This window comes from Streptomyces sp. NRRL S-244, from assembly GCF_000717915.1.
GTDB lineage: Bacteria > Actinomycetota > Actinomycetes > Streptomycetales > Streptomycetaceae > Streptomyces.
Genome location: NZ_JOCX01000006.1, coordinates 171,506 through 229,176, shown reverse-complemented (window position 1 = coordinate 229,176; position 57,671 = coordinate 171,506). Strand labels below are relative to the sequence as shown.

Below are 57,671 nucleotides of genomic sequence, written 5' to 3'. Positions count from 1 at the left end.
CGCTTGATGCCGATGAGTTGGGCGCCCGGCTGGCCGCCGCCGGCATCGCGGCCTCCGTCGTACGGGGCTGCGCCGCCCTGCACGGACCGGCTCCCGAACCGGGCGTCGTCGAAGGTCCGGGCGGCGCCGCCGCGCTCAGCGTGTTCGCGCCGCTGGGCCGCCTGACCACCGCGCAGTGGCGCCGGCTGGCCGGGCTCACGGGCCGTGTCCGTCTGACCCCCTGGCGCGGGATCGTCGTCCCCGGCCTGCCCGCCCACGCCGCCGACGGCGCGCTCGCCGGGCTCGCCGAGGCCGGGCTCGTGACCGGCCCCGACGATCCCTGGCGGTCCGTCACCGCCTGTACGGGGCAGCCGGGTTGCGCGAAATCCCTGGCGGACGTACGCGCCGACGCGCGAGCCGTCGTAGCGCAGCAGGCGCAGGCGCAGGCGCAGGCGCAGACGCACGCGCACGCCACCCGCCCGCTGCCCGTGCACTGGTCCGGCTGCGAACGCCGGTGCGGGCACCCCCGCGGCACCGCCTGGGCGGACGTGGTCGCCACCGCCGACGGGTACGACCTCCGCGCGGCCGGTCACGCCCCGCGCCGCGGTGTTCCGGCCTCCGAACTTCCCGCGGCCCTCGCGGCCGTACGCCGCACCACCTCCCACGACGCAGCGAAGAAATGAGCGAGTACACAGTGTTCGAGTACGAGAAGGACGGCGCGGCGATCTACCGCCAGTCCTTTGCCACGATCCGCGCCGAGGCGGACCTCTCCGGGCTGCCCGCCTCCGTCGCCCAGGTCGCGGTGCGCATGATCCACGCCTGCGGAATGACCGACCTGCCCCAGGACCTCGGCTACACCCCGGACGTCGTGCTCCGCGCGCGGGCCGCGCTGAAGGCGGGCGCGCCGATCCTCTGCGACGTGCAGATGGTCGCCAGCGGCGTCACCCGCAAGCGGCTGCCCGCCGGCAACGAGGTGATCTGCACCCTCTCCGACCCCGCCGTGCCGGCCCTCGCCGCCGAGATGGGCACCACCCGCAGCGCCGCCGCCCTCGAAGTCTGGCGCGACCGCGGCCTGTTGGAGGGCTCCGTGATCGCCGTCGGCAACGCGCCGACCGCGCTGTTCCGGCTGCTGGAGATGATCGAGGAGGGCGCCCCGCGCCCCGCCGCCGTCATCGGCGTCCCGGTCGGCTTCATCGGCGCCGCCGAGTCCAAGGACGCGCTCGCCGCCCACGCCTCCGGGCTCGACCACCTGATCGTGCGCGGCCGGCGCGGCGGCAGCGCCATCGCGGCCGCCGCCGTCAACGCGATCGCGAGCGAGGAAGAATGAGCACCGAAGCGACCTCCGGAAAGCTGTACGGCGTCGGGCTCGGCCCCGGCGACCCCTCCCTGATGACGCTGCGGGCCGTCGAGGTGATCGCCGAGGCGCAGGTCGTCGCGTACCACAGCGCCCGCCACGGCCGCTCGATCGCCCGCTCGATCGCCGCGAAGCACCTGCGCGCCGACCACATCGAGGAGCCGCTGGTCTATCCGGTCACCACCGAGACCACCGACCACCCCGGCGGCTACCAGGGGGCGATGGAGGAGTTCTACGAGGCGTCCGCCGCACGGCTGGCCGCGCACCTCGACGCCGGCCGGACCGTCGCCGTGCTCGCCGAGGGGGACCCGCTCTTCTACGGCTCGTACATGCACATGCACAAGCGGCTCGCCGGCCGGTACGAGGCCGAGGTGATCCCCGGTGTGACCTCGGTGAGCGCCGCCGCGGCCCGCCTCGGCACCCCGCTCGTCGAGGGCGAGGAGGTGCTGACGATCCTGCCCGGCACCCTGCCGGAGGAGGAGCTCACCGCCCGCCTCGCCGCCACCGACTCGGCGGTCGTGATGAAGCTCGGCCGTACCTTCCCCGCCGTACGCCGGGCCATGGAGGGCAGCGGCCGCCTCGCGGAGGCCCGGTACGTGGAGCGCGCCACCATGGCGGGGGAGCGGACCGGCATCCTCGCCGACACCGACCCCGACAGCGTCCCGTACTTCGCCGTCGCCGTGGTGCCCAGCCGCATCGGCAACCCGGGCAGCGTGCCGTCCGGCCCCGGCGAGGTCGTGGTCGTCGGCACCGGACCGGCCGGGCCGCTCTGGCTCACCCCCGAGACGCGGCGGGCGCTGGCCGACGCCGAGGTGCTCGTCGGGTACACCACGTACCTGGACCGGGTCCCCGTGAAGCCGGGCCAGGTACGGCACGGCTCCGACAACAAGGTCGAGTCGGAGCGCGCCGAGTTCGCGCTCGACCTCGCCCGCCGCGGCAAGCGCGTGGCCGTGGTCTCCGGCGGCGACCCGGGCGTGTTCGCCATGGCCACCGCCGTGCTGGAGGTCGCCGGGCAGCCGGAGTACGAGGACGTGCCCGTACGGGTCCTGCCGGGGGTCACCGCCGCCAACGCGGCGGCCGCCGCGGCCGGGGCACCGCTCGGCCACGACTACGCCACCATCTCCCTGTCGGACCGGCTCAAGCCGTGGGAGGTCATCGCGGAGCGGCTGCGCGCCGCCGCCGCGGCCGACCTGGTGCTCGCCCTGTACAACCCGGGCTCGCGCAGCCGGACCTGGCAGGTGGCCCAGGCCAAGGAGCTGCTGCTGGAGCTGCGTCCGGAGCAGACGCCGGTGGTCGTCGCGCGGGACGTGGGCGGCCCGGAGCAGTCGGTCCGCGTCCTGGCGCTCGGCGAACTGGAGCCGTCCGAGGTGGACATGCGCACGATCCTGCTGATCGGCTCCTCGCAGACCCGGGTCACGGAGCGCCCGGACGGCTCCCGCGTGACCTGGACCCCGCGCCGCTACCCGGAGGCCTGACCGCAGGGCCGGGTGGCGTTCCTCAGCACTGCCAGAGGAACGCCGCCCGGCCGCAGGGCGTGCAGACGTGTGCATAGGCCCTGCCGGAGCCGAAGTTGGGGGCGGTGAGGGGGTCGGGACCCTCCTCCAGCTGGGCGGCGAACTCCATCGGCCCGCCGCACTCCGGGCAGTCGGGCGTCTCGTCGTTCTGAAGCCAGCCGGGGGTGCCGCCGAGCCGGCCGAGCACCTCGTTCGCCGGGCGCCCGCTCCGCTCGGACCAGGCCTTGCGCGCGAGCCGGTACTCCGGCTCGGCCACCGTGACGAGCTCGACGGTACGGACCGCCCCCAGCTGCCGAACGTCCTCCTCGTCCTCGTCGGTTTCGTCGTCGTCCTCGTCCTCGTCCTCGTCCTCGGCGGTGGGGAGTGCGGGCAGCGGCATGGGCACGAGACCGGCCGACGGGAAGAGGTACGCCCTGTTGCCGCCGGACGTCGCGCTCCACTCCCCGCAACTGCCGGGGTCGTTGGCGCACATGAAGACGGCGAGGATCCCGCGCCCGCCGTCGAGGACGATCTGCGCGATGAAGCAGAGCGGCCCGGAGCAGGTCGTACAGGTGGGCCAGCGCGTGCCGGAGGGCGCCAGCGGAAGGCCGCCGATGCGGGTGACCGGGGCGTCGGGTGCGGCGGAGCCGTCGTGAACCAGCAGGGTGGTGGTGCTCATGCCGACGAGCGTAGAAGACCCCTCCGACAACGCCTGGGCGCGGGTGGCCGGGCCGTCTCCGTCAGGCTCCCGCGAGCCACTCCAGGGCCGCCTCCGGGCGCTCCGCCTCCGCGACGCCCTCCGGGACGGGGGGCCTGCGGACCAGCAGGACCGGGATGCCGGTCTCGCGGGCCGCGGTGAGCTTGGGGGCGGTCGCGGAGCCGCCGCTGTCCTTGGTGACCAGCACCTCGATCCGGTGCCGGGCCAGCAGCTCCCGCTCGCCGTCCAGGGTGAACGGCCCCCGGGCGAGCAGGACTTCGAGCCGCGGCGGCACCGGTGCGTCCGGCGGGTCCACCGAGCGCACCAGGAACCAGGTGTCGGCCAGGTGCGCGAACGTGTGCAGGCCCATGCGGCCGGTGGTCAGGAAGGCCCGGCCGCCGAGTTCCGGCAGCCGCAGCGCCGCCTCGGCGAGCGAGTCGGCGAAGTGCCAGTCGTCGCCCGGGCCGGGGGCCCAGCCGGGGCGGCGCAGCGCCAGCAGCGGGACCCCCGTGCGCGCCTGCGCCCCGGAGGCGTGGAAGCTCATCCGCTCCGCGAACGGGTGCGTGGCGTCGACCAGGTGCGTCACGCCGTGGCCGGCGATCCACTCCGCGAGCCCGGCGACCCCGCCGAAGCCGCCGATCCGCACCTCGCCGGGCGGCAGCACGGGCGCGGACACCCGGCCCGCCAGCGAGGTGGTCACGCGGTACGCCGGGTCGGCGGCCAGCGCCTCCGCCAGCCGCCTGGCCTCCGTCGTACCGCCCAGGACCAGGACGTGGCGGGGCGGATCAGCAGACATGCCGGTCGCGCTCGGGGGAGTACAGGTGGCTGTCGCGGAACTGCTCGGCGCCGAGCGTACGGCCCACCAGGATGACGGCGGTACGGACCAGGCCCGCCTCCTTCACCCGGGCGGCGATGTCGGCCAGCGTGCCGCGCAGGATCAGCTCGTCGGGGCGGCTGGCCATCGCCACCACCGCCACCGGGCACTCGGCCCCGTAGTGCGGCAGCAGTTCGGCGACGACCCGGTCCACGTACCGCGTGGCCAGGTGCAGCACCAGCAGCGCGCCGCTGCGGCCGAGCGTGGCCAGGTCCTCGCCGGGCGGCATCGGCGTGGCCTGCTGGGCGATCCGGGTCAGGATGACGGTCTGGCCGACGGTGGGGACCGTCAGCTCCCGCTTCAGGGCGGCCGCCGCCGCGGCGAACGCCGGGACACCGGGCACCACCTCGTACGGGATGCCGGCCGCGTCGAGCCGCCGCATCTGCTCGGCGACCGCGCTGAAGATCGACGGGTCGCCGGAGTGGAGCCGCGCGACGTCCTCGCCGGCGGCGTGGGCCCGTACGCACTCGGCGACGATCTCGTCGAGGTTCAGCTGCGAGGTGTCGACCAGGCGGGCGTCCGGCGGGCACTCGGCCAGCAGTTCGCGCGGGACCAGGCTGCCCGCGTACAGGCAGACGGGGGCGGCGGCCAGCGTCCGGGCACCGCGCACCGTGATCAGGTCGGCGGCGCCGGGGCCCGCGCCGATGAAGTACACGGTCATGTCGTCTCCTGGTCCTCTTCGTTCTGCTCGTGCGCTGCTGCCGTGGGACGGTCCGTCCGCGGCCAGGGCTTCGTCACGGACCACTGGGTGACCGGCATCGCCTGCCGCCAGCCCGTGAAACCGCCGACCGCCACCGCGTGCGCGACGGCCAGTTTGACCAGGTCGCCGCCGTGGCGCCGGTAACGCTCGGCGAGGACCGCCTCCGACTCCAGCGTCACGGTGTTGACGACCAGCCGGCCGCCGGGGGCGAGCGCCGCCCAGGCCGCGTCCAGCAGGCCCGGCGCGGTCAGCCCGCCGCCGATGAACACCGCATCGGGGGCCGGGAGGCCGGCCAGGGCGTCGGGCGCTGCGCCGGTGACCACGCGCAGTCCCGGGACGCCGAGCGCCGCCGCGTTGCGGGTGATGCGGGCCGCCCGCTCCGGGACGCGCTCCACGGCCACCGCCCGGCAGGAGGGGTGCGTCCGCATCCACTCGATGCCGATGGAGCCGGAGCCGCCGCCGATGTCCCAGAGCAGCTCGCCGGGGGCCGGGGCGAGGGCGCAGAGGGTCGCGGCCCGCACGTGGCGCTTGGTGAGCTGGCCGTCGTGCTCGTACGCGGTGTCGGGCAGGCCGGGGGTCGCGCCGAGCCGCGGGACGGCGCTGCGCCGGTCCCGGCGGCAGTCCACGGCCACCACGTTGAGGGGATCGCCGGGCGCGTGGTCCCAGCTCTCGGCCCGTCCTTCGTACGTGTCCTCGCGCTCGGAGCCGAGCTGTTCCAGCACCCGCATCCGGCTCGGGCCGAAGCCCCGCTCTCGAAGCAGAGCGGCGATCTCGTTCGGGGTCACTGCTCCGGCACTGAGCACCAGCACCCGCCGCCCCTCGTACAGCGCGGCCGCGAGCCGGGCCACCGGGCGGCCGACCACCGTGACCACCTCGGTGTCCTCCACCGGCCAGCCCAGGCGGGCGCACGCGTACGAGACCGAGGAGGGGTGCGGGTGGACCCGCAGTGCGTCCGGCCCGAGCTCCTCGGCCAGAGCCCGGCCGATCCCGTAGAACATGGGGTCGCCGCTGGCCAGCACCGCGATCCGGCGGCCCGCGTGCTCGGCCATCAGCTTCGGCACGGCGGGCCGCAGCGGGCTCGGCCAGGCCACCCGCTCGCCGGCGCAGTCGCCGGCCGGCAGCAGGTCCAGCTGCCGCGGTCCGCCGATCAGCACCTCGGCACCGGTCAGCGCGGACCGTGCGGCGGCGGTGAGCCCGGCCCAGCCGTCGGCGCCGAGGCCGACGACCGAGACGGGTGGGGGGAGCGGCGGTGCGGGGCTCACTGCGCGGTACCTCGGGAACGGGAAGGGGAGCGGGCGGACGGACCCGCAGCCTACTGGCCGGGGGACCGGCCCCCGGCTCCACCCCCGTGAAGGAGGAGGTCTACCCTCGGTAACCCCATGGTGACCGCACCGTGCAACCCACCGTCGCGAGGGAGCTCACATGCCTGGCTGGAACGCCGAGAACATCCCCGACCAGAGCGGCCGCACCGCCGTCGTCACGGGAGCCAACAGCGGTATCGGCTACGTCGCCGCCCGCGAGCTCGCCCGGCGCGGGGCCGACGTGGTGCTGGCCTGCCGCAGCTCGGCGCGCGGCCGGGCCGCGGTGATCCGGCTGCGCTCCGAAGTCCCGGGCGCGGAGGTGGAGTTCATACCGCTGGACCTGGCCGACCTGGCCTCCGTACGGGGAGTTCGCCCACGTGCACGGGCAGCGCCGCCGCTCCCTCGACCTGCTCGTGAACAACGCCGGGGTGATGGCGCTGCCGTACGGGCGGACCGCCGACGGTTTCGAGACCCAGTTCGGGGTCAACCACCTCGGCCACTTCGCGCTGACCGGACTGCTCCTGCCGCAGCTGCTGGCCGCGGCTCCCGGGGCCCGGATCGTCACCGTCTCCAGCGGGTTCCACGCACTGGGCGACGTGGACCACGACGACCTGAACGGCGAGCACGGCTACCGGCGCTGGATCGCGTACGGCCGCTCCAAGACGGCCAACCTCCTCTTCACGCACGAGCTGGCCCGGCGGCTCGAAGCCGCCGGTTCCGGGATCGTCGCGGCCGCCGCGCACCCCGGCTACGCCTCGACCAACCTGCACGTCGGAGCCTCGCGGCAGGAGGGCCACCGGCCCATGTCACGGCTGATGGGCCTCGGCGCCGCCGTCCTCGCCCAGTCCGCCGCCTCCGGCGCGCTGCCCACTCTGTACGCGGCCACCGCGCCGGGGGTGCGGCCCGACGCGTTCTTCGGGCCGCGGCTCGGCTGGCGCGGGGCGCCCGTCCGCTCCTGGCGGGCGAAGTGGACCCTGGACGACGCGTCCGGCGAACGGCTCTGGACGGCCTCGGAGAAGCTGGCCTCCGTCCCGTACGGGTTCCCCGGGCGCTGAACGGGCCGATCGGGCCGCGTGACCGAACCGGCCGCGTGACCGAACGGGCTGCGTGACCGAACGGGCTGCGTGACCGATCGGGCCGCGTGACCGAACGGGCCGCGCGACCGGGCACCCACCAGGGGATTCCGGCGCGGGCGCCCCTCCGTGAGCCCCCCGTCCGCCCCCGGGGTGCCTCGGGGCGCCCCGGGCGGGACCTGATCCGGCGCGCGGCCGGCGCGGGAGACTCGGCGCCATGGACGACGACACGGACAACCACCCAGAAGCCCACGAAGCCCACGATCACGCGGTGGTCCTCGGCGCAGGCCTGGCGGGGCTGCTGGCGGCGCGGGCACTCGCCCAGCGGTTCGCGCGCGTGACCGTGGTGGAACGGGACGAACTGCCGGACACCGGACCGGCCTTCCGGCCCGGTGTGCCGCAGTCCCGGCACGTGCACGTGCTGTGGTCGCGCGGCCTGGACCTGATGGAGGGGCTGCTGCCCGGGGTCACCCGCGAGCTGCTGGCGGCCGGGGCGGCCCTGATGGAGACTCCGCGGGACTTCCTGTGGCTGAGCCCGGCCGACTGGTTCCACCCGGTTCCCGGTTCCCGGGTCCTGATCGGCAGCCGGGAGCTGATCGACTGGACGGTCCGCCGCGAGGTGCTGCGGGACGAGCGCATCCGGGTCCGCTCCGGCTCGATGGCGACCGGGCTCGTCGCCGGGCCCGACGGCCGCTCGGTCACCGGCGTAAGGATGCGCGAGGGGGACCCGCTGCCGGCCCGCTTCGTGGTCGACGCGACCGGACGGACCTCCCGGGCCCCGGCCTGGCTCGCCGCCCTCGGCCACCCGGCCCCGGCGACCACCCGCTACGACTCCCACCTCGGCTACTCCAGCCGCTACTACGAGATCCCGCCCGATCCGGCGCGCCGCTGGCAGGGGATCTACGTCCAGGGCCGCCCCGAGAATCCGCGCGGCGGCGTGCTGGTCCCCCTTGACGACGGCCGCTGGCTGGTGACGCTGACCGGCAACGGCGAACACGCCCCGCCGACCGGGGAGGAGGAGTTCCTCGACTTCACCCGGACCCTGCGCAGCCCGGTGCTGTACGACGCCATCCGCGACGCCAAACCCCTCTCCACGCCGACGAGTTACCGCAACACCGCCAACGAATGGCGCCACTTCGAGCGCCTCGACCGCTGGCCGGCCGGATTCGTCGTCCTCGGCGACGCCGTCTGCCGGGTCAACCCCGTGTACGGGCAGGGGATGACGGTGGCCGCCCTCGCGGCGGACGCACTGGCCGGCGCCATCCGGGGCCTGGCCCCCCGGGAGATCGCCGCCGCCGCCCGCCGGATCCAGCGGCGCACGGCCGCCGCCTCCGACGTGGCCTGGCAGATCGCCACCAGCGAGGACATGCGCTACCCGGAGACCGAGGGGCCGCCGCCCGACCGGGCCACCAAGGTCCTCCAGTCCTACATGTCCCGGGTGATCGTGGGCGCCAACGCCGACCCGGAGATCTCCCGGCCCTTCTTCGGCGTGCTGTCGCTGGCGGTCTCGCCGAACGTCCTGCTGAGCCCGGGCACGGTGATCCGGGTCCTGTCCAAGTGGCGGCTGCCGACGGCTCCGGAAACCGCCGACTACCCGCCGCACCACAAGGCCCCCGCGGATTCCGGGTCGTAGGACCCGACGGGGGACTACCGCGGCCGGCGCGCCGCCACGGCGCGCTCGTACACGGCGCGTACCCCGTCGTCGAACAGGCTGCTGTACGAGGTCTTCTCGTCGCCGCCCCCGTCGCGGCCGCCGACCACCCCGATCAGGGTGTGCGCGTCGGTCAGCACCGGACCACCGCTCGTGCCGTCGGGTACGTCCGCGCAATCCAGCCGCAGCTGCGTGGGCCCGTCGGCACGGGCGGTGTTGAAGCACTCCACGGGGTACTCGGTGTCGTTCGGATAGCCCACGACCCGGGCCGGAGCGGGCAGCTCGGGCCCGAACCGGACCGTCTGCGCCCCGGTGGCGTCCTCCAGCCGCTCGCCGGGGTGGCCCGGCCGGCGCATGCGGAGGAAGGCCACGTCGTAGTCGGGGTCCTGGTCCTCGATCCAGCGGGGGTCCACGTCGATCCGGGTGGGCACCCAGACCCCGTACGGGGCCTTGCCGTCCCGGTAGCCGGGGGCGAAGGCGAGGTTCGTGCGGAAGCCGAAGACGCCGCGGTACACGCAGTGGGCGGCGGTGGCGATGAGGTCGCCGCCGGGGGAGTGGACCACGCTCGCCGAGCAGTGGTGGTCCTGGTCCGCGTCCTCACCGGGGGAGAACAGCGCCCCGATCGCGGGCTCCGCGGCGGCGGGCCGCGCGACCAGCGGGTCGGAGGGCCGCCAGCCGCCCGAACGCCAGGGCACGCCGGCCGGGGGGCCGACCGTGCCCCGCGCGGCCGGGCCGGGTACGGCGGGATCCGGGGAGGCCGAGGAGGCCGGGGGCGCCGGGGCCCCCGCCGGGGCCTCCCGCGCCGGGCCCTCCAGTACGGCCGCCGCCGCGCGGTCGGCCTGCTCGGCGTCCTGTACGTAGCTCCCCTCCGCGGGATCCCCGTCCGCCAGGTACGCCGCCATGCCGTGCAGCTTCCACAGGAGTCCGGCGCACCCCATCAGCACGGCGCAGCCGACGCCGACGAGCAGGGAGACCCGTACGGCCCGCCCGCGAACCCTCGTGAACATGTGGTACTCCCGCCCGGAAAACGCCGACCGGCGTCCCGGCAGGCTCCCTGTTCGACGGACGGCGTGCCGACGCCAGTTCCTCGTCGGAACGTGTCCGTCCTCACAGCCGGGGAGCCCGTCATCCCCCGTCCTTCCGCCCTTCACCCAACTCGCCTACTCTCCCGCCGAGTTGACAGATGGCGCACCGACTGGGCGGACAGGAGCCGAAAGCATGGGATTGCGGAACCGGATGGCGGGCGCGGTGACGGCGGGCCTGGCGGCCTTGACCCTCGTACTGGGCGCGGCTCCGGCGGGGGCACGGGCCGCCGCCGACCTCCCGTACGCGGGATCGACCGGCGTCGGCGTGCACAACGCGTACGAGAAGGCCAAGTACCCGTACTTCGCGGACGCGCTCGACTCCGGCGCCGCGATGCTGGAACTCGACGTGTGGACCAATTTCTTCGGCAGCTCCTGGCGGGTCTCCCACGACAACCCCTTCGGCAACGACAGCAACTGCGAGAACGCCACCAGCCCCGCCCAGCTGCGCACCAAGTCCCGCAACCAGAACCTCGCGGGCTGCCTCTCCGACATCCGCAGCTGGCACGACGCCCACCCCGGCCACCGCCCGGTCGTCCTCAAGCTGGAGCTCAAGGACGGCTTCGCCGCCAACCTCGGGCGCGGCCCGGCCGAGCTCGACGCGCTGCTGAACTCGAAGCTCGGCGACGCCGTCTACCGCCCCGGCCAGCTCGCCGCCGGCCACCCCGACCTGGACACCGCCGCCCGGGCCGGCGCGTGGCCGAGCCGTGCCGCGATGGCCGGGAAGTTCCTGGTGGAGCTGATCCCCGGCACGCTGGAGGAGGGCAACGCGAACGACACCCTGTGGACCGACCGCGAGTACGCCCAGTACCTGCGCTCCCTCGCCGCCGCGGGCCGGCTCGGCCAGGCCGCCGCCTTCCCCGCCGTGCACCGGGCCGAGGCAGGCGACCCGCGCGCCCGGTACGCCGACGCCTCGCTGCGCCCCTGGTTCGTGGTCTTCGACGGGGACGCGGGCGCGTACGCGGGCGGCTCGATCGACACCGCCTGGTACGACCGCAACCACTACCTGCTGATCGCCACCGACGCGCACAACGTGGCGCCCGCGATCGACGGGGTGCACCCGACCGAGGCCCAGGCCCGGGACCGCGTCGCCCTGATGGCGTCGCACCACGCGTCCATCGCCTCGGCCGACTGGTACCCGCTGCCGTCGGTGCTGGCCACGGTGGTCCCGCGCGGCTAGTACCCTTATTGCGAACTATTCGCAATAAGGGTCGGGTGCGGGTCTGATGGCTGTTTCTCCGGTGGTGCTCGGCATCGAGTCCTCCTGCGACGAGACGGGCGCGGGCATCGTGCAGGGCGGCCGGCTCCTCGCGCACGTCGTCGCGTCGAGCATGGACGAGCACGCCCGCTTCGGCGGGGTCGTCCCCGAGATCGCGGCCCGCGCCCACCTGCACGCCTTCGGCCCGGTGGTGCGCCAGGCCCTCGACCGGGCCGGACTGCGGGCCGACCAGCTCGACGCGGTGGCCGTCACCACCGGCCCCGGCCTCTCCGGCGCACTCCAGGTCGGACTGGCCGGGGCCAAGACCCTCGCGTACGCAGTGGGCGTACCGCTGTACGGGGTCCACCACCTGGCCGGGCACGTCGCCGCCGACACCCTGGAGCACGGGCCGCTGCCCGAACCCTGCGTGGTGCTGATCGTCTCGGGCGGGCACACCTCGCTGCTGCTCGTACGGGACCTCGTGCGCGAGCCGATCCTGCACCTCGGGGACACCCTGGACGACGCGGCGGGGGAGTGCTTCGACAAGGTGGCCCGGGTGTTCGGCCTGCCGTACCCGGGCGGGCCGGCCATCGACCGGGCGGCGCGGGGCGGCGACCCGGAGGCGGTCCCGTTCCCGCGTCCGCTGACCGGCGGGCCGCGCGCGCAGGACCCGTACGCGTACTCCTTCTCCTTCTCGGGGCTGAAGACGGCCGCCGCCCGCTGGGCCGAGGGCCACCGCCTGCGCGGGGAGCGGCTGCCGGTCGCCGACGGCGCGGCCTCGCTCCAGGAGGCGGTGGCCGACGTACTGACCCGCAAGGCGGTGGCCGCCTGCGCGGCGTACGGCGTGAGGACGCTGGTGGTGGTCGGCGGGGTGGCGGCGAACTCCCGCGTCCGGGCCCTGGCGGAGCGGCGCTGCGCCTCGGCGGGCATCGAACTGCGCGTACCGCCGATGACGTTGTGCACGGACAACGGCGCGATGATCGCGGCGATCGGCGACCTCCTGGTCCGCGCGGACGCGCCACCCGCCCCGCTCACGCTCACGATCGACCCGTCGGCCCCGTTGGAGTACGCGGCCCTCCACCCGACGGCCTGACGGCGCGGCCTGGCCCGGGGCGGGCCGTTGCCGCTCCGGGGCGCCGTCGTTGGGCAGTCCCGAAGGCGTACACACGGGACTCGCGAAGGGACGTACGAGATGGACAGGGCCGTCGGCGACGTGAAGACGGTGCACCTCACCCCCGAGGTGTACGGGTACCTGGTCGCGCAGGCCGAGCCGCCGAGCCGCATCCAGGAGGAGCTCGTCGAACGGACCCGCGCGCTCGGCCGCCCGGCGCAGATGCAGGTCCCGCACGAGCAGGGCGTCTTCCTCACCCTGCTGGGCAAGATGGTCGGCGCGCGCCGGATCGTCGAGGTCGGCACCTTCACCGGCTACTCCACGCTGGCCCTGGCCGCGGGCCTGGTCGCCGGCGGGCAGGTCCTGACCTGTGACGTCTCCGAGGAGTGGACGTCGATCGCGCAGGAGGCCTGGAAGGCGGCCGGGGTCGACGACCGGATCGAGCTCGTGATCGCCCCGGCACTGGAGATGCTCCGCGCGCTCCCGCCGGACCCGGTGATCGACCTGGTGTTCCTGGACGCCGACAAGCCCGGCTACCGCGCGTACTGGGACGAGCTCGTGCCGCGCCTGCGGCCCGGCGGGCTGATCCTCGCCGACAACGTCCTGTACGGGGGAGAGGCGGTGGACGCCGGCGCCCGGGGGAACGCCCTGGCCATCAGGGAGTTCAACGCGCACGTGCGCGCCGACGGGCGCGTGGAGTCGGTGATGCTCCCGATCGCGGACGGGCTCACGCTCGCGCGCAAACGCTGAGGCGTCCTGAGGCATCCTGGGGGACTCAACCGCATCCCGAGGAGCCCCAGTTGCCCGTTCAGAGCGCGCACGACCCGCACCACCCGCACCACCCGCACAGCCGCCACGTCGGCTTCGACCGCCTGCACAACTTCCGCGACCTGGGCGGCTACCGCTCCGCCGACGGCCGTACCGTCGCCTGGGGCGCGCTCTACCGGTCCGACTCCCTGGGCAAACTCGCCGGAGCCGACTGGGACCGCTTCCTCGGCCTCGGCATACGCACCGTCATCGACCTGCGCTACCCCTGGGAGATCGAGGCCAAGGGGCGGATCCCCGAGCCCGAGCGGTTCACGTACGCCAACCTCAGCATCGAGCACCGCCCGTACGACCAGGCCGCGATCGACCCGGGCGTCGACCCCTGGCGGTACCTGGCCGACCGGTTCGCCGAGGTGACCGAGGACGGCGTGGAGGAGATCCGCGGGGCCATCGAGCTCATCGCCGCCGGTCCCGGTCCGGCGGTCTTCCACTGCACCTCGGGCAAGGACCGCACCGGCCTGATCGCCGCTTTCGTCCTGACCCTCCTCGACGTGTCCGAGGAGGAGATCCTGGCCGATTTCGCGCTCACCGAGCTGGCCACCGCCCGCCTGACGGCCGACTGGCACGCCGCCAACCCGGGCCGCACCATGCGCTGGCCCTCGTACGGCCGCGCCCCGGCCGAGATCCTGTCCCTCGTCCTCGCCGACCTGACCTCGCGCTACGGCTCCACGGCCGACTACCTCGCGACGCGCGTCGGGATCACCCCGGCGACGGCGGACCGGCTCCGGGAGCGCCTCCTGCGCTGACGGGCGGCCTGGACCGGAAAACCGCCAACTCTGGCCACATCCTTGCCTGTTGATGCGGGTGTCCTAACAATGCACATGACAACCGGAGGATCTTCGGTTGCATCGTCATCAGAGGGGAACCCCCACATGCGCAAGCCTCTCGTCGGCGCCGTGCTCTCGCTGCTCCTGATAGGAGCGGCGGCAGCGCCGGCCGTCGCCTCAGCACCCCGGGACAAGGCGGCGGCGGCCGTCACCGTGAACTACGCGGGGACGGTCGCGCTCAGCAACTGCTCCGGGTCCGTCGTCCGCGCCCCCGGCTCCCAGCCGAACGACCCCGCGCTCGTGCTCTCCAACGGGCACTGCATCGAGACCGGTTTCCCGGGGCCGGGCGAGGTCGTCAAGGACCAGTCGTCCAGCCGCTCGTTCTCGCTCCTCAACGCGTCGGGCTCGCGCGTGGCGACGCTGCGGGCCAGCAAGATCGCGTACGCGACGATGACCGACACGGACGTCTCGATCTACCAGCTGACCAAGACGTACGCGCAGATCCAGAGCCAGTACGGCATCTCCGCGCTCACCCTGAACGACGCCCGCCCGGTGCAGGGCACGGCGATCAAGGTCGTGTCGGGGTACTGGAAGCGGATCTACAGCTGCAACGTGGACGGGTTCGCGTACCGGCTCAAGGAGGGCGAGTGGACCTGGAAGGACTCGGTCCGCTACACCTCGTCCTGCAACACGATCGGCGGCACCTCGGGCTCCCCGGTGATCGACACGACGACGGGCAAGGTCGTCGCGGTCAACAACACGGGCAATGAGGACGGGCAGCGCTGCACGGAGAACAACCCGTGCGAGGTGGACGAGGCGGGCAACGTCACGGTCCGCCAGGGCATCAACTACGCCCAGGAGACGTACATCATCGTCCCGTGCATCGGGGCGGGCAACAAGATCGACCTGAACCGCGCAGGCTGCACCCTGCCGAAGCCGTAACGCAGGAGGCCGCCCGCCCCGGCCGCCCGCTCGGCCGGGGCGGGGGGCCAGGCGAGCGGCCGGGTGGGCGGCCGGCCATACGCGGAACCGACGCGGACTGGGGGAAACTGGCCCCACCCAGTCGACGCGAAGGCCGAACGCATGAAGAACCACCCCACCATCGCGAGCCGCCCGCTCCAGGCGGTCACCAAGGACGGCGTGACCTTCCCGGTCACCCTCCGGCTGGGCGCCCCGTACCCCGATCCGAACCCGGACGGCGACTGGATCTGCCCGTGCCGGCTGGAAGGCCTGTCCGACGTCACGTACGAGATCCACGGGGTCGACGGACTCCAGGCCCTGACCCTCGCCGCGGAGGTCCTGCGCGGCCGGCTGACCGAGGCCGCACAGGAGCGCGGCCTCACCTTCACCTGGGGCGGGGAGAGCGGTCTGAGCGCGGCCGAGGTCCTGATCTAGGGGGATGCGGCGGGTCGGTGAGACCGGACATGCCGGATGTGCCAGCGTGGACGGGATGCATGCCGCCCACGACGCCCTCACCCCCTTCCTGCACGGTGAAGTCCCCTACCCGGAGAAGGCGCTCCGCACCATCGGGGTCTACGTACTGATCCTGGTGCTGCTGCGGATCGTCGGCAAGCGCCAGCTCGCGCAGCTCAGCACCTTCGACCTGGTGGTGATGCTGCTGCTGGCCAACGTCGTGCAGAACGCCGTGATCGGCCCGGACAACTCGGTCGTCGGAGCGGCCTTCGGGGCCGCCGTACTGCTCGGGGTGAACTCCGTGGTGGTCCGGACGGCCGCCCGCTACGAATGGCTGGGCCGCCTCCTGGAGGGCAGCCCCACCACCCTGGCCCGCGACGGCCACTGGCTCACCCGGGTGATCCGCCGCAACGGCCTGCGCCGCGCCGACCTGGACGCGGCGGTCCGCCACCAGGGCGGCGACGACGTCACGGAAACCACGGAGGTCACCCTGGAACCGGGCGGCGCCCTGGTGGTCCAACTGGCGGAAGCGAACCAATCCGCCGACAAGGCCGACATCGCCGCCCTGGAAGCCGCCCTGGCCGCCCTGACCCGGAAAGTCGACGCCCTGTCCCCCCGCGATGACTCCGGGCGCGGCGGGGAACGCCGGTGAGACGGCCTTCGGGGCCTGCGTTCGGCGACAGCCTGGACCGGGCATCTTCTTGGCACGACCGCGCAGAAGCGGCCGAGACGCGTCATCTTGTGTCGTCCGCTCGGGTCGAAGAGTCAACTCCCGTACGGGAGGCGGGAGTCCGGCTTTCGATTCGGCGCCCGCGACCCCTACGATTTACCTGGCTCCGCGGCGCCGGCATGTGGGGGTGCAGGGCGACGTCCGCGGGCCGGGAGGGGGAGAGGCTGTGAGGAGATCTGGAGGTGTCCGGTCCTGGCGGCTGCCGGAATCGATCCCCGGAATCGTGGTCGGCGGGCTCGGCGCGCTGGTGGCCGGCGTGACCATCGGGCTGTTCACGGATCCGGCGGCGCTGGTCGGCAGCGGCGGCTATCTCTACGGCACGGGGCTCCTGCTCGCCGTCGGACTGTACGGATCCACGTACTCGATCGATCTCGGGGCCCTGCGCTCGGACCTGTCCGGCGTGGTGGCGGCCGTGACGCTCGGCGTCGTCCTGAAGGCGTCCCTCATCGCGGGCGTGATGGTGCTGACGTTCGACCGGCCCGAGTACCTGGTGCTGGGCATCGCGGTGGCCCAGATCGATCCGCTGTCCGTCGCGGCGCTCGGCAAGGACGAGCGCATGTCGCCGCGCGCCCGGTCGCTGCTCACGGCGTGGGCCTCGTTCGACGACCCGATGACGGTGCTGCTGACGCTGTACGTCGCGGCCTACGCCTACACGGCCGCGGGGCACGAGGGCGTACCGGCCGTCGCGGGCGGCGGGGCCGGCGGCTACGTGAGCGGCCTGGGTCTCAACGCCGCGCTGCTCGCCGGGGTGCTGCTGCTGTGGTGGGGCGGACGCAGGGCGCTGCGGGCGTTCGCGGGTTCGAGGGCGGCGGCCGCGGCGCTCGCGGGCACGCCGCCGGGCCGGCGCGCCGAGGCGGTCCTCACGGGAGCACTGGTGGTGGCGATGCTCGCGCTCGCCGCGTCCGGCATGCTGATGCCCGCGGTGGCGCTGGCCGGTCTGGCCGTCCGTACGGGGGCGTTCGACAAGGTCGTCGAACGGGCCGTCGCCGGGGCCTATCTGGCCGCGTTCCTGGCACTCGGTCTGTTCCTGGCCCAGGGCGTGGCGCTGCTGCCCGGACTGGTCCTCGGCGTGGCCGCGTTCGGCGCGCAGGCGGTGGTCGCCCTGGGCGTCATGCCGCTGTTCGTACGGGGGCTGGAGCGGCGGGACCGGATCGCGCTCGGACTGGGTCAGCAGAACGGCATCACGGCCGTTCTCATCGCCCTCGCCCTGGAACGCGACTTCCCCGGCACGGTCTCGATCGTCGGCCCCGCCGTGCTGGTCGTCAACCTGCTCCACGGCACGTCGCAGGTGCTGCTCGCCCATCCGCCGCGGCCGTGGCGGCGCCGCGGCGGGCCGGAACTCCGCGCGGCCGAGGAGCGTCCCTCCGGGAGGGTGGCGCAGGAGCCGCTGGCCAAGGGGCGCTCGCCCGCCTGACGACCGCCAGGGCGGTGGCGACGACCGTACGGGGCCCAGGGGAACGAGTCGAGGAACCGGCACGGGGCAGTGGCGGCACGGGGCAGTGGCGGGACGGGGCAGTGGCGGGACGGGGGAGGGTGCGCATGAGGCGGAGAACGCGTCCAGGCCGGGCAGGGCTCGGGACCGCGGCCGCGGTCCTCGTGCTGCTGGCGGGCGCCCCGGTGTCCGCCGCGCCCGCCGGATCCAAGGAGCGCGACGTCCAGCTCGTGTACTGCCTCGACGCCTCGCGCCGGGCGGAGCTCGTCACGGCCGCCGTACGCCTGGGCCTCCTCCAGCCCGGGGCATCGGCCCCGGACTCCCTCATGGCCACGGACTCCGTCATGCCCACGGCCTCCGTCGGGCGCATGACGCCGGAGGCGTGGTCCGTGCGCCGTCAGGACGACTTCGCCCGGGCCTGTTCGGCGCTGATGGGGGCCGCGTCCGACTCCCCGGGGGCCGGAGCCGAGGAGAAGAAGGGGGAGGGCGGCTGGTGGGAGACCTTCCTGACCTCGCTCCCCCTCCTTGCGGTGGGCGCCCTGCTCCCCCTCGGCGGGCAGGCCTGGGAGCGCGTCTCCTCCGAACGCCGTCTGCTGAAACAGCAGTTGGAGAGCGGAAGGGCGTCCTTCCGGGCGGCTGCCCGGGAATACCTCAGGAACTACGAGGACGATCCGGCGGCGGACCACGCGGCGGTGCTGACCGCGCACGAGGCGCTGGGCGCGGCCCTCGCCCGGGTCGCCGCCCCCGGCGCGCGGCGGACGCGGGCCCGGCAGCTGGCAGATGAACTGCCGCTGGCCCGGCCGCTGCCCGAGTTCAGCGGCGACCGGCGGCTCGGAACCGATGCGCGCGCCCGGCGGGCACAGGAGGTACGGCAGTCCGTGGACCGTAAGCTGAGCGCCGTGTCGGATCTCAACAGACGCACGTTCTACTGGAGATGGCGTACCGCACGCGAGCGCCTGGCTCGCACGACCCCGGGAGCGACCGCATGACGGTGCCTCCGCAGCACAACCCGTACAGCGTGCGCGTACCGAAGAAGAGGCAGGCCCTGCGCAACGTCGAGTCCCCGCCCCGGGTCGACTACCCGCTGGTGCCCTGGAGCGAGACGAGCCACTGCGAGCAGTGGGTGGACGTCGATCACGCCAAGGCGCAGGTGGACTCCTTCCGGAAGTGGCTGGAGAGGCTCCCGGACGTGGTCGACAGCGGGGTGAACTACGGCTCTCTGGTGGTGGTGACCGGCCCGATCGGCATGGGCAAGACCACCCTCATCCACCGGTGCGTCCACGAGGCGCAGAAGCACATCGAACGACTGGACCCGGACCCGCCCCTGAACCAGGTCGTCGCGATGACGGCCGGCTACGACAACATCGGCGACGTCATCAGCCTCGACGACAACGGCCGGTTCGCCACCATTCCGGCCATCAACGCCGGCATCGTGAAGCAGGTCGTCGGCGAGCTGCGCACGAAGCTCGCCCATGTCGACACGGGCATCTCCAAATGGCCACCGGGCGAGGCGTTCGAAGCGATCAGCGAGCTCCTGGAGCAGCAGGACGCGCTGCTCTTCGTCATCGTGCCGCACATCGCCTGGAAGGACCCGGGCGTGCGGAGCGAGTTCCTCTTGACGTGTCTGAAGCACGCACGGAGCCGGATCGTCCTCTTCGTCGAGATCAGCCACGCGACCGACCGGGCCAAGGAGGTGGTCAAGGAGGTGGTGAAGCATCCCGCGGTCACGCACCTCGAACTCGGCCGCCTGAAGGGGGAGGACCGGGTGACGTTCAGCCAGGCCGCCCGCTCGGGCCACCCCGACCCGGACGCGGCGCTCCTGACCGAGTGGGAGCCCGCCGATGTGCGGGAGCTGCGGATGGTCTACCACGCCGCGGCCGAACATCAGATACGCGCGGGCGAGCCGGTCCGGATCACGGCGCACGAGCTGAGCCACCACGCGGAACGGCTCAGACGCGAGGCCAGGGAGAACCTGCTCGGTGCGCTGGCCCACGACTCCCCACCCGACGAGTCCCCGCCCGACGACCCCGCGCCCCACGACCCCGCGCCCGACGACTCCCCGCCCGACAGCTCCGCCCCGCCGGCGAGCCCCTGACTCCGCCCCCACGCCCCACCCGCCCGCCGCTCGGATCGCCGTCATCGGAAACACGAGGAGTGCCCGCCGTGGCCCCAGACAGTGGAGACATCTGGCACAGCAACCCCTTCCCCCTGAGCCCGGTCGTGCGCCTCGGCCCATCGGCCGACCTCGGAAACGTGCCGGTCGAGGCGGCGGACTCGGGCAACGCGACGATCGGGACGCCGACCACCACCGAGCTCACGGGGCTGGTCGACGACTACCTCGGCAGCCGGCCGACCGGTGGCCGGCGCGGCAGGGTGATCGCCCTGGTGGGTGAGTTCGGTCTGGGCAAGAGCCACGCACTGCGCAAGGTGTACGCCGATCTGAGCGGTCTGCCGGACCCCCTGGCCATGTGGATCATGGACGAGCCGGTGCAGGACATGGGGCGGATGTACCGGGACCGGTTACGCGGTCCCGGTGACACGCCCCAGGGGAAGCGCGCCTTCGAGGAACTGGTCCGGAACTACTACGCGTACGCGACCGCCAACCGCGTCGACACCCAGGGCAGCGATTCACGACTGGGCGCGCTCGGCGAGATCGCGGCGGGGCTGCGGGGCGGCAGTCTCGACCCGGACAAGGTGGTGTCGGCGCTCCGCTACGACCCCGAGGTGATCCACGCGGACCTGCGCGGCACGCTGGGCGAGGTCACCGAGCACCGCCGCTTCGCCACCGCGCTGGCGCTGCTCCAGGATCCGTCGTTCAACAGGATGGTGTGGGAGTGGCTGAACGGCGGCGAGCCCGCCGAGCCGCTGCGTGAGCGCGGCATCACCGAGGCCATCGGGCCCGCGGCGGGGCAGGGCGGCCACGAGGACGCCGCCGGCATCGACCGGGTGTTCGACGCGCTGGCGGTGCAGGCCGTCCTGCACGGCCGGGTCGGCAAGCCGTACGCGCTCCTGATCGATTCCCTGGAGAAGGTGCTCGAATGGCGCGACGAGCACCGGCGTACGTTCATGGACGCCTTCGAACGGCTCGTCAACATCTACGCGAGCCGCGGCGGCCTGCTGGTCTTCTGCGTCTCTCCGAGCGGGCTGGGGGAGCTCCGGCAGAGCGTGCACGAGCGGCTGGTGCAGCTGTGGCCGAGCGGATTCGACGAGAGGCTCACCGGCGAGCTGGTCGCCGCGTACGTCCACGCCGGGCAGGGCGGGAGCGGCGCGCCCCCCGGCGCCTCCCCGGGCACGCCCCCCGGCCCGTCGCCCGACGGGTCCGCCGGCCCGTTCGACGCGGAGGCCCTGCGGCTGCTGTACGAGCTGACGGAGGGGGTGCCCCGCGAGGTCCTCAAGACCTGCCGCCAGGCCTGGCAGCTCGTCGAGGACAAGGACCGGCTCGAAGGCGGCGGGGGCGCGGTTCGGGATGTGCCGGCCGCCAGGGTGCTCCAGGCGGTGCGCGATCTGCACGAGGGGGTCGCCCGGCGTCAGGTCGAGGCGGACGTGCGCAAGGCCCTGGACATCGGTCAGTGGCGGATCGCCTCCCGCGATCCGGTCCCGGCCCGGCTGTCGGCCCCGCCGGGAGGCCGGGAGGAGGTGCTGCACTGGCTCTCTGCCGTGCCGAACTCCTACCTCGCGGTGATCCTCACCCGCTCCGTCCTCGTCGCCGATGACGCCGAGCGGATCGCCGCCCAGGTGCACAGCCTGCGCAGTGCGGTGCGTCCGGGGCGGTGCGAGGTGCTGCTCGTGGTCAACGGCCATGTCTCGCAGGCCATGCAGGACCGTCTCGGGCGCTCGATCGGATCCCGGCCGCTGGTGTACCGGCAGGGCGGCTTCGCGGAGACCGTGGACGAGGCGCTGCGGAAGCTGGACGGGCGGCTCGCGGACGGGCGCCGTGAGGACGGTCTGGTCCAGCTCGGCGAGCGGATGCGCCGCGACCTGGAGCAGCAGACCACCGAACTCGCCGAACTGCGCCGGGCGATGGCCTCGTGGACGCCGGAGCCCCGGCCGCGTGCCCTGCCGGCCGCCGGCGAGCGGAGCACATCGTCGCCGGGAGCGCCGGCGTCGGTGCTCGTCGAGAGCGGTCCCGAGCCGGAGCCGGCCGCCCTGGATCTGCCGGGACCGGTACGGCGCCGGTTCCAGGAGGCGCTCGCGGTGCTCGACACGGTCACCCGGCGCGTCGCCGGCACGGCCGTGAAACGGCGTACCGCGGCGGCGACGTCGGCGGAGCTCGGCGTGCTCGGCTGCGCCACCCTGGTCCGCGCGCTGACCGAGAACTTCCGCGGCTCGGTGGCGGCTTGGCACCGCGCCGCCGTGCCCGGTGCACCGACCGAGCGCCAGTGGGGCGAACTGCGCCGGATCTGCCGGGAGTACGAGACCGCGGTCGAGGTCCTTCCGGTGCATCTGCTGGGCAACCCGGGCCCCCCTCACCCGCTGACGGCGGCCCGTACGGTCGAGGTGCTCGCGGAGGAGGTGTGGGGCACGCTCAGCGCGGCGGTGGTGTCGTGAGCCCCCGTACCGCGCCCGCGAGCCGCTGCAACTGCGCGTCGGCGTTGGCGACCTGGGTCTGGTCGAGGGTGACACCGACGAGGAACTCACGGGACGAGGTCCAGACGAGGTAGATCGCACCCTCCTGCACGTCCAGGACCAGTCGCTCCACGGCCGGACTGCCCGCCTGCGCCGGGGCGACGAGGTCCAGCGCGTCGGCGAGACGTATCAGATGGCCGCGCAGGCTCCTGGAGAGCTCGCGGTAGGCGCTGCGCCGGGAGCGGACGCTGACGCTCAGGAACTTCGGTCCGAGGTCGTCCGATTCGAAGACGTCGCCCGCGCACACCAGGGTCCAGTCGCGGTAGTAGGCGGCGTACTGCAGGTCGGTGGTGTTCACATGGCCGAGCCACAGGGCGCGCAGCCGGTCCTCGTAGGCCGGCTCCGGCGTGGCGGCCGTGCCGAAGTCGACGCGCAGCGGAGTTCGTCCGCCGTCGACGGAGGAGAGACCGGGCTTGGCCGTCGGGTCTCCGCCGGGCAGCTCGTCGGACAGCCGGTGCACCTCGGTACGGATCCGGGTGACCAGACCGTTCATGGTGGTGTCCATGGCGTCGACGCCGTCGCCCGTGTCGGCGACCGCGGCCAGGTACTCGCCGGGCTTGACGCGCCCGCCCCACAGGGAGCCCTCCCCGTTCGCGACGACGGTGCGCATCAGCTCTCCCGTGCCGAGCGGCTGCAAGAGCACGCCGACGTCCTGGGCGCAGAGCAGCAGTCGGCTGCCGGGCAGCGACTCCTCGTCGCGTTCGTCGCCGGGGTCGCCGGTCACGGCGCCGAGGGGGCGCCGGCCGGCGCGGCAGACGACGAAGTCGAGGATGCCGTTGCCGAAGTGGGACAGAGACCTGATCCCGGGCGTCGAGGCGACCGACGCCTCGCACAACGAGGTTATCCGGCCGAGCCGTTCGGGAGCCCAGTGGTGCTCCGTCAGCGTCTGGGTGCCATGCGGTGCGGGGGCTGCCACGTGCACGTCGCCTTTCGGTGGATGAGGTCCCTGCGGGTCCCTCCAGGTTCCTACAGGTCCCTTCGAAGTCCTACAGTCCCGGCAGCTCCAGATCGATGTCGAAGCCCGACTGCGGGACCGGGCGCGAGGTGCCCGACGCGGTCAGGCGGGCATGGTGCGCCTTCACGCGCCGACCGTCCGGGCGGTGGGCGACACCCAGGTCACGGAGCCGGGTCAGGGCGCTTCCTGCCAGTTCGGCGGCTTCCTCCGCATGCCCCGCCTCGGCGAGGGTGGCGGCGAGGGAGTTCTCGGCGGCGGCGACCCACGGGTGCGCCTGACCGAGCTTGAGGGCGAGCCGGGCGAGGGAGTGGCGGCCGATCACCTCCGCGGACACCAGGTCGCCCGTCGCCCGCAGGTAGACGCCGTGGCGGACGTCGCTGAGCGCCGTGTAGGGGTGCGTCACGCCGAACCGTTCCGCCAGCGAGGTACCGCACTGCCGCGCCTGGAGCTCCGCCTCGTCCGCCTTGCCGAGGGCGTGCAGGTCGGCCGCGTAGCTGAACTGGCAGCGCAGGGTGTCGATCCGGTCGGCGCCGAAGCGGCTGACGTACAGCTTCAAGGCGCGCAGATCGCGCTCGTGGGCCATCTCGTACCCGTAACGGGGGTCCTTGGCGGCGGGGAAGCCGTCGGCGAGGCGGCGCTCGCTGACGGCGAGGCCGACCTCCGTCCTCAGCCGCGCCCCGTCCCAGACGTCGCCGTGCCGGCGCAGCCGCTGCCGCAGCAGGTCCCGGGCTTCGCCGTCACGCCCCATCGCCCGGTACAGGTAGGCGAGCAGGTCCGCCTCGCCCCAGGCGGCCGGGTCGGCCTTGCCCTTGACGGCCTGCTGGTAGCGGAAGCGCTCCTGGACCCGGCCGAGGGCGGCGGCGACGCGCCCCGTGAGCGCCTCGTTGAGCGCCAGGTTGTGCTCGACCTGGATGGTGGCCGGGTGCTGCCGTCCGAGCAGCAGGGTCAGGCCCTCCACGGAGGGCCTGAGCTCCAGCAACGCGTCCTGGAACCGGCCGAGGGCCCGCAGGGTCGCGGCGTGCGAGTCCGCCGAGAGCAGGGTGCGGGGGTGGACGAGGCCGAGGAGCCTGCGGTGGCCGCGCAGGGCCTCCCGGGAGAGCGCGCGGGACGTGTCGTACGCACCGGCGAGGCGGTGGGCACGGGCGGTGAGGTTGAGCAGGCGCAGGTACTCGGGCGTGGGCTCGTCGCCGTCGGCCCACCACGCTTCGCGGGCCCTGTCGGCGATGTCGAGGAGGCGTGAGAGGTCGGTGCTCTCGGCGCGTGCACCGAGCGCCTGGAGGTGCCGGAGCAGTGAGCGGCGCACGCGGGGCCGGTCGTCCTCCCACAGCCTGAGCGAGTACACCTCGCGCGCCCAGTCGGGGGGCAGGTCCTCGTCCTGTCGTACGTACTCGGCCAGGACGCCGCGCAGGACGGACTCGATGCGCTCCCGGGCCCGTGCGTCCATGCCGTCGCGGATCAGGTCGCGCAGCGCGTGGTGCTGGGTGAGGGGCTGGTCCTTGCGGTCGAACTCGACGTCGAGCAGGCCGACTTGGGCGAGTGCCCAGAGGGCGACGCTCACCATGTGCTCGTCGGGCAGCTGGACCTGGTCGGGGTGACGGACGCTGCCGTCGCCTTCGGGGGGCAGCGGTCCGGAGGAGTCGTCGCGGGCCAGTTCGGACAGGATGCGGCGCGAGCGGAGCAGCTCCAGGCCCATGCCGCGCCCGGTGAGCAGGGAGGCGGCTTGAAGCAGCCAGTCCAGTGCGTCGGCGGCGGGGCGCTCGGTGCGCCAGGCGGCGGCGCCCGGGGTGAACCGGGCGAACCGCCGGGCGACGTGCACCATGACGGCGAGGGAGGACACGGCTCCGGTCGCGCTCTCGCCGAGCAGCTCGGTCTTGCTGGCCAGGTACTCGGCGAGGAGGTCCGCGACGGCCGCGCGGGCCGCCGCGTCCGGGGTCATGTGGTCCTCACGGCGGTGGGAGGCGGCCCGCTCGGCGAGGCAGCGGGCGGCCAGCTGGAGGGGAAGCGGGATGAAGTCGACGATGCCGGCGACCTGTTGGGCCTGGTCGGCGGTGAGCTCCGGCAGCCGTTCGCTCAGCAGGTCGAAGCTCTCGGCCTGGGTCATGGCCCGCATGGGGCAGGACGTCAGGTACGGCGGGCGCGTGTCCCCGGGCTCGTCCTGCGCGGGGGAGACGCGGCTGGTGATCAGCACATGGCCCCGCTCGTGCGGGATCGGGAGCAGCCCGTTCAGTTCGGCGGGGTCCGTTGCCCCGTCGTAGACGATCAGCCAGCTGTTTTCGGTGTCGGGGCGCGAGAGGCGGTTCAGGAGCGGGGAGATGTCCCCTTCGGCGGCTACGGCTCCGAGCCGGCCCTCGGCCGTCCCGAGGCGTCCTGCGAGCCGGATCAGGCCCCTGCGCAGGCGCTGCGGGTCCCAGGAGCGCACCCACCACACCACGTCGTACCCGGGGCCGTGGCGATGGCACAGCTCGCGGGCGGTCTCGCTCTTGCCCCAGCCGCTGGGGCCGTGCAGCACCAGGGCCGCGCCGCCCTGGCCGGCCTCCCGCAGTTTCTCGTCGAGGGAGGTGAGCAGGTCGTCGCGGCCGGTGAAGCCGCCCCTGCGCGTGGCGACGTTGGTGATCTCCGGCAGCCGCGGGAAGCGGGCGCCGGTGGCGGACTCGCGGGGCCGCCCGGGGCCCAGGCCGAGGCCGGAGTACAGGATCCGCAGCGCCTCGTCCTCGGTGACGTCGCGCAGGTCGATGCGCTCGTGGTGCGCGGCCTCGGCGTTCGCGAAGGGCTCGTCGACCAGGACGATGCGCACGTCGGTGTGGGAGAGCGCGCCGATCTGGGCGAGGAGGGCGTCGTCGGCGTCGCCCGGTGACAGGAAGAGCAGGGCCGTGCCGGTCTCGGGACGCTCTCCCGTGTAGGTGTCGACCCTGCGCAGTTCGGTGCGGACGCCTCGTTCGCCGAGCCGGTCCCGCAGCCAGGCCGCCCAGGCGACGTGCCGCCCGGAGTGGACGACGGTGGCGTCGGTGAGCCGGGCCTCGCGGCGGGCGCGCAGCCAGTCGGCGAGTTGCGCGTAGGAGGGGCGCAGGCCCACGACGCTGCCCGCGTCCTCGGCCTCGACGGCGAGGCTGCGGCTGTCCATGTAGAGGGGGTTGTACGGGATCTCCAGGAAGGGGTATTCCCCCACGCCGCGGGCCAGGGCGAGCGCCGAGAACTTGCGGCGCACGCGCTCGCGCCCCTCGCGCAGCCGGTCGTGCACCCCGATGTCGCTCTTGAGCCCGAGGGTGAGCAGCCGTACGGGCCGGTCGGCGCGGCGGCCGGAGAGCTCCTCGGCGAGGGCGGCGGCGCCGTCGATGGACCAGGCCGTGAGGGCGAAGCAGATCACGAGCGCGTCGGCGAACTCCACCAGCCTGCCGGGTGCCTCGTCGCCGGGTGCCGCCGGTACGGGCGCCTCGATCAGGACGTGGTCGTAGCGTGCCGCGACGGGGTCGTCGAAGAGCGCGGTGAGTTCGCGCGGGGCGGCGCGCCCCACGGCGGCGACCTGCCCGGCGTCCGGCTCGGGCACCACGGCCCCGTCCCCCGATGCACCGGGGCGGCCGTCGACGAGCAGCACACTGCGGTTGCCCTCGGCGAGGATGTCCGCCGCGTTGCGCAGGGTGGTGCTCAGCCCGAGGTTCTCGGACGTGGTGTAGAAGACGGCGAACGAACCCGCGTGGCGCTGGGGGTTGGCGTCTGGCATGACCTCTCCGCTCGGCGCGGTGACAGCGAATGACGGTGGACATAACGGGCATGCAGGGATGCAAGTATAGGGGCCGTCCCCCCTTGTTCCCCGTCTTGTTCCCCGTCGGACGCCCGTGGCGTCCGCAGGGCCCGGAAGCCCCGGTGCGCGGTCGGCCGCACCGGGTGGCGAGCGGTCACATGCTCTCCGAGAACCCGGTGACGAAGGGATCGCCCGCCGTGTCGTGCACCCGGCGCAGAAGAGCACCCAGTACCGAGTCGGGGAGGGCGGCTACTTCCTCCGGCGAGAGCCCGGAGATGTCCAGGACGACGGACTCCGCGTCGGGTCCCGCAGGGGCCGGGTCGGCGCCCTCGGCATCGGCATCGGTCATGATGTCCACTCCCGGAGGTCGCTGCGGACCGGCGAACCGTTGTCCTTCCCAGGGTAGCGCCGCCACTCGCCCCGGAGGCAACCGCCGAACACGCCGGAACTGCTCCAACTGCGCCCCCCGTGCCACCCGTTGGCTCGTTCGTGATGTTGACGGTCGGCGCACCGCAACCGAATACTGGACGAACGGAGTGCGCACGTACCGCTGCGCGACCGATCGGCGCACGCTTTCGGGGGGGAGCGGATGAGTCGACCGTTACTGCGCCCGGGCCGGCTCCCCTGGCCGGGCGCCGCCGACGTGCTGACACGTGAGGCGGCCGGCTGGGTTCCGTACCCGTTCCACTCGTTCGTCCTCAAGGTGCACAGCCGCTGCGACCTGGCCTGTGACTACTGCTACATGTACCGCTCGCTCGACCAGAGTTGGCGTACACAGCCGCGCGCGATGGCGCCGGACACCGTCACGCGTACGGCCGAGCGGATCGCCGAGCACCTGGCCGCGCACGGACTGACGGAGGCGGGCGTCGTCCTGCACGGCGGTGAACCCCTTCTCGCCGGTGACGAGGCGCTCGCCCGCACCGCCGGGGTGCTGCGCGCCACGGTCGGCGCGGGTGTGCGGCTCCACCTGGCCCTGCAGACCAACGGCGTGCGGCTGACCGAGGAACGACTCGACCTCTGCGGGGAGTTGGGCATCCGGATCGGGGTGAGTACCGACGGCGGGCGCGCCGCCCACGACCGGCACCGCCGGAGCGCCGACGGCCGCGGCAGCCACGCCCGGGTCCAGGCCGCTCTGCGCCTGCTCGACACCGACCGCCACCGCCCGCTGTTCGCCGCGCTGCTGTGCACGATCGACCTGCGCAACGACCCCGTGCGGACCTACGAGGAACTGCTCGTCCACCGCCCGCCCGCCGTCGACTTCCTGCTGCCGCTGGGCAATTGGCACACTCCGCCGCCCGGCGTGGATCCCGCCGGCCGCCGGACCCCGTACGCGAACTGGCTGTGGTCCGTCTTCGAGCGCTGGTACGACGCCCCGGTGCGCGAGACCCACGTCCGCCTCCTCGACGATCTCATGGCGCTCCTGCTCGGAGCCGCCCCGCAGACGGAGGCCCTCGGGCTCGCCCCGGTGCGCTACGCGGTGGTGGAGACCGACGGCTCCCTCGCCCAGGACGACACCCTGCGCACCGTGTACCAGGGAGCGGCGCGCACCGGGCTCGACGTGTGGCGCCACTCCTTGGACGAGCTGCTGCGCCATCCCGGGATCGCGGCCCGCCAGTGGGGCGCCGACGGGCTGTGCGCCGCATGCCGCGCCTGCCCGCTGCACACCGTGTGCGGCGGCGGCCATTACGCGAACCGCTATCGCCACGACACCGGTTTCGCCAACCCGAGCGTGTACTGCGCCGACCTGACGGCGCTCATCGGGCGGGTACGGGAGCGGCTGGCCGGGGACGTGACGGGCCTGACCTCCGCCCGTACGGTGCCGGCGGAGGCGGTATGACACCGTCGCCGCACCGTCTGCCCGGCGAACTGTTCGACGGGATCGCCGCGGGCGGCGGCGGGGCAGAGGCGATGCGCCTGCTCGCCCGCGCCGAGCACAGCCGTCGTCTCGCCTGCCTGTATGCGATCAGGACCGCCGCCCGGGAGGCCGGGGGCGCGGTGGCCCAGGGGGCCGAGAGCGCCTGGGAGCTGCTGGAGACGGTCCACCGGGCGGACCCCGACGCCGCGACGGCCGTCCTGACGCACCCGGCGGCGGGTCCCGCGCTCGTCGACCTGCTCGCCCGCCTGACGCGGCGGCCCGAGGGAGCCGATGCCCCGGTGCACCGGCTCACGGCGCTCGCCGCCGCGGCGGCGGTGCGGGCCCGGGTGCCCGCCCGCGCGCGATGGCCGCTGACGGGGCCGGGTTCCTGGGCGCCGCTGCCCACGCTCGGCCGGGCCCACTTCCCCGGCGCCCGCCCAGGAGACCAGGTCGAGCTGCGCGTGGGGACCGATGGACGGGCCTCGATCGCCATTCCGGACGCCCCGGTCCCGCAGTCCCCGGTGCCGGTGGCCGGCGATCCGTACGCCAGCGGCGACCGCTGGCGGGGGGCGCGGCTGCTGGCCACCTTCGACACCGGCGCCACCCTCGTGCTCGACACCCTCGACCCGCCGTCCTTCCCGGCGGCCGCGGGGCGGGCGGTCCACCCCGACGCCGACGAGGCGCAGCGCTGGGCGGCGGGGGCGAAGGCGGCCTGCGGGCTGCTGCGCGCCGGCCATCCGGAGACGTACGCGGAACTGGCCGCGGGGCCCTGGCTCCTGGTGCCCTTGCGCGCCCCGGCCCGGGGCATCGTCAGTGGCAGCAGTGCGGAGACCTTCGGCTCCATGGCACTGTCGCTGCCGTCGAGCGGCACCGTCCTCGCGGTGACGATGGCGCACGAGATGCAGCACAACAAGTTCGCGGCGCTGCTGCACCTCTTCGACCTGTTCGAGGAGGGACGGCAGGGCCCCGAGGAGCGGTACTACGCGCCGTGGCGTCCCGACCCCCGCCCGCTGGTCGGCCTCTTCCACGGGGCGTACGCGCATCTGGCGGTCGCCCAGTTCTGGGGCAGGCGGGGGGACGCGGAGCCGGACCCGGACCTGCGGGCCGTCGCGCACACCCGCTTCGCCCGCTGGCGCTCCGGAGCCCGGGAGGCGACGGCCGCGATCCTGGACTCCGGCCGGCTCACCCCGCTCGGCCTGCGGTTCGCCGGCCGCATGCTGGAGACCCTCGACGCCCTGTGCCGCGTACCCGTGCCACCGTCAGCAATCCGCCGCGCCGAGACGGCCGCCCGGAAACACCGCGCGGCCTGGCACGACACGCCGGGCAACACACCCCCGCTGCGGGTCTGACCGGCTGCCCCGTTCCCGAAGCCGCCTACAGCCAGTCGCGCTTCCTGAAGATGAGGCAGAGGCAGAGGCAGAGGCTGACGCAGACGACCGCCATCAGCAGGATCGCGCCGGCAATGCCGGGGCGGTTACGGCCTGCGCACCCGGCGCGAGGCCCCTGGCCCCGCCTGCGACCGGGCCCGTGAGGCCGCCTCCAGGTCCGCGCATGCACGCACTACGGCCGCCCTGCGGGCCGGTGTTGAACCCTCTACGGCGATCTGTGTGCGCCGTGTGTGCTCCTCCTCGGTCCTGACGGCGGTGTGGTGGCCGATCCAGGCGCGGAGCAGGCCGACGGCGGCTGCGAAGGCCATGAGAAGGGCAGCGAGAACTGGATTGACGGCTATGAACTGAGTCATGGAATCTCCTCGCCGAGGCTGGGCGGTGAAGGGGTGTGCCACAACTCTGAGATCCGCTCGGACTTTCCCTCTAGGCTTGAGAAACCCTGCGAAACGGTAGGGCAGTCGGCGACACGGGGGAGCGATGGTCGGGGGCCGTCCACCGAAAGGTGATCAGCAGCGCTATCCGGAACTTGAAGAACTGGCTGCATGGTTCCGGGAGGCTGTGACGGACGTCGGCTATGAGAGCCTCAACGCCGTGGTGCGGGCGGAGATCGCCCACAAGAACGTCGTCTACGGCGTCTGCAACGCCACGAGGATGGTGAAGCCTGAGGTCATCCGGTCCTTCGCCGTGGCCCTGGGGCGTGACTCCTCCGACGTCATGCCGATCTGGACTCGAGCCAAGGAGGCCATGGACCGCGCCGCACACGCGGCCAAGCAGGCACAGGCGCCCAGCCTGTCTTCGTGGACCGAACTGCCGCTCCCGACACTCATGGTGCGCAACTTATTGGAAGCCCAGGCCAAGGCGGTGGAACGGCTGCCCTACGACATGCTGGGCGTTGCCGAACCTCCGTTGTCCGCCGTGTACGTGAGGCAGAGCATCCGAATACCCCACGTAGTGGGGGACAGTTCGACCCGTAAGGAAATGTCGTCGAGCGAGGGGCCTGATGCCCTCCCGCCCATGAGCACTTCCCGGCACGACGGCACTCAGGGCACCGATACCCAACTGCCGGTGCCGAAGGCGATGGTCCGACACCGGCATCTCCTGATCACCGGCGAGCCCGGAGCTGGCAAGTCCACCCTGTCCAGCCACCTCGCCTGGTCTCTCTCCCGCGTCTGGCTACGGCAGGACACCAGTCTCGAGGCGCCGGTCGACGAGCCTCTGCTCCCCGTCAAGGTCGCGGCACACACCCTCCTGGGTGAGACGGGCTCGTGGAGCGCGGTCTTGAGCCGGGCCGTTTCGCGCAGCCTGGGACACAGCCTGATCGCCGATCCAGATCCCAGTCTCTTCCGCGGCCGCGTGCAGGGTGCACGATGGATGGTTCTGGTGGACGGCCTGGACGAGGTAGCCGACCGGGAGTCGCGCGCCGAGGTCATCAGGATGATCGCGCTGCACACCCGCACGGACGGTGACTACCGTTTTGTGATCACCAGTCGCCCGCTGCCCGATGGCGAGCTCGCTCCGTTGCGTGGGCCATCGATGGGCGAATACACCATGGAGCCCTTCGGCGCGAAAGAGCTGAAGGACTTTGCCGACAAGTGGTTCGCGGCACAGTACGAGGACAAGGCGTCGGCGCGGGCAGCCGCTGAACGATTCCTCGGTGAGGTGAAGGACAGCCGGCTCCAGGAACTGGCCCACAACCCGCTGTTGGCCACCATCGCCGCGGTCAATGCCACGGTGGACCCCACGATTCCACTCCCGACCAGTCGTCTCAGCCTCTACCAGCGCTTCTTCGGACACCTGCTCACTCGGCGTGCCGGAGTCCGGGCAGAACTGCGTCGTCGCTACGCGCCCGAACCGGAACGACTGGCCCTGCACCTCTGGCTGGATGAGCAGAAACGGCGGCTGCTCGGGGCGCTCGGGCAGCATCGGCTCGAGGGTGAGGAGTCGCTGCTCGAGGCGGCGCTGGCCTGGGTTCGCGAACACGGCCGCGCCCACCTCGTTCTGGAAGGGTGGCAGACGGACGTCAGTGACTTCCTGCAAGGGACCGGAGTCCTCGTCCAGGAGCAGCGCGACTACCGCTTCCTTCACCACTCATTCGCCGAGTTCTTCGCCGCCCGGTCGTATGCGGAGGACATCGGCCCCGACTTCCCCGACCTCGAGTCCTGGATCCTGCGTGCCTTCCACGAGGACAAGCGGACCCTGGCCATGTTCGTCCTCTGCCTGTGGGCGGAGCGGGAGGAGTGCGAGGCCGATCGGATTGCCGAGCGGTTGCGCACCGGGGCGGTGGGAGGCCATGAACGGCCGCTGTTGGCCGGCCTGCTCCTCGCCGAGGGAGTCGCCTTCGGGGAGGACAACCGTCGGTTGCTGGTCGAGCGGTTGGAGAACATCGGCTGCTGCGCCCGTGACGAGTCGGATCAGGAAGAGGCTTTCGCGGCACTGGGTGCGCTCGGGGCGGAGCCCGGAGTACTGGACAGGCTGGAGCGCATGGCGCGCAATGAGCTTCTCGGAGGCGGGAAACGGCTCCTCGCCGTGGAGGCGTTCGGCCGGTGCGGGCCAGCGGATCTGACGGAGGAACTGCTCGGGGAGGTGCTGAGCGGGGTGTCGCTCTGGCTCGGCAAGGCCGCGCGCGTGGCCGTCGCGCTCGGCGACCGGGCTCGGGAACTGGTCCGCAGACGAGCCTGGGAGTTGGCAACGGAACCCGGCCGGAACAGCCGGAGACTCTCGCACGCCGCGCAGGCACTCGCACACATGGAGATGCCCGAGGACGCCGTGCGGGTCGCGCGCAAAGTGCTGGAGGACGCGTCCGCGGGTTCGCACTCCATACAACGGGCCGCCGAGGCCTGGCTCACCGCGATGCCCGAGGCGGCGCAGGAACTGACCGAGATCGTGATGTCCTGGCCGCCCACCGACCAGTACAGCCCCACAGCCGTGGGCAAGGCTCTGGAGAAATCCGGCGACATCCAGGCCGCCGCTCGGATAGCTCTGACGCTGCTCCGATCGGATGCCACCAGCCTCCACGCAACGGACTGGGCGGTGTCCCTGTGGGCCAAAGCACAGGGGCAGGACGCGCGCTCCGAGATCCGGACGGCCTTCGAACGCAGTGGGGCCGACGCGGGGCACTACCTGTGGGTCCCGGCGCGCCTCCAACAGGAGCTGGTCGGGCTTGGTGAGGTGGAAGGTGCCCTCGGCTGGGCGGACGAGGCGCAGGCCGGTGGCCGGTGGGGGACGTTCGGGGCGGGGCGCGCCGTCAAGATCTGGCTGGAAGCAGGAGGACTGCCTGCCGTCGGACGGGTGATGGAACGCATCTCCCGTGGCAGGTCGCTCACCCCGCCCGACCGGCCGGTCGTCGCCGAAGCGCTCCTGGACAGTGGGGCACTCGACGAAGCGGGAGAAGTGGCCGAGCTGGCGCTGCGCACTCCCTTCTGCTCTCGTGCCGAGTACGAGCAGGCGACCCGGGTTCTACTCAAGGCCCAAGGCCAAGGCGCCCATGGGGCGACCCGCCTGCTGGAGATCTGGGACGGCACCCCGGCCCTGGCCGACAGCAGTGATTGGCTCCAAGGCGTGCTGCAGGTTCTGCCTTATCAGGAGGACGACCTTGAGGCGACCGGCATCCTGGCCCGCCGGCTGGTGGCCTTGCCCGCAGGCGATTCGGACGACGTACTGCGCGGCCTCCACGGACTCCTCTCCCTGGAAGGCAGGGACGCGGTGCCCTACGTCATCGACACCGCACTCACCCACCCCTGGGTGACATGGCATCAGATGCGTGACCTCGCTGCGGAGTTCGCGGCACTGGGGGAACGGGAATCGGCCCTCCGCCTGTGGAAGCACGCCCTCGGATTCCCGGACCCACCCCTGGGCACGGAGCTCTCCCTGCTCATCGACATGCAGGCCGCAGGACTGGACGCCGAGGCCGCTGCCCATATCGAGAAGCTCATCGCGCACCCGGAGACCCGTGCGCCGCGGCGGCTGCGCCTGCGGCAGCTGCTGGCCTGGCTCAAGGCCGCCGGGGCGCTTCCGGATGATGCGTCCGTGCCCGAGCAACGCGGTGCAGCTGCTCCGAGACGGGCGACCGGTGGTGCATCGTAGGGTGCGGGTATGCGCCCCGGTTCTCCCCAGTCACGGCTGCCGGACGGCCGCGCGAAGAGGAGCGGAAGCCGGTCACCCGGCGAAGCCCGGGACGACCAGGCCGGACTCGTACGCGATCACCACCGCGTGGGTCCGGTTCTGCGCGGCGAGCTTGGTCAGCACGTTGCCGACGTGGGTCTTGACCGTCTCCAGGCTCACCGTGAGGGATTCCGCGATCTCCGGATTGGAGAGCCCAGTGGCCATCAGGCGCAGCACCTCCTCCTCCCGGCCGGTCAGGGCGGCCCGCGGCAGGGCCTCGGCGGAGCCCAGCGGGCGGGGGGCGACCATGCGGCCCAGTGCGGCCGGGAAGAGGACCGCTTCGCCCGCCGCCACCACCCGGACCGCCTCGGCGATCCGGCGGACCGGGAGGCGCTTGAGGACGAAGCCGCTGGCGCCCGCGCTGAGGGCGGCGGTGACGTAGCCGTCGTTCTCGAAGGTGGTGATCACCACCACCTTCGGCGGATCGGCCGTTTCGGCCAGCAGCTGGCGGGTGGCCTCGATCCCGTTGAGGCGCGGCATCCGGACGTCCATCAGGACCACGTCCGGCCGCAGGCTCCGCGCCCGTTCGAGCGCCTCGACGCCGTCGGCGGCTTCTCCGACCACCGTGATCCCCGGCTGCGCGGCGAGCAGCATGCGCAGGCCGCTGCGGGTGACCTCGTCGTCGTCCGCGATCAGGAGGGTGACGCAGGGGCTGGTGACGGCGGGCAGGGCCGTGCTCTCGCCCGCGTCGGATCCGCTCACGCCGACGCCCGTGCCGGCAGCCGGCAGGACAGCCGCCAGTGCTGCGTCCCGTCCGGGCCGGCCTGGAACTCGCCGTGCAGCAGCCGGATGCGCTCGGCCAGTCCGGGCAGACCGTGGCCGGAGGTGGGGAAGGCTCCCGGGCCCGTACCCGGCCCCGTCCGTGCCCCGGTCCGGTTGACCACCGTGAGGTCCAGTCCGTCCGGCCCGGCCGCCACGCGGACCTCGATCGGGCCGCCGGCCCCGTGGCGCAGCGCGTTCGTCAGCGCCTCCTGGAGTATCCGGTACGCCGCCCGGGAGAGCGTCCCCTGCACCTGCGCCAGAGCGCCCGACAGCTCCGCTTCCACCACCGCCCCCGCGTGCCGCAGGCGGTCCAGCAGCTCGGGGAGGTCGGCCAGGGTCCGGGTCGGGGCCGTCCCCGACTGTTCCTCGCGCAGCACTCCGAGCACGTAGTCCAGGTCCTCCAGCGCGGCCCGCGTCGACTCCTCGATGCTGCGCATGGCGGCCCGCGCCGCCGCCGGGTCGGCGGAGAGCATCTCGCCCGCCACCGCCGCCTGGATGGTGGCCGCCGTCAGCGTGTGCCCGATCGAATCGTGCAACTCGTGGGCGATCCGGTTGCGTTCGGCCAGCAGCAGTTCCCGCTCGGCAGCCAGTGCGAGCCGTTCGGCTGCCGACGGTCCCAACAGCCGTGGCGCCGACCACCGCAGGGTCTTCGTCACCAGTACGCAGACGGCCGCCGCCAGCAGGATGCACACGGCCGCCACCGCCCAGCTGCTCCACCCGCCCGATACCCGGACCGACGTGCCGAACAGACTCGCCCGCGCCTCGCCTCCGAGCCAGTTCCCCGGCAGGACGAGGCCCATGACGAACAGCACCCCGCTCGCCAGCGCCCCCGCCCACCCGACGGCCACGTGCAGCACCAGCCAGAGCGGGGTCCGCCAGCGGTCGAGGCCGGGGGAACCCGGGGCCTGGCGACCGGCCACCGGATCCGGCAGCGGCACCCGCAGCAGCCGGCGTGCGGACACGACCAGCGCCCGCCGTACGGGGCGCGCCAGTCCGGCCACGCCGACCAGGACCGCCCAGACGAGCAGGACCAGGACGAGCTGCACGCTTTCGGGAGCGGATCGCCACGACAGCGCCGGCAACAGGGCGAAAGGCAGCAGCGGAAGGCTGGCCAGCGCGCCGCAATAGGCGAACAGCACACCTGAATACGTGGAGCCGCGCAACAGCGGCCGAATTCCCCTGATCATGATCGCCAGTATCGCCGGGCAGCCCACCGGCAGCCTCCCCCGATCGGGGGAGCGGTTTCTCCCGCCTTCCCGCGATGCGGTCACAGGGCCCTGGAAACCAGGATCGTGCCCAGACCCCAACGATTCCCCAGGAGTTGACTCATGCGAGCTCAGACCCGGCAGGGCCTTCCTTCCCCGACCCGGCAGCATCACGGCGGGAGGCGGCGACGGGCCGTGTCGGCCGCGGTCGCGGTGGCCATCGGCGTCATGACACTGGGCGCCCTCGCGCCGCCCTCCGTCTCCGCCGCCGCCGGCGCGGACGCCGTCCAGCGAGCCCTGAACGGGCTGGTGCGCGACGACGGGATGCCCGCCGCGCTGGCGAGCGTCCAGGACCGTGACGGCCGCACCCGCACCTACACCGCAGGAGTCGGAGATCTGACCACCGGCTCGAAGGTGCCCAGGGACGGCCAGGTGCGGATCGGCAGCAACACCAAGACGTTCACGGCGGTCGTGGTCCTGCAGCTGGTCGGCGAAGGGAAGATCGGCCTCGACGCCACCGTCGACACCTACCTGCCCGGTCTCGTCCGCGGCGAGGGAATCGACGGGCGCCACATCACCGTCCGACAGCTCCTCCAGCACACCAGCGGACTCCCCGACTACGGCGTCCACATCGACGACGACGAGATGAGGAACCGGTACGTCGAACCCCGCGAGCTGCTCGACATCGCCCTCCGGCACAAGGCCGACGCGGAGCCGGGGAAAACGTGGGGATACAGCAACACCAACTACGTCCTGGCCGGCCTGATCGTGCAGAAGGTCACCGGCCGCCCCCTGGCCGAGGAGATGGACCGGCGCATCATCAAGCGCATCGGGCTGCGCCACACCTACTTCCCCGCCCCCGGAGAGATGACCATCCGAGAGCCGCACCCCCAGGGCTACCACCGCAACCCGGCGGACGGACCGCTGCGCGACTTCACGGAGATGGACCCCTCCTGGGCCTGGGCGGCAGGCCAGTTGATCTCCACCAACTCCGACCTCAACCGCTTCTTCACCGAACTCCTCGCCGGCCGCCTCCTCCCGGCGGCCCAGCTCGCCCAGATGCGCACGACGGTCCCCGCCGGTACCTCCGGCCTCCGCTACGGGCTGGGGCTCACGAGCAGGCCGCTGTCGTGCGGAGGCGTCTACTGGGGCCACGGCGGCGACATCGCGGGGTACGAGACCCGGGGCGGTGTCACCGACGACGGTCGCGCAGCCAACGTCACGGTCACGACCATCCCAACGGACGATTCGGCCGCGGAGCACGTGAAGGACGCCGTGGACAAGGCCCTGTGCGGATGAGCCGGGCACCCGGCAAGCCGGCAGTCGGCAAGCCGGCAGTCGGCAAGCCGGCACCCGGCAAGCCCGCAGTCGGCAACCAGAGCAACAATCCAATGATTCCTCAGGAGTTGACTCATGCGTGAACAGACCCGCCAGGGCGACATACGGCGTCGTGCCCTGCGCGCCGCAGCCGGGGTGGCCATCGGCGTCATGACACTGGGCGTCCTCGCCCCGCCCGCCGCCTCCGCCTCCCCCAGGCCGGACACCGTCCAGCAGAGCCTGAACGCGCTGGTGCGCGACGACGGGATGCCCGCCGCGCTGGCAAGCATCAAGGACCGCGACGGCCGCACCCGGACCTACACCGCGGGGCTCGGCAACCTGGCCACCGGCGCACCGGTGCCCGTCGACGGGCAGGTGCGGATCGGCAGCAACACCAAGACCTTCGTCGCGGTCGTCGTCCTCCAGCTCGTCGCCGAGCGGAGGATGGATCTGGACGCCACCGTGGACACCTACCTGCCCGGGCTCGTCCGCGGGGAGGGGATCGACGGACAGCGCATCACCGTCCGCCAGCTCCTCCAGCAGACCAGCGGACTCCCCAACTACAGCAACTACCTCGGGGACGACGTCAGGTACTACACCCCCCGCGAACTGCTCGACACAGCCCTCCGGCACCCGGCCGACTTCGCCCCCGGGAAGAGTTGGAAGTACAGCAACACCAACTACGTGCTCGCCGGCCTGATCGTCCAGAAGGTCACCGGCCGGCCCCTGGCCGAACAGATCGACCAGCGCATCATCAAGCCCATCGGGCTGCGCCACACGTATTTCCCCGCCCCTGGTGACGCGAGCATCCGGGAGCCCCACCCCCACGGCTACTACCGGGAATCGGCGGACGCGCCGCTGCGCGACATCACGGAGATCGACCCCTCCTGGGGCTGGGCGGCAGGCCAGATGGTCTCCACCAACTCCGACGTCAACCGCTTCTTCACCGCGCTCCTCGCGGGCCGCCTCCTCCCGGCGGCCCAACTCACCCAGATGCGGACCACCGTCCCCGCCGAAGCGACCTTCGGCCCCGGCTCCCGCTACGGACTCGGACTGGTCAGCAGGCCGCTGCCGTGCGGCGGCCTCTCCTGGGGCCACGGCGGCAGCTTCCCGGGGTACGAGACCCGGGGCGGCGCCACCGATGACGGCCGAGCCGCCAGTATCGCGGTCACCATGCAGCTGACCGACGAGGCGGGCCGCAGGAACCTCGAACGCGCAGTGGACACCGCCCTGTGCCGCTGAACCCCGCCGAGGGCATTCCGTGAAAACGACCGACGGGCCCGACATGACGCCGGGCCCGTCGGCCTGGTTCATCTTCGCCTCGATGATGCGCGGCTCGTGGGAAGCGGTTCTCGTGCGTGTCCGGAGTGCACCTGCGACGGCGTCGAGGCGCACCTTCCCGCTGTGGGCGAGGAGGGAATCACCGACCGCCGTGGGGCGAGAGGCAGGGAGCGGCAGCGCTTCCCCGCGTACTGCGAGGATGTAGTGCGTGCCAAGACGCGCGCCGAATGGGCGGCTGGGCTCCGACAAGGCGGCTTAGAACCCCAGTACCGGCCACTCCGTGCGCTGAGGGAGACCAGCAAGATCGCCCGAGCCAGGAACCGCTGCGTGTGGTACGCCGTTGCCGTGCTGCTGCCGGCGATCACCGTGGCCTCTGTACCTCTGGTGGCGAGGAAGGGTTCGGGGGTGGCGACAATTGAACTGCGGGCGCTGTCCGTCGCCGAGCATCATCTGAATGGACGTGTACCTGCGTCTTGTCGACTCGGCGTGGAAATGCGCGTCGGGACTGAACTACCCCACTCCGCAGTCGTTGGGGTTACCCAGACGGCACCCTGGCCAAGGCTGCACGCACTGTGTCGGGCAGATCCCCGACGTTGACGCCGAGGTCGCGAAGGTGCCGGGCGGTCTCCGCGACCGGCAGTTCGACGCGGCGAGCGATTCGGGCGAGTTGGGCGAGGGGCATCGTTGGATTCATCGGTTTCGGCATGGGCCTCTCGTCGACCGTCAACAGACGTAGTGCGTCGCGATGGGTGAGGTCCTGTGGGAGATCGTCGTGGGATACCCGCAGGCCGTAGGAGCGCAGCCGGGATGCCAGGTCTCGTGGGCGTCGGCCCAGGTCTCGTGCCGCCAGAACCAGGAGGAAGAACGGGATCTCGTCGTCCGGGCTGAGCCAAAACCACCAGGGGCCGTATCGCTCGTCCATGTCATCCGTGTCGTTTCGGAACAGATCGTCATAGCGGAACAAATCGTGGTCGAGTTGGGTCGCGCGCTGCGGCAGGCGCATGCCCGTCTTCACCCGATAGGCGGCCAGTTGGCTGGTCAGCGCGCGCAGACTGAGCCCCAGGTTCTGGGCCACTTCCATGAGCTGGTGGAAGCTCGGCGCATGGTCCGTCCGGAAGGGCGACCAGTCAACCTCCCATGCGCCGGCGAGTAGATCAAAGTCGGCGGGTGATTCCGGGCAGGCCGCCCGGGGCGGAAGCGTGAACCCGACACGGGCGTACTCGGCCCGGACATCGTCTGCGGAGATTCCCAACCAACTTTGAGCGGCGACCAGTTGCCAGGGTGGCAGTGGCCCGATGGCGCTGACCCACGGCCACTGCCCCTCGTGGTCACGGCTGAGCCAGTTGACGTATGCCTGGTCCACCTGCTCCGGGAAGGTGAACGGCTCTATTTGCAAGCCGTATCGCTCGAGTCGATGCTGCACCTCTCCCGGGCTCAGTCCCGTACGCAGAGCAGCCTGGGCCACGTGACCGGGTGGTACGGGCCCGTGGTGCCAAATTCCGTTGTGTTCGGCGATCTCGCCATTTCTGTGGAGCAGTTGGAGGTCCACCTCATCAGGTGTGTCCTCCCGTAGCTGTTCAGGCACGATCGAGATGCCATAGGACCGCAGCCGGCGTGCGGCCTGAGCCGTGGTCACACCGAGCTTCGCACCGATCTTCAGAAGGTCGCCGATATTCGCGTACGAGCGGCGGCGTTCGAACGGCGTATTGAGCCAGGTCATATCCGAAGTATCCCATTCGCCCGAGTCGTCGGAGTCGGGGACAATCAGGTCGGCGACCCCGAACAGCCGTCTGCGCTTCGCCGGGCCAGCAGGGTGACAGCCGAGCCTCCGAGCGACGTCGAACGCATCGGACGGCCTGGTCAACCCGAACACATTTCGATTTCTCCCGGTGAGCAACTCCAGATCCGACGGCAGTGCCGTGGCCACCTTTCGCGGTTCGTCCAGCTCAGGTACGAGCTCTGCCAGCTCACGTGCCAGATCGGTGTCGCTGTGAGCGAGTACTCGCCAGAGCAGAATGTGGTCTGGGATTGTGAGAAACGACGAGTTGGTTTGCCGTTCTGAGCGGCGATCCGATGTCAGGAGATTGTTGAGCAGCATCCGGTCGAGAGGGAAGCACCCGACCGCCGCAGGAACCGTCTGCCGGCCGCGGACACCGAACCCGAACTGACTCCCCGCTTCGAGCGCCGCCTCCGCCACCAGGTCCGCGGTTCGTGGGCTCTGTCCGGCGACCTCTTGCATCCACTCCAGCGTGAGGAATTTCGCTCCGCTCGTCACCAGGGCGGGCGCCGCCGCTTTCAGTAGATCCTCGACGCGGGACGATATATCGGTCAGGACTGTGAGACGGTCGGTGCTGAGCTGCTGCGGGGCGTGGTCCCCGCTCAGGTTCACCACGACGCCCCGGAGACCCGACAGTACCCCGACCTGCTGCCGTGGCTCGATCCGGAGACCATCCACCAGCAGCATGCCTCCCTGGTTACACCAGATCACCTGCACGCCTGGGGGACTGTCCTGCCATTCCACCAGATCACTGCTGTGACGGGCGGACGAGGGCTGGAAGACGGCCGGGTCCCATACTTTTCGGCGCGCTCCGTGTTCGACGGTCGTACGGAACTCGGCGATCTTCAGCACTTCGGCCAGGGTGTCCACGCTCGACCAAGAACGCCGCCACTCCCGAAGGTAGAGCCGCACCTGAGTGCCGGGCGCTACGCTCCGTTCCGACTTCTCGACGATCCGGAACAGGTGGTTGGGCCCTAGGATGTGCGCCTCTACCAGAGGGCCGGGCACACCGTCCAGGCCCATCCGGCAGGACGTCACCCGGATCTCGTCCGCGAGCATGAAGTAGGAGAGGACCCCGATCCCGAACCGGCTGTTGGGGTGGAGCCGCACCGGAGGCTCCACCCGCTGCCACTCGGTCTGCTCCAGCAGGAAGTCGGGCTGATCGGCGAAACGGGCACCCGCGGATGAGAACACCCCGCGTAGCTCCGCCTCGCCCATGCCGATCCCGTCGTCCACGCACTCCAGGTACTCGCGGCCGTCCTCGTCTACACCCTGGACGAAGTTGATCTGGCCCTTGTACGGATGGAAGGGGCGTCCGGACCGTTCCAGGAACTGTGTCCTGGCGCGCCGGTAACGGCATGCGTCGAGGGCGTTCTGATAGAGCTCCCGCATAGCCAGGCCGCGGTCCTTGTAGAGCTGGGTGCCGGTGAGCAGGCCGCGCACCCGGCGGTCGTCCAACCGGAACCGCGCCCCGCTGATGAATGTCCCCTCTGCCGGGACCACGCCTTCCGGGGAGATGCGAGTGGGCAGCGGCGGCATGGGTTGGGTGATCCGGTCGGGTACGGTGCGCGCTACTGCGAGAAGCAACCCATCGAGCCGCTCGGTGTGCTCGCGCAGTGCTTCCACCACGGCCTCATGCTCACAGACGGCCTTGAGTACAGGCAGGTCCGGTGATCCGCCCCACGCCATCCCGGCCAGGGTCCGCCGAACTCCGTCCAGCTGTACGGCATTCGGAACACCTGTGTGCTCGACCACGGTCTCCGGCAGTACCGCGAGTTCGATCGCCGCGCCGTACGCGACGGATAGCAGCAGACTTGCCCGGCGCTCCCGGATCCGCTGCCGACCCGGCCCGGGAAGTAGTTCGTCCGCCTCCAGTTGGCCGAGATGCCCAGAATTGCAAATGTCGGATCCGAGCCGCAGGCCGGCGAGGATCCTTGCCAGCCGCCGTGTGCTCAGTGCCTCGGTCAGCGGGCCGCTCTCCACGGCCAGCTCGGCCGCCAGGCCGACGAGCCGTTCCTTCCCACTCTCCTCTCGCGCGAGCCAACGGCGGTATAGCCACCAACCAATCACCGGCGCGGCTTCGGGACGCAGTTCGGCCCGGTTCACCAGCAGGTCGTGGCCGACCAGGAAGGACTGGTAGTCGGCACGCCATCCCGCTGCTTTCGGCCGAGGTCGCAAGTCGGACGGGTCGACCTCCAGGCGAGAGGTCAGGAGTAGCAGTTGGTGAGTCTGGTAGATGTAGGGCCACAGAACGAGCATCCCGGCCTCGGCCGGGTACAAGTCGAGCGCGCTGTCAGGCTCCCCGAGCAGCCACTCCACCCGGTCCGCGAACCGTGAGGCGAAGCCGGGGTCGGCCCAGATGTCTCCGGCGATCCGCTGCTCGGCGTCGTCCCGGATGGCGGCCAGTCGCCCTGCCAGCCGTGCTGCGTGCTGCAAGTGGGCATCGACCTCGCGCGGGGCTGTGTGCGCCCAGATGCCCGATTCCAGCACAGCCCGGACCCACGGATCTCTCGGCGAGTCGAGCTCAGTGGGGGCCTGCACTGTCACCGAGGCGGCCTGGATGACCGTCCCCTCGTAGGTTCCCCCGCTGATGGTGTTCGTGACACTGTGTCGATTCACCCGCACCCTCCCGTTCACCGCACAGGAACATCCTAGGAGACCAGTACGTCGCACTCGGGGTGCGTCCGAGATCACCCCGTGGCCGGTCGGGGTTCCGGCAGCGGGTAACCATGGCCGCACAAGGCAACCCCAGTCCGCGCCCGTTCCGTTCGGATCTCGTGGGAAGACGTGACCCGGGATCGATGCCCAGGCAGCCGGACGGCGTGAAACTGCTCGACGAGCGACACATGAGCTGAAGGACACCATCGGTCGCATGCGCACATTACGGCGTTCGCGACGGGATCCACTTTGCCATGGTGCTGTCTCTCTCTCGTTCTCTGAGCGGTGGTCCCGGCACGACAGATGAGAGCCTCTGACGGTCCGACGGTGGATCAGGATTGAGGCGAAGCGGACCCGATGTTGAGCGTGCCCGCTTGAATCACTGGGCCTAGCTGGACACCACCGGTGATCGAGTTCTGGACATTTGTAACCAGTCGTTCGTCCGGGGTGGGTGTCAAATCATTCAGTGCGGCTTGCAGTTGTGTGGCAGCAGAGAGATCGGTTTGCAGGATGCGCCTCAGCTGCGTTCGCCACACTGCCGCAACGTCCTCGACGACCCCGCGCGAGAAACGTGACGATGCGGTCACGTGCTTGCGTCCATGAGTCAGTCGCCGTCTGCTGAACGGACACCGTTGCCCCCGAACCGGCGAGTGCCGTCAATTCCGTTTCGATCAAGCCCTCTTCGCCATGGCTGAGGCAGCCACCGCACCTCTGAAGTTCCTTGCCGATGGCCCACATGCGGCGCGAAGGGGCTGTCCTGCATCTCGGGAACGAACATGCATCAAGAAGCTGTAAAAGGGTCTTGCTGAATGGCCCTGTCGTGGTGTGGGTTGTCTGACGACTCGGCGGCCGACGTGGAACGTGGATGACCGCTTGTGAATCCGGATCGAAGCTGTTGCGGCCATCCCGGTCGGAGTAGTCGCCTGGTGTGAAGCCGGTTGCGGACCGGCGGCGTCAGTGCAGCAATCTGTACGCTGTGCCAGGATGTCATCTGTCGACTCTTGCCGCGAGAACTCTCAACGTGGACTTCGATGTAGTACGTCGTGCGTGCGGTGGAGGGATGTCCTCTCGGGACTTCGAAGCGGCGACTCTGTAAACCGTCGCTGCTTCGAAATCGGCAGTGGGTGTGTCTCGAAGTTCATGCCGTAGATCGTTCCCACCAACGTGGGTGCAAACAAGATGGCCGCCCACGAGGAGATCTTCTTGAAGTCCTCACCCTCACACCGCTGACCTGCGGAAATCGACTGTGCAGGCAGCCCGACCTGCAACGATCCGCCTTTCCGACCCTTTCACCATGCTGCCTGTTGATGCGGCCGATCCTCCCTAGCCGCTCCCCAACAGGGCTTCATTCTCCCCAGATTCTCCCCAGCGAAGGCTGCTCTGAAGGAGGATCGCCGCTGGTCGTGACCGTGATCCGTGTGCCATGACAGGCTACGCGGCGTGGTGGCAGCGAGCAGGAACAGGTGGCCGCTGTTTGCATGGCGCTGTTCGCGGCTGGGTGCGGCTGCTCGTTCACATTGAAAACAACCCTCCTGGATCCCCCCGCGACCACGGATCGTTCGGGGGAGAAGGGGCCGAGCAGCATAAAGGCACGGTTCGGGGTGACCATGCGCTCGTACCAGCGCTCAGGCAGTTTCTCGCGGACGTCGGCCTCACCGAGAGCAGGGCGTCCTGATGCCCGGAGCCACCGCTGCCTCCGTGCGGTGCACGACCATCCCGTCGTCATTCCAACCGCCGCGACCGGCAACCTCAAGCCGAACACCCTACTCAAGCCGGCGGCCTCGAACTGGACGGCCTGCTCGACAAAGAGATCGGTGGACTTGCCTCCGACGACCACCACCAGCCGGCGCTCGTTGCTGTCGTGCAGAAGCGGGCCGAGGCCAAACACGCCACGGTCGTCACCCGCTCGAACACCGTGATCATCGGCGACTCCCTCAAGGACCTCAGAACGGGCATCGAAGGCGGTGCCTCTGCCTTTGGCGTCGCATCGGGAAAAGCAACGGCTGCTGCACTGACGCAAGCCAGTTCCGACCTCAGCAGGTCACCCTGGAGGAGGTCGACTTCTCGGCCTCCTCAAACCTGCAGGTGACCCAGATGGGTGGGTACTGGGCGCGGCGACGCAGGCTTCATGGCCACGCCCCGCCCAGTGCACGTTCTCACGCACTACGGATCGACGTTGGATGCCGCGTGGACCTCTGACCAGAGGAGTCACTTGCCGATTGGGCGCAGCTGAGTTCCGTTCCCGGTGGTGACCGGATTCGCGGGTGCGGATTACCAATCAGATCGGTTGCGTGGTACGACTGTTCGATTGTGTGACCGGTTCTGATGGGGGATGACATCGCGTGGCTGTTACGGTGCCTGACTGGGCGGACACGCTGCTGGACTTGATCGGTGTGGCCTGGCCGAATGTGGACGAGGACGCCTACCGGGCGATGGCCGACTCGCTCCGTGACTTCGCCGAAGACCTGCTGGACGACGGGCAGCTCGCCAACAACCACGTCGAGCGCTTGCTCTCGGCCAGCAAGGGCGAGTCGATCGAGGCTCTGAACCGGCACTGGAACACGGTCAAGGGCAAGCACTTCAGGGACATCGCGGACGCGGCCCGCACCATCGCCGGCGCGATGGACATGGCAGCCGACGCGGTCGAGGCCATGAAGTACGCGGCTCTGGTCCAGCTCGGCTACCTCGCCGCCGAGGCCGGCATTGCGCTTTCCCTGATCCCCGTCACCGCGGGTCTGTCCGCCCTCTTCGGCGCGGCCGCGATGCGCGCGACCCAGGAGGTCGTCAAGCGCCTCATCAAGGAGTGCGTCGAGGAAGCCGTCGGCTACATCGTCTCCGCGATGACCGAGCCGGCCGTCGCCGCCCTGGAGGGCATGGCCGCCGACCTCGTTGTCCAGCTCGGCTCGATGGCCCTCGGCTTCCAGGACGGCGTCGACCTCGGTCAGGCCAAGCAGGCGGGCAAGAACGGGTTCAACGACGGCGTCCAGTCCAGCCAGGAAGCCCTCCACCTCGCCTCGGCAGGGAGTTCCGCTGCCGACAGCAAGGGCACTGGTCTGGTCGACCTCCACATTGAGCACACCGAGCACGCCCGCGCTGGCACCCACCTCAACAGCGTCAGCAGCAACATTCACGGCAAGACGACAACACACTTGACGAAGGCCAAATCCCACCACGGCCGCACTCGCGGCCGCGACTCGATAGCCCAGGCGATCGATCCCGTCGCCGACAAGGCCATGACAGCCCTCGTCAAGGCGACCAAGGCGATGGGCGACCACGTCGGCACGACCCTCCCCAAGGCCGTCAAACAGATATCCACCGACCACAAGAAGAACGATGACGCCATCCACGACAGTTTCAACCGGCTGAAAAAGAATGGTTCCGGCGGAGGCGACAGGAGTCCCGGCAATGGCCGCCCCGTCGATTACCAAAAATCTGAGGACTCCTCCCGAACCAAGCCGAACTCGCTGCGCGACGCGAAGGACGACCCCCGGCGCAACGCGGTCTCCCTGACCAAGAAGACGTGCAAGAACGACCCGGTCGATGTCGCTACTGGCGAGATGACCCTGCCGCACACCGATCTGGCGCTCCCCGGTGCTCTGCCGCTGGTCCTGCGCCGTACCCATCTGTCCGACTACCGCTTCGGCCAGTGGTTCGGACGGAGCTGGGCCTCCACCCTTGACGAACGCATAGAAACCGATCCGGTCGGAGCCGGCGCCATCTGGGCCCGCGAGGACGGCTCCCTGCTCGTCTATCCCCGCCTTCCGCGGCCCGGCGGCGATTTGGTCCTCCCCCTGGAGGGTGAACGGCTGCCTCTCACCCACGACGGGGAGGCCGACGGTGAGACGACCTACACAGTTACCGACTCCCACACTGGTCTACGGAAGTCGTTCACCGGCAGTCCTTACCATGCGTCCATCGCCTACTGGCTGACGGAGGTTGAAGACGGTCATGGCAACACGATCACCATCTCCCGCGGTCCCGACGGGGCACCCACGACGGTCTCGCACAGCGGCGGCTACACGGCCGAGGTGACCACAGAGGACCACCGAGTGTGCTCCTTGCGTCTGAGGACGCCTGAGGGGCCCGTCGAGGTACGCCAGTACGGTTTCGACGAACGGGGCAACCTCGATGCCGTCTTCAACGACTCCGGTTTGCCTCTGCGTCTCACGTACGACAAGGGGGACCGGATCACCTCCTGGACCGACCGCAACAGTTCCACGTTCCGGTATGAGTACGACGGGGAGGGCCGGGTCGTCCGGACCGTCGGGCCGCAGGGCTTCATGTCCTCGACGTTCGCCTATGGCGAGGTGCACCCCGAGACGGGCCACCGCATCACCCGGTACACCGATTCCACCGGCAGCACGACGGTGTTCTACATCAACGACCGTCTCCAGGTCGTCGCGGAGACCGACCCGCTCGGCCACACCACGCACTACGAGTTCGACGCATTCGACCGGATGGTAGCCGTCACCGACGCTCTCGGGCATGCCACCCGACTGGAGCGCAACGAGGCCGGCGACATCGTCTCCATGACCGCCCCGGACTCGGTGCGCACCACCCTGCCTACGACTCGGCACGCCGCCCCACAGAGGTGGTCGAGCGGGGCGGCATCCGGTACCAGTACGCGTACGGCGAGGATGGCAGCGTCAGCGCTGTAGGGCCCACCGGCGCCTGCACGGAACGCTCTTTCAACGCCGTTGGTGCGATGGCCCGGTACACGTCGCCGACTGGCCTGGTTACTCAGGTCGTCAACGATCGTGCCGGACTGCCCGTGGAGATAACGGCTCCGGACGGATCGACAGCCTTCTGCGCCCGGGACGCCTTCGGACGCATCGTGAGTGTGACCGACGCCCTTGGCGGAACCCTCACTCAGGCATGGACCACCGAAGGGCACCTGTCCTGGCGTGTGCTGCCCGACGGCAGCAGGGAGGAGTGGCAGTGGGACGGCGAAGGGAACCTGCTCGCACACACCGACCGGATGGGTCGCACGCGTAGCTACACGGTCACCCACTTCGACCGCACCACCGGAACCACCGGCGGGGACGGAAGTAGCCACCAGTACGTCCGCGACACCGAGCTGCGGCTGACGCAGGTCACCAATCCGACGGGCCAGCACTGGACATACACCTACGACGCAGCCGGGCGCCTCGTCGCGGAGACGGACTTCGACGGCCGCACACTGACGTACGAGCATGATGCCGTCGGCCGCCTGATCCGGCGAACCAACGCGGTCGGCCAGAGCCTCAGCTTCGAGCGTGACGCGCTCGGCCGGGTGGTACGCCTGCTCCACGACGACGGCGCCGCCTCCGTCTTCTCCTTCGGCCCGCAGGGCCATGCATGCCGGGCGTCCAACGCCCAGGCGGACATCGTGTGGGAGCACGACGCCGCCGGGCGACTGCTGGCCGAAACCGTCAACGGACGGACCATGGCCTTCGAGTACGACGCCGAGGGAAGGCGTACCTACCGTCGCACGCCCTCCGGCGCCGTGAGCCGGCTCGCGTTCGACGAGAGCGGCCTGGCCTCGTACACCACGGGTGAGCACGTCTTTCAGTTCGACCGCGATCCGATGGGGCGTGAGAAGACCCGTACCGTCGACGGGTCCCTCACCCTGCACCAGGAATGGGACGCGGTAGGGCGTATCAGCCACCAGTCCCTGAGCGCGCTGGGCGCCGAACTTCTGGAACGCACTTTCACCTACCAGGCCGACGGTTCCCCGATCGTCATCGACGACAGCCTCCTCGGTCACCGCGGCTACACCCTCGATTCCGCGTCACGCATCACAGCGGTCCAGGCCCGGGGATGGAGTGAGCAGTACGCGTACAGCACCGCCGGAGACCAGACGCACGCCCGGCTCCCCAGCGGGACACCCGGCCAGGACGACACGGGCAGCCGCGCCTACACCGGCACCCGCCTCACCCGCTCCGGACGCACCCGATACACGTACGACGGCCAGGGTCGGCTTGCCGAGCGCAGGACCACCACCCTGAGCGGCAAGGTCCTCACCACAACGTTCACCTGGAACGCTGAGGACCGGCTCACTCACGTCACTTCGCCGGAAGGAGCCATCTGGCGCTACGCGTACGACGCGATGGGCCGACGGATCGCCAAGGAACGCCTCACGAACGACGGCACTGTCGCCGAGAGGTGCACCTATGCCTGGGACGGCGCGCAGATCGCGGAGCTGGACGACGGCTTCACCACCATGGTGTGGGACTACACCGGCCTGTTCCCTCTGGCTCAGCGGGAGATCAAGAAGGACAGTGACCAGCAGGAAATCGACCGCCGGTTCTTCGCGATCGTCGCTGACCTGTCGGGCACCCCCGCCGCCCTGGTCACCCTCGACGGTTCGATCGCCTGGCGTGCGCGCAGTACCGTGTGGGGCGCCACCCAGTGGAACCGTGACGCCAGTGCCTACACACCTCTTCGCTATCCCGGCCAGATCTTCGACCCGGAAACAGGGCTCCACTACAACTTCAACCGGTTCTACGATCCGACCACAGGCCGGTACATCAGCCCCGACCCGCTTGGTCTCGCACCGTCACCCAACCACTACGGCTACGTCCCCAACCCTTTCACTCTGTGGGACCCCCTGGGTCTGGCCGGCTGCGAGGCAGATCCGACGTGGGGCGGGCGAGTCGTCTTCGTCCGTGACGAACACGGTCGCGTCTACGAAATGCACGCCACGGTCACGCGGGACATGCTCGACGAGGGTACCCACGCGCGGAACTCTCTTCGGCCGCCCGGCTTCGTCCACGGCACCGACCACAATCAGGGCCGCGGCCACATGCTCGCGCGGATGCTGGGAGGCTCCGGCGACATTCTGGACAATCTCTTCACGATCACCCAGGACCCCACCAACTCCCCCGACATGCGGGATGACGAACAGAGGGTCTACAACGCGGTCCTCGGGGACTCGGCCAACAACGTCCCCGGGCAGACTGTCCAGTACAGCGTCTACCTTGACTACCCCGACAACAGAGCAGACTCCGTACCGAAGTGGATCCAGCTGGAGGCCAACGGCAAGGATGGCTTCCACATGGGAACGAGTCGGCTCAATCCCGACCACGCCGCCCAGGTGATCCGCCGCAGGCAAGGAATCGAATGACCGACCTCACTGTTTTGACCCGACTCTGCCCGCCGCCGGCCGCACCGCAGCTCCCGATCGACTGGAGCACCGTGGAAGCAGAGCTCGGCGTGCGCCTCCCCGAGGACTACAAACAGCTCGCGGCTATCTACGGGCCAGGGCTCTACAGCGACTACATCAACATCTACCACCCACGGGCGAACACCCCCTGGGTCAACCTCACCGGACCCATGCCCTCACGAATCCGCGGGCATCTCCAGCGTGACTACGACCAGGGCACCCACCCCGTCCCTTACGACCCTCAGCACCTGTTCGCTGTCGGGGTCACCTCCAATGGCGAGCATCTGTTCTGGATCGCTGATCCCCAAGACGCCCCCGACAGCTGGCGCATCGCTGTCAACGAAGCGCGAGGTCCCCTCTGGTACACCTACGACGGCACCCTCACCGCCTTTCTCGCATCGGTCCTGAGCGGAGAAACATCCGTCCCGCAGTTCCCGAAGGACCTCCTCGACCCTCCCATCACCTTCGCCCCCTCCACGGCGCCCGCCAGCGACTACTCCGAGCCTCCGGCCAGACCCGCGGTCAGTACCGACAGCATCCGAGAATGGGCACGCGCGAACGGCTACCAAGTACGCCCCCACGGCCGTATCCCCGCTGATGTCCTGGATGCCTGGGAGCGCGCCAACCCGGTCTGATCGGGTCGTATATGGGCGTCCAACCGCAACTGAGGATCACCGACGGGTAGGGGAGCGTGCGGCAAAGCCGGCCGGGCCACGGGAGTCGTCAAGCACGCCGTACTGCCAGGCCAGCGTGACGAGGTGGGGATTGTTCGAGGCGTTCCACTGCTTCCTCAGGGCCCGCAGCCTCTTGCCCACGGCGTTGGCGGAGTAGTGGCACCGGCGGCCGGTCTTCGCCAGCTCGGCGCTCAGGGCCGGCCTCCAGAGGATCTCCCGTTCGACTTCGTCCGCAACCAGCGCCGGTGTGATCAGTTCGGGGCGGGGCGGCTGGCCGGTGACGTACGTGGTGTGGACGAGCGTGGTTCGGGTCGTTACTCCGGTCTTCGCGTTCCTGTCGGAGATCTGGACGTCGACGGTTGCCTTGGAGAGCGCCAGTTCGGCGGAAACCTGGGCGCTGGACATCTCCAGGGCGACCTTTTCCACGATGCGCAGCTGGAAGGGGGTGAAAAGTTGGGTTGAGCCGTCTACAGCCAGTCGCGCTTCTTGAAGATGACGTACAGGCTGACGCAGACGACCGCCATCAGGAGGATTGCGAAGGGGTAGCCCGCCGCCCACTTCAGCTCCGGCATGGTCTCGAAGTTCATGCCGTAGATGGTGCCGACCAGGGTGGGGGCGAAGAGGATGGCGGCCCAGCTGGAGATTTTTTTGATCTCCTCGTTCTGTTCGAAGCCGGCTTCGGCCAGGGCTCGCATTTCGGCGTTCTGTTGTTGGGAAACCAGGGTGGCGTTGACCGTCAGGATTTCGGTCAGGGCCTGGCGGAAGCCGTCCACGCGTTCGCTGGTGTGGGTGACGTGGTCGGCCACGTCGCGGAGGTAGCGCTGGAGTTCCTCGTCCGTGCCGTACTTCGCGAAGCCCGCCATCAGGGCGTGGAGCATGCCGACCAGGGGGCGGGTGGCGCGTTGGAACTCGACCATCTCGCGGGAGAGTTCGTAGATGCGGCGGGAGACCTCCGGGTCGCCGCGGAAGACCTCCGTCTCGATCTCGTCCATGTCGTTCTGGACGCCCGCGACGACCGGGGCGTAGCCGTCGACCACCGCGTCGAGGATCGCGTACAGGGCGGCCTCGGGGCCGAGGGACAGGAGCTCCGGGGTCTGCTCCATGCGGCGGCGGACCGCGGAGAGGTCGGGGGCGGCGCCGTGGCGGACCGTGATCAGGAAGTCCGGGCCGACGAAGACGTGCAGTTCGCCGAACTCGACCTCCTCCGGGGCGTCGAGGTAGCGCGCCGCGCGCAGGACGACGAAGAGGGTGTCGCCGTAGCGCTCCAGCTTGGGGCGCTGGTGGGCCTCCAGGGCGTCCTCGACGGCGAGCTCGTGGAGGTTGAACTCGGCGGCGAGGGAGTGGAGCTCCGGCTCGGTGGGGCGGTGCAGGCCGATCCAGGCCATGCCGTCGGGCTCGTCGCGCAGTCGGCGGAAGGTCTCCGCGAGGGTCGCGGGGGAGGCGATGCGCCGGCCGTCGCGGTAGACGGCGGAGTCGATCACGCTGCGGTGGTCCGGGGGAGTCGCCGGCGCCGGTGCGGTCTTCGGACCGGCCGGCGGGTCGGCGGGGGGCGTGGCCGGCGGGGGTGTGGGGCGGCGCCATCCGGCACGCTTCCCGGACGGCGGGGGGCGGCGGTGGCGGTGGTCCGGGCGCTCCGGCATCGCAGGTCAGCTCCCCAGTCGGCGTCTTTCCTTCGGCGAGAGGAAGGATATCGGAAGGGTATTGATCGTCCTGGGTCGTTCTGGGTCGTTCTGGGTTGTTCCGGGGTGTTCCGGATCGCTCTGACCCCTCTCATTGCGGACAGTCATCGTCCGCAAGTACGGGTAGCTTGCCGGTATGGGCTCCGTACTCGACACCCGCTCACTGAACCGTGCCACGCTCGCGCGCCAGCTGCTCCTGAGCCGCGCCCCGCTGTCCGCCGAGGACGCCGTCGCGCACCTGCTCGGACTCCAGGCGCAGAACGTGAAGCCGCCGTACTTCCAGCTGCACGCCCGGCTCGCCGGATTCCGGCCCGCCGCGCTCGCCGAGCTGATGGAGTCCCGGAAGGTGGTCCGGATGGTCACCATGCGGTCCACCATCCACACCCACACCGCGCACGACGCCCTGACCCTGCGCCCGCTGGTCCAGGCCGCCCGCGACCGGGAGGTCAACGCCTTCCGCAAAGGGCTCGTCGGGGTGGACCTGGAACGGCTCGGCGAGCTCGCCCGGGCCTTCGTCGAGGCCGGGCCCCGCACGATGGGCGAGATCCGCGAGGAACTGCTCAGGCACTGGCCGGACGCCGATCCGCAGTCCCTGTCCGTCGCCGCACGCTGCCGGCTGCCGCTCGTCCAGGTCACGCCGCGCGGGGTCTGGGGGCGCAGCGGCCAGGTACGGCTCACCACCCTGCAGCAGTGGACCGGACGCTCCCCGGGCGAAGCGCCGGCGGCGCATGCCGTCGACGACGTCGTCCTGCGCTACCTCGGCGCCTTCGGGCCCGCCTCCGTCAAGGACATGCAGACCTGGGCCGGACTCACCCGGCTGCGGGACGCCTTCGAACGGCTGCGCCCCCGGCTCGCCGTCTTCCGCGACGAGAACGGCGTCGAGCTGTTCGACCTGCCCGACGCGCCCCGACCCGACCCCGGCACCCCGGCCCCGCCCCGCTTCCTCCCGGAGTTCGACAACCTGCTGCTCTCCCACGCCGACCGGACCCGCGTGATCGCCCCCGAGCTCAAGGGGCGTACTTGGACGGGGAACCAGGCCCACCGCACCCTCCTCGTGGACGGCTTCGTCGCCGGGCTGTGGCACTGGGAGGAGGCATCGCTCACCGTCGAGCTCTTCGGCAAGGTCTCGAAGGCGGACAAGGAGCACATCGTCGCCGAAGGGGAGCGCGTCATCGCCGAGATGGCCGCGACCGGCGGCCCCGGGCACGTACGCTTCGGGTCAATCCACGGCTGACGCCGCTCTGGTGGGGCGCACCGGCGGCACGGCACGATGCCTTCCATGACGCACAACACCGGCGCCACCGCCGAGTTCCTGGCCGCACGCGACTACCTGCTCGAACGCCGCGGGGACTACGAAGCCGCCCACGCCGGATTCACCTGGCCCCGCCCCGAGCGCTTCAACTGGGCCCTGGACTGGTTCGACCACATCGCCACCGGCAACGCCGCCGACGCCCTGCGCATCGTCGAGGAGGACGGCACCAGCCGGTCCGTCTCCTTCGGGGAGCTGTCCGTACGGTCGTCCTCCACCGCCAACTGGCTGCGCGACCAGGGCGTCGCGGCCGGCGACCGGGTCCTGGTCATGCTTGGCAACCAGCGCGAACTGTGGGAGGTCATGCTCGGCGCGATGAAGCTGCGCGCCGTCGTCATCCCCGCCACCCCCCTCCTCGGCGCGGCGGACCTGCGCGACCGCATCGAGCGGGGCAACGTACGGCACGTCATCGTGCGCGCCGAAGACACCGGCAAGTTCGACGAGGTCCCCGGCACCTACACCCGGATCGCCGCCGGAGCCGACGTACCCACCGGTTGGCGGCGGCTGGAGGACATGTACGCGGCCGACGCGCACTTCAGCCCGGACGGCGAGACCCTGGCCACCGACCCGCTGATGCTGTACTTCACCTCCGGCACCACCGCCCGCCCCAAGCTCGTCGAGCACACGCACGCCTCGTACCCCATCGGCCACCTCTCCACCATGTACTGGCTCGGGCTGCGCCCCGGCGACGTGCACCTCAACATCGCCTCGCCCGGCTGGGCCAAGCACGCCTGGTCCAACCTCTTCGCCCCGTGGAACGCCGGCGCCACCGTCTTCGTCCACAACTACACCCGCTTCGACGCCGAGCGCCTGATGGCGGAGATGGACCGGCACGGCGTGACCACCTTCTGCGCCCCGCCCACCGTGTGGCGGATGCTGATCCAGTCCGACCTCACCAAGCTCCGCACCCCTCCCCGCGAGGCCGTCGCCGCGGGCGAGCCGCTCAACCCCGAGGTCATCGAGAAGGTCCGCGAGGCCTGGGGCGTCACCATCCGCGACGGCTTCGGCCAGACCGAGACCACCCTCCAGGTCGGCAATTTCCCCGGGGTCCCGGTCAAGCCCGGCTCGATGGGGCGTCCGGCGCCCGGGTACGAGATCGTGCTGCTCGACCCCGTCACCGGCAAGGAGTCCCCGGACGAGGGCGAGCTCTGCGTGGACCTGCGCCCCCGGCCCGCCGGGGTGATGACCGGCTACCGGGACGACGCCGAGCGCACCGCCGAGGCCATGGCGGACGGGCTCTACCGCACCGGCGACATCGCCTCGCGCGACGACGCCGGGTACCTCACCTACGTCGGGCGCTCGGACGACGTCTTCAAGGCCTCCGACTACAAGATCAGCCCGTTCGAGCTGGAGAGCGCGCTGCTCGAACACGAGGCCGTCGCCGAGGCCGCCGTGGTCCCGGCCCCCGACCCGCTGCGCCTCGCCGTGCCGAAGGCGTACATCGCGCTCGCCGCCGGCTGGGAGCCCGGGCCGGAGACGGCCCGGGCGCTGTTCGCGCACTCCCGCGCCGTGCTCTCCCCGTACAAGCGGATCCGCCGCATCGAGTTCGCGGAGCTCCCGAAGACCGTGTCCGGCAAGATCCGCCGCGTGGAGCTGCGGGAGCTCACGGCGGCCGGGTCGGGCGCCGAGTACGACGAGGCCGAGCTCGGCTGAGCGGCTCGTACGGATACCGCCGGGGCGGGCCGCCGACCGTAGGGCCGGCGGCCCGGCCGTACGGCCGACCCGACCCGACCCGACCCGCCCGTACGGACAACCCTAGGCCGGCAGCTGCGCCTCGATCGCGGCGATGACCTCGGGGGCCTCGGGCTCGACGCTCGGCCGGAAGCGCGTCACGACCTCACCGGCGGGGGAGATCAGGAACTTCTCGAAGTTCCACTGGATGTCGTCGCCCGCCTCGCCGTCGGCGTACGCGGTCTTCACCAGCTCCGTGTACAGCGGGTGCCGGTTCTCGCCGTTGACCTCGGTCTTCTCCAGCATCGGGAACGTCACGCCGAAGCCGGCCGCGCAGAAGGTCGCGATGTCGTCGGCGGTGCCGGGCTCCTGGCCGCCGAACTGGTTGCAGGGCACGCCGATGACGGTGAAGCCCTTCTCCTCGTACGTGAACTGGAGCCGCGCCAGTCCCGAGTACTGCGGGGTGAGACCGCACTGCGAGGCGGTGTTCACCAGCAGGATCGCCTTGCCCTTGTGGGCCGCCAGGCTGGTGGGCTCGTCGGACAGGGTGGTCAGCGGGATGTCGTACAGGCTCATCGGACTCTCCTCGGCACAGATACGGATACGTGTTCCGCCATGTGCTCCGAGCCTACGTCCTGTCCCCACGGCCTGATCGCCCCGGGCCGTCCGGGCCGTCCGGTCCGGCCGGGCCCCCGACGGCCCTGCGCCCCCGTGCCTACGCCCCCGTGCCCACGAGGGCGTCGGCCGGGTCGTTGACCGGCTGCGGCATGCCCGTGAGGTCCATGACGAACAGCGGTATCCCGAGGTCGTCCGCGCGGGAGCGGGCGTCCTGCGTGTACCCGGCCAGCGAGAAGTAGACGCTGGTCGCGGAGGCCGTCAGACCGTTCAGCCAGACGCACTCCACGGCCCGCAGCCCGGCCGGCGCGGTGGTCGGGTCCACCTGCGCCACCAGTCCGGGGGCACGCAGGTCCACGGCCGCCGAGGGGATGGGCCGCCCGTCGGGCTGGCGGACGTCCTGGAAGCCGAGCCAGCGCAGGTACAGCGCGGCCGTGGCCACGGCGTCCCGGGCGGTACGGATGGTCACCGGGCGGAACGCGGGCCGCTGCTCGGGAGCGCCCGAAGGCCGGCCGGGGGCGGAGCCGCCGGGTCCCGCGGACGACGCGGGCCGCGCCGCCCGCCCCCGCCCCCGTACGTCCCCCTGCGCCTCTCCCCGTACGTCGGGACGCGGACGCAGCCCGTCCCGTACGCCGCCACCCGGCGCGGACTCGGTCTCCAGCGGATGCACCGCAATCCGCACCACCGTCCCGCACGACGCGCAGCCCAGCTCCGGATGCGGCCATTCGCTCACCCGCCCGCAGGCCGCGCAGCGCACCGCCACCCAGGTGTCCGACCAGGTCCGGTGCGTCAGCGGCAGGGGCGGCGCCGCCAGGTCCAGCGGCGGGGCCACCGGGCTCCCGCAGGCGCACGGGAAGACCGGGGCGGCGTAGTCGTTCTCGCGCAGGCACGCCGGGCAGCGCACCGGTACCGCTTCGGCCATGAGTACTGCCCTCCGTCGCTCTGCGTAGGCCCATGCTCCACCACCCGCCACCACCGGGGCGAGCGTGCCCTCGATTTTCCGCTGATATTCCGGCGCCTCCCGGTCGTTCGTACAAGTCGCTTGTGCGACACGCGGCTTTTGGTGCGTTCCGGGGTCCTGAAGCTCCTTGACGTGCCGGGACTCGCCGCTTAGCTTGTTCCGTATAGCAGAACAAAACTTCCGGATTGCGGAAACATTCCGGAATCCCGAAGCA

The 57,671-nt window shown here is 71.5% G+C and carries 42 protein-coding genes and 2 pseudogenes (1 of these 44 cut by a window edge); 27 read left to right on the top strand and 17 right to left on the bottom strand.

Annotated features, from left to right (window positions below; all coding sequences use genetic code 11):
* The 3 genes in view from cobG to IF02_RS0109820 are tightly spaced (each overlapping or abutting the next) and all read left to right on the top strand, a layout consistent with a single transcriptional unit that may run on beyond the window.
* A protein-coding gene (cobG, locus tag IF02_RS0109830) for a precorrin-3B synthase (RefSeq protein ID WP_234318144.1) crosses the window boundary here: on the top strand, positions 1-662 show its 3' end. 685 nt of this gene lie to the left of the window's left edge; the window shows 662 of its 1,347 coding nt (coding positions 686-1,347); its start codon lies off the left edge, out of view; the stop codon is at positions 660-662.
* A complete protein-coding gene (locus tag IF02_RS0109825; RefSeq protein ID WP_199809199.1) occupies positions 659-1,306 on the top strand; it encodes a precorrin-8X methylmutase in 648 nt (215 codons plus the stop codon). Before cobG ends, IF02_RS0109825 begins: the two co-directional genes overlap by 4 nt.
* Positions 1,303-2,808 (top strand): precorrin-2 C(20)-methyltransferase, encoded by a 1,506-nt coding sequence (locus IF02_RS0109820; RefSeq protein ID WP_030155384.1) that lies wholly within the window; start codon positions 1,303-1,305, stop codon positions 2,806-2,808. Before IF02_RS0109825 ends, IF02_RS0109820 begins: the two co-directional genes overlap by 4 nt.
* A 22-nt stretch (positions 2,809-2,830) precedes the next feature.
* On the opposite strand, the gene IF02_RS0109815 is transcribed toward IF02_RS0109820, so the two are convergent.
* The 4 genes from IF02_RS0109815 to IF02_RS0109800 form a co-directional block, all read right to left on the bottom strand.
* A complete protein-coding gene (locus IF02_RS0109815; RefSeq protein WP_030155382.1) occupies positions 2,831-3,505 on the bottom strand; it encodes a hypothetical protein in 675 nt (224 codons plus the stop codon).
* A gap of 61 nt (positions 3,506-3,566) precedes the next feature.
* A complete protein-coding gene (locus tag IF02_RS0109810; RefSeq protein WP_030155381.1) occupies positions 3,567-4,319 on the bottom strand; it encodes a cobalt-precorrin-6A reductase in 753 nt (250 codons plus the stop codon).
* The gene (cobM, locus tag IF02_RS0109805; RefSeq protein WP_030155379.1) at positions 4,309-5,058 is read right to left on the bottom strand and encodes a precorrin-4 C(11)-methyltransferase; all 750 of its coding nucleotides are present in this window, start codon (positions 5,056-5,058) and stop codon (positions 4,309-4,311) included. The genes IF02_RS0109810 and cobM overlap by 11 nt, the downstream gene beginning before the upstream one ends.
* A complete protein-coding gene (locus IF02_RS0109800) occupies positions 5,055-6,359 on the bottom strand; it encodes a bifunctional cobalt-precorrin-7 (C(5))-methyltransferase/cobalt-precorrin-6B (C(15))-methyltransferase (protein WP_051696072.1) in 1,305 nt (434 codons plus the stop codon). The genes cobM and IF02_RS0109800 overlap by 4 nt, the downstream gene beginning before the upstream one ends.
* A 160-nt stretch (positions 6,360-6,519) precedes the next feature.
* Between IF02_RS0109800 and IF02_RS32315 the strand changes: the two are divergent.
* A pseudogene (locus IF02_RS32315) lies at positions 6,520-7,453 on the top strand (oxidoreductase).
* A 235-nt stretch (positions 7,454-7,688) separates the two neighbouring features.
* Positions 7,689-9,104, top strand: a complete 1,416-nt coding sequence (locus IF02_RS0109790; protein WP_078621984.1) for an NAD(P)/FAD-dependent oxidoreductase — start codon at positions 7,689-7,691, stop codon at positions 9,102-9,104.
* Between the two features lie 14 nt (positions 9,105-9,118).
* On the opposite strand, the gene IF02_RS33060 is transcribed toward IF02_RS0109790, so the two are convergent.
* Positions 9,119-10,129 (bottom strand): trypsin-like serine peptidase, encoded by a 1,011-nt coding sequence (locus IF02_RS33060; RefSeq protein WP_051696070.1) that lies wholly within the window; start codon positions 10,127-10,129, stop codon positions 9,119-9,121.
* Between the two features lie 211 nt (positions 10,130-10,340).
* Between IF02_RS33060 and IF02_RS0109780 the strand changes: the two genes are divergently transcribed.
* From IF02_RS0109780 to IF02_RS0109730, 11 genes are all read left to right on the top strand, one after another.
* Positions 10,341-11,384, top strand: a complete 1,044-nt coding sequence (locus IF02_RS0109780) for a phosphatidylinositol-specific phospholipase C domain-containing protein (protein ID WP_030155372.1) — start codon at positions 10,341-10,343, stop codon at positions 11,382-11,384.
* Positions 11,385-11,430: 46 nt separating this feature from the next.
* Entirely contained in the window at positions 11,431-12,495 is a 1,065-nt protein-coding gene (gene tsaD, locus IF02_RS0109775) for a tRNA (adenosine(37)-N6)-threonylcarbamoyltransferase complex transferase subunit TsaD (RefSeq protein ID WP_030155370.1), read from the top strand.
* A 99-nt stretch (positions 12,496-12,594) separates the two neighbouring features.
* A complete protein-coding gene (locus tag IF02_RS0109770) occupies positions 12,595-13,263 on the top strand; it encodes an O-methyltransferase (protein WP_030155368.1) in 669 nt (222 codons plus the stop codon).
* A 50-nt stretch (positions 13,264-13,313) separates the two neighbouring features.
* On the top strand, positions 13,314-14,084 hold the full coding sequence (locus IF02_RS0109765) for a tyrosine-protein phosphatase (protein WP_051696068.1): 771 nt from the start codon (positions 13,314-13,316) through the stop codon (positions 14,082-14,084).
* 126 nt (positions 14,085-14,210) lie between these two features.
* Complete coding sequence (locus tag IF02_RS0109760; RefSeq protein ID WP_030155365.1) at positions 14,211-15,047, top strand: S1 family peptidase; 837 nt, start codon at positions 14,211-14,213, stop codon at positions 15,045-15,047.
* A gap of 141 nt (positions 15,048-15,188) precedes the next feature.
* A complete protein-coding gene (locus IF02_RS0109755) occupies positions 15,189-15,500 on the top strand; it encodes a DUF6968 family protein (protein ID WP_051696066.1) in 312 nt (103 codons plus the stop codon).
* A gap of 55 nt (positions 15,501-15,555) precedes the next feature.
* Positions 15,556-16,170, top strand: coding sequence for a DUF421 domain-containing protein (locus IF02_RS0109750; protein WP_051696084.1), 615 nt, complete (start codon positions 15,556-15,558; stop codon positions 16,168-16,170).
* Positions 16,171-16,414: 244 nt separating this feature from the next.
* Positions 16,415-17,662 carry a hypothetical protein gene (locus tag IF02_RS32305; protein ID WP_158708476.1) on the top strand — a complete coding sequence of 416 codons (1,248 nt, stop codon included), beginning with the start codon at positions 16,415-16,417 and terminating at the stop codon, positions 17,660-17,662.
* Between the two features lie 125 nt (positions 17,663-17,787).
* On the top strand, positions 17,788-18,669 hold the full coding sequence (locus tag IF02_RS0109740) for a hypothetical protein (RefSeq protein ID WP_158708475.1): 882 nt from the start codon (positions 17,788-17,790) through the stop codon (positions 18,667-18,669).
* Positions 18,666-19,775 (top strand): ATP-binding protein, encoded by a 1,110-nt coding sequence (locus IF02_RS0109735; RefSeq protein ID WP_030155355.1) that lies wholly within the window; start codon positions 18,666-18,668, stop codon positions 19,773-19,775. The genes IF02_RS0109740 and IF02_RS0109735 overlap by 4 nt, the downstream gene beginning before the upstream one ends.
* 68 nt (positions 19,776-19,843) lie before the next feature.
* The gene (locus tag IF02_RS0109730) at positions 19,844-22,228 is read left to right on the top strand and encodes a hypothetical protein (RefSeq protein WP_030155353.1); all 2,385 of its coding nucleotides are present in this window, start codon (positions 19,844-19,846) and stop codon (positions 22,226-22,228) included.
* Here the strand turns inward: IF02_RS0109730 and IF02_RS0109725 are convergent.
* The 3 genes from IF02_RS0109725 to fxsA all read right to left on the bottom strand — a co-directional run bounded on the left by IF02_RS0109725 (position 22,206) and on the right by fxsA (position 27,349).
* Positions 22,206-23,222, bottom strand: a complete 1,017-nt coding sequence (locus IF02_RS0109725; RefSeq protein ID WP_030155351.1) for a hypothetical protein — start codon at positions 23,220-23,222, stop codon at positions 22,206-22,208. The two genes, IF02_RS0109730 and IF02_RS0109725, sit on opposite strands and share 23 nt — an antisense overlap.
* Positions 23,223-23,292: 70 nt before the next feature.
* Positions 23,293-26,979 carry an FxSxx-COOH system tetratricopeptide repeat protein gene (fxsT, locus tag IF02_RS0109720; RefSeq protein WP_030155350.1) on the bottom strand — a complete coding sequence of 1,229 codons (3,687 nt, stop codon included), beginning with the start codon at positions 26,977-26,979 and terminating at the stop codon, positions 23,293-23,295.
* Positions 26,980-27,154: 175 nt separating this feature from the next.
* Positions 27,155-27,349 carry an FxSxx-COOH cyclophane-containing RiPP peptide gene (gene fxsA, locus IF02_RS0109715; protein WP_158708474.1) on the bottom strand — a complete coding sequence of 65 codons (195 nt, stop codon included), beginning with the start codon at positions 27,347-27,349 and terminating at the stop codon, positions 27,155-27,157.
* 240 nt (positions 27,350-27,589) lie between these two features.
* Between fxsA and IF02_RS0109710 the strand changes: the two genes are divergently transcribed.
* From IF02_RS0109710 to IF02_RS0109695, 3 genes are all read left to right on the top strand, one after another.
* Complete coding sequence (locus tag IF02_RS0109710) at positions 27,590-28,837, top strand: FxsB family cyclophane-forming radical SAM/SPASM peptide maturase (RefSeq protein WP_030155346.1); 1,248 nt, start codon at positions 27,590-27,592, stop codon at positions 28,835-28,837.
* On the top strand, positions 28,834-30,204 hold the full coding sequence (locus tag IF02_RS0109705) for an aKG-HExxH-type peptide beta-hydroxylase (RefSeq protein WP_030155344.1): 1,371 nt from the start codon (positions 28,834-28,836) through the stop codon (positions 30,202-30,204). The genes IF02_RS0109710 and IF02_RS0109705 overlap by 4 nt, the downstream gene beginning before the upstream one ends.
* A 597-nt stretch (positions 30,205-30,801) precedes the next feature.
* Positions 30,802-34,326, top strand: a complete 3,525-nt coding sequence (locus IF02_RS0109695; RefSeq protein ID WP_030155341.1) for an NACHT domain-containing protein — start codon at positions 30,802-30,804, stop codon at positions 34,324-34,326.
* Positions 34,327-34,398: 72 nt separating this feature from the next.
* Here the strand turns inward: IF02_RS0109695 and IF02_RS0109690 are convergent, their stop codons facing one another.
* Positions 34,399-35,106 (bottom strand): response regulator transcription factor, encoded by a 708-nt coding sequence (locus IF02_RS0109690; protein ID WP_030155340.1) that lies wholly within the window; start codon positions 35,104-35,106, stop codon positions 34,399-34,401.
* The gene (locus IF02_RS0109685) at positions 35,103-36,353 is read right to left on the bottom strand and encodes a sensor histidine kinase (protein WP_030155338.1); all 1,251 of its coding nucleotides are present in this window, start codon (positions 36,351-36,353) and stop codon (positions 35,103-35,105) included. Before IF02_RS0109685 ends, IF02_RS0109690 begins: the two co-directional genes overlap by 4 nt.
* A 213-nt stretch (positions 36,354-36,566) precedes the next feature.
* Between IF02_RS0109685 and IF02_RS0109680 the strand changes: the two genes are divergently transcribed.
* The gene (locus IF02_RS0109680) at positions 36,567-37,670 is read left to right on the top strand and encodes a serine hydrolase domain-containing protein (protein ID WP_037835892.1); all 1,104 of its coding nucleotides are present in this window, start codon (positions 36,567-36,569) and stop codon (positions 37,668-37,670) included.
* Positions 37,671-37,784: 114 nt separating this feature from the next.
* On the top strand, positions 37,785-38,930 hold the full coding sequence (locus tag IF02_RS0109675) for a serine hydrolase domain-containing protein (RefSeq protein ID WP_030155333.1): 1,146 nt from the start codon (positions 37,785-37,787) through the stop codon (positions 38,928-38,930).
* Between the two features lie 574 nt (positions 38,931-39,504).
* On the opposite strand, the gene IF02_RS0109670 is transcribed toward IF02_RS0109675, so the two are convergent.
* The 3 genes and pseudogenes from IF02_RS0109670 to IF02_RS35430 form a co-directional block, all read right to left on the bottom strand.
* The gene (locus IF02_RS0109670) at positions 39,505-43,365 is read right to left on the bottom strand and encodes a hypothetical protein (RefSeq protein WP_051696062.1); all 3,861 of its coding nucleotides are present in this window, start codon (positions 43,363-43,365) and stop codon (positions 39,505-39,507) included.
* Positions 43,366-44,525: 1,160 nt separating this feature from the next.
* Positions 44,526-44,624, bottom strand: a pseudogene (locus tag IF02_RS36195) (CorA family divalent cation transporter); the annotation flags it as partial.
* A 125-nt stretch (positions 44,625-44,749) separates the two neighbouring features.
* On the bottom strand, positions 44,750-45,292 hold the full coding sequence (locus IF02_RS35430) for a hypothetical protein (RefSeq protein WP_234318149.1): 543 nt from the start codon (positions 45,290-45,292) through the stop codon (positions 44,750-44,752).
* Between IF02_RS35430 and IF02_RS35425 the strand changes: the two genes are divergently transcribed.
* The 4 genes from IF02_RS35425 (at position 45,266) to IF02_RS0109660 (ending at position 51,183) form a co-directional block, all read left to right on the top strand.
* Positions 45,266-45,493, top strand: a complete 228-nt coding sequence (locus tag IF02_RS35425) for an HAD hydrolase-like protein (RefSeq protein ID WP_324603761.1) — start codon at positions 45,266-45,268, stop codon at positions 45,491-45,493. The two genes, IF02_RS35430 and IF02_RS35425, sit on opposite strands and share 27 nt — an antisense overlap.
* 253 nt (positions 45,494-45,746) lie before the next feature.
* Complete coding sequence (locus IF02_RS33580) at positions 45,747-48,062, top strand: DUF6531 domain-containing protein (protein ID WP_106977252.1); 2,316 nt, start codon at positions 45,747-45,749, stop codon at positions 48,060-48,062.
* A 47-nt stretch (positions 48,063-48,109) separates the two neighbouring features.
* Positions 48,110-50,509 (top strand): RHS repeat-associated core domain-containing protein, encoded by a 2,400-nt coding sequence (locus IF02_RS33575; RefSeq protein WP_078621982.1) that lies wholly within the window; start codon positions 48,110-48,112, stop codon positions 50,507-50,509.
* Positions 50,506-51,183: an Lsr2 dimerization domain-containing protein gene (locus tag IF02_RS0109660; protein ID WP_051696060.1), complete on the top strand. Its 678-nt coding sequence runs from the start codon at positions 50,506-50,508 to the stop codon at positions 51,181-51,183. Before IF02_RS33575 ends, IF02_RS0109660 begins: the two co-directional genes overlap by 4 nt.
* A 36-nt stretch (positions 51,184-51,219) precedes the next feature.
* On the opposite strand, the gene IF02_RS0109655 is transcribed toward IF02_RS0109660, so the two are convergent.
* Complete coding sequence (locus IF02_RS0109655; protein WP_030155328.1) at positions 51,220-51,627, bottom strand: hypothetical protein; 408 nt, start codon at positions 51,625-51,627, stop codon at positions 51,220-51,222.
* 62 nt (positions 51,628-51,689) lie between these two features.
* On the bottom strand, positions 51,690-52,862 hold the full coding sequence (locus tag IF02_RS0109650; RefSeq protein ID WP_030155327.1) for a magnesium and cobalt transport protein CorA: 1,173 nt from the start codon (positions 52,860-52,862) through the stop codon (positions 51,690-51,692).
* A 175-nt stretch (positions 52,863-53,037) separates the two neighbouring features.
* Here IF02_RS0109650 and IF02_RS0109645 point away from each other — a divergent pair, with 175 nt between their 5' ends.
* A complete protein-coding gene (locus tag IF02_RS0109645; RefSeq protein WP_030155325.1) occupies positions 53,038-54,135 on the top strand; it encodes a winged helix DNA-binding domain-containing protein in 1,098 nt (365 codons plus the stop codon).
* Between the two features lie 45 nt (positions 54,136-54,180).
* Positions 54,181-55,863, top strand: coding sequence for an AMP-binding protein (locus tag IF02_RS0109640; RefSeq protein ID WP_030155323.1), 1,683 nt, complete (start codon positions 54,181-54,183; stop codon positions 55,861-55,863).
* Positions 55,864-55,965: 102 nt separating this feature from the next.
* Here the strand turns inward: IF02_RS0109640 and IF02_RS0109635 are convergent, their stop codons facing one another.
* Positions 55,966-56,457 carry a glutathione peroxidase gene (locus tag IF02_RS0109635; RefSeq protein ID WP_030155321.1) on the bottom strand — a complete coding sequence of 164 codons (492 nt, stop codon included), beginning with the start codon at positions 56,455-56,457 and terminating at the stop codon, positions 55,966-55,968.
* A gap of 139 nt (positions 56,458-56,596) precedes the next feature.
* Positions 56,597-57,418, bottom strand: a complete 822-nt coding sequence (locus tag IF02_RS0109630) for a hypothetical protein (RefSeq protein WP_030155319.1) — start codon at positions 57,416-57,418, stop codon at positions 56,597-56,599.
* Positions 57,419-57,671 lie beyond the last annotated feature (253 nt).

What these genes read in the sequence shown, in the direction of transcription:
- IF02_RS0109660 (WP_051696060.1), top strand. Translation starts at nt 50,506, where the DNA reads ATGACCGACCTCACTGTTTTGACCCGACTCTGCCCGCCGCCGGCCGCA.
- IF02_RS0109640 (WP_030155323.1), top strand. Translation starts at nt 54,181, where the DNA reads ATGACGCACAACACCGGCGCCACCGCCGAGTTCCTGGCCGCACGCGAC.
- IF02_RS0109790 (WP_078621984.1), top strand. Translation starts at nt 7,689, where the DNA reads ATGGACGACGACACGGACAACCACCCAGAAGCCCACGAAGCCCACGAT.
- IF02_RS0109770 (WP_030155368.1), top strand. Translation starts at nt 12,595, where the DNA reads ATGGACAGGGCCGTCGGCGACGTGAAGACGGTGCACCTCACCCCCGAG.
- IF02_RS0109710 (WP_030155346.1), top strand. Translation starts at nt 27,590, where the DNA reads ATGAGTCGACCGTTACTGCGCCCGGGCCGGCTCCCCTGGCCGGGCGCC.
- IF02_RS0109780 (WP_030155372.1), top strand. Translation starts at nt 10,341, where the DNA reads ATGGGATTGCGGAACCGGATGGCGGGCGCGGTGACGGCGGGCCTGGCG.
- IF02_RS0109635 (WP_030155321.1), bottom strand. Translation starts at nt 56,457, where the DNA reads ATGAGCCTGTACGACATCCCGCTGACCACCCTGTCCGACGAGCCCACC.
- IF02_RS0109705 (WP_030155344.1), top strand. Translation starts at nt 28,834, where the DNA reads ATGACACCGTCGCCGCACCGTCTGCCCGGCGAACTGTTCGACGGGATC.
- IF02_RS0109815 (WP_030155382.1), bottom strand. Translation starts at nt 3,505, where the DNA reads ATGAGCACCACCACCCTGCTGGTTCACGACGGCTCCGCCGCACCCGAC.
- IF02_RS0109630 (WP_030155319.1), bottom strand. Translation starts at nt 57,418, where the DNA reads ATGGCCGAAGCGGTACCGGTGCGCTGCCCGGCGTGCCTGCGCGAGAAC.
- IF02_RS0109675 (WP_030155333.1), top strand. Translation starts at nt 37,785, where the DNA reads ATGCGTGAACAGACCCGCCAGGGCGACATACGGCGTCGTGCCCTGCGC.
- IF02_RS0109820 (WP_030155384.1), top strand. Translation starts at nt 1,303, where the DNA reads ATGAGCACCGAAGCGACCTCCGGAAAGCTGTACGGCGTCGGGCTCGGC.
- IF02_RS0109825 (WP_199809199.1), top strand. Translation starts at nt 659, where the DNA reads ATGAGCGAGTACACAGTGTTCGAGTACGAGAAGGACGGCGCGGCGATC.
- IF02_RS0109755 (WP_051696066.1), top strand. Translation starts at nt 15,189, where the DNA reads ATGAAGAACCACCCCACCATCGCGAGCCGCCCGCTCCAGGCGGTCACC.
- cobM (WP_030155379.1), bottom strand. Translation starts at nt 5,058, where the DNA reads ATGACCGTGTACTTCATCGGCGCGGGCCCCGGCGCCGCCGACCTGATC.
- IF02_RS0109685 (WP_030155338.1), bottom strand. Translation starts at nt 36,353, where the DNA reads ATGATCAGGGGAATTCGGCCGCTGTTGCGCGGCTCCACGTATTCAGGT.
- IF02_RS0109740 (WP_158708475.1), top strand. Translation starts at nt 17,788, where the DNA reads ATGAGGCGGAGAACGCGTCCAGGCCGGGCAGGGCTCGGGACCGCGGCC.
- IF02_RS0109655 (WP_030155328.1), bottom strand. Translation starts at nt 51,627, where the DNA reads ATGTCCAGCGCCCAGGTTTCCGCCGAACTGGCGCTCTCCAAGGCAACC.
- IF02_RS33060 (WP_051696070.1), bottom strand. Translation starts at nt 10,129, where the DNA reads ATGTTCACGAGGGTTCGCGGGCGGGCCGTACGGGTCTCCCTGCTCGTC.
- IF02_RS33575 (WP_078621982.1), top strand. Translation starts at nt 48,110, where the DNA reads ATGGCCCGGTACACGTCGCCGACTGGCCTGGTTACTCAGGTCGTCAAC.
- IF02_RS0109760 (WP_030155365.1), top strand. Translation starts at nt 14,211, where the DNA reads ATGCGCAAGCCTCTCGTCGGCGCCGTGCTCTCGCTGCTCCTGATAGGA.
- IF02_RS0109735 (WP_030155355.1), top strand. Translation starts at nt 18,666, where the DNA reads ATGACGGTGCCTCCGCAGCACAACCCGTACAGCGTGCGCGTACCGAAG.
- IF02_RS0109650 (WP_030155327.1), bottom strand. Translation starts at nt 52,862, where the DNA reads ATGCCGGAGCGCCCGGACCACCGCCACCGCCGCCCCCCGCCGTCCGGG.
- fxsT (WP_030155350.1), bottom strand. Translation starts at nt 26,979, where the DNA reads ATGCCAGACGCCAACCCCCAGCGCCACGCGGGTTCGTTCGCCGTCTTC.
- IF02_RS0109810 (WP_030155381.1), bottom strand. Translation starts at nt 4,319, where the DNA reads ATGTCTGCTGATCCGCCCCGCCACGTCCTGGTCCTGGGCGGTACGACG.
- tsaD (WP_030155370.1), top strand. Translation starts at nt 11,431, where the DNA reads ATGGCTGTTTCTCCGGTGGTGCTCGGCATCGAGTCCTCCTGCGACGAG.
- IF02_RS0109750 (WP_051696084.1), top strand. Translation starts at nt 15,556, where the DNA reads ATGCATGCCGCCCACGACGCCCTCACCCCCTTCCTGCACGGTGAAGTC.
- fxsA (WP_158708474.1), bottom strand. Translation starts at nt 27,349, where the DNA reads ATGACCGATGCCGATGCCGAGGGCGCCGACCCGGCCCCTGCGGGACCC.
- IF02_RS0109645 (WP_030155325.1), top strand. Translation starts at nt 53,038, where the DNA reads ATGGGCTCCGTACTCGACACCCGCTCACTGAACCGTGCCACGCTCGCG.